This window comes from Sphingomonas sp. GW821-FHT09E03 (assembly GCF_059416225.1).
The window spans coordinates 1-57,671 of sequence record NZ_JBWKOS010000008.1 but is presented as its reverse complement, the minus strand read 5'-3'; the positions used below and the strand labels follow the sequence as shown (position 1 = coordinate 57,671).

Below are 57,671 nucleotides of genomic sequence, written 5' to 3'. Positions count from 1 at the left end.
TCAACGAGGCGTCCGGCGCGGCCGCCGTCGCCACGCTGCTGGCGGACCACGCCGACATGGACGCGATCCTCGCCGCCAACGACATGATGGCGATCGGCGCGATGATGGCGCTGAAGCGCGCCGGGATCGCGGTGCCGGAGCAGGTCGCGGTCGCGGGGTTCGACGACATTCCGCTCGCCCGGCTGATCTCGCCGTCGCTGACCACCGCCAGCATCGACATCGCCCAGTTCGGCGCCGACGCGGTGTCGCGCCTGGCTGCGATGATCGCCGGCGACGACGACCAGCTCGTCGAGCAACGCCTGCCGATCGTGGTCGCGCGCGAGTCGACAGCCAAGCGGGCGGCCAACGCGCCCGACGCTCATTACCCAATCAACAACAAGCACCCGAATGATCGGGAAACCGGGGAACGACCATGACCAAAACGATGCTGCGCGCTGCGCTGGTGACGATGACCGCCTTGTCCGGCGGCACGATGCTGCTGCCGGCGCCGGCGGTGGCGCAGGTGGGCCAGGCGTCGCTGCGCGGCACGATCACCGCCCCCGCCGACAATCCGGTGGTCGAGGTCGTCGCGGTGGAGGTCGCCACCGGCATCCGCCGCAGCGTCGCGGCGGGCGCCGACGGCAGCTACAATTTCGCCTCGCTGCGGGCGGGCACCTATCGGCTTGAGGTCCGCCAGCGTGGCGGCACTCGCAATTCCGACACCTTCACCCTGCGCGTCGGCCAGAACGCCGGGCTCGATCTGGACCTCAGCACCGCTCCGGCCCAGCCGGCGCCGGCCGAGAAACCCGCCCCGGGCGAGGCCACCGGCGCCGAGCCGACCGGCACGCCCTCCACCGGCACCGAGTCCGCGGCGACCAGCGGCGACATCATCGTCACCGGCAACCGCATCCGCTCGCTCGATGGCGGTCAGATCGGGATCAACATCACCTCGCGGCTGATCGAGCAGCTGCCGCAGAACAACCGCAACTTCCTCGCCTTCGCCGATCTCGCGCCGGGCGTGCGCTTCATCGAAAATGCCGATGGCTCGTCGCGCATCCAGGGCGGCGCGCAGGACAGCCGCACCGTCAACGTCTTCATCGATGGCGTCAGTCAGAAGGATTATGTGCTCAAGAACGGGATCACCGGGCAGGATACGTCCGCCGGCAACCCGTTCCCGCAGCTCGCGATCGGCGAATATCAGGTGCTCTCGTCCAACTATAAGGCCGAGTTCGACCAGGTCAGCTCGGTCGCGATCACCGCGATTACCAAATCGGGCACCAATGAATTCCACGGCGAGGGCTTCTTCGACTATACCAACGAGAAGCTGCGCGACCGTCGCCCGTCGGAGATCTTCCCGGTCACAATTCCCAAGGTCACCACCACCAACAAGCAGTTCGGCGGCGCGCTTGGCGGCCCGATCATCAAGGACAAGGCCCATTTCTTCGCGAGTTACGAGGGCAAGCGGATCAGCAGCCCTTACGACGTGCGCCCGGACAACGGCTTTCCGGCGGCGTCCCTGCCGAGCGACCTGCAGCCCTATTTCGGCACCTTCTCGCAGCAGTTCAACGAGGACCTCTATTTCGGCAAGATCGATGTCGAGCCGACCGACAAGGATCTGATCGAGCTCTCCGGCAAGTATCGCCGCGAGTCCGGCGTCCAGATCGCGACCGGCCCCAATGCCTCGAGCACCGCGACGCTCAACAAGGTGACCGACAAGCGCGGGCTGCTGCGCTGGCAGCATAGCGAGGATAATTGGATCAACGACGCCCGTGTCTCCTACGAGAACGCGCAATGGTCGCCGACGCCGCAGACGGGCGGCAATTCCACCCAGCTGCAGCGGATCCTCGACAATGGCACCGACCGGTTCAACCTGCTGCGCTACGGCGCCGGCACCAACCAGCAGAACAAGGGCCAGAAGGGCTGGACCGTGCAGGACGATTTCACCTGGACGGGGTTCGACGGCCACACGATCAAGGTCGGTGCCAAAGCCAAATGGGTGAAGCTGCGCTCGCTCGAGCAGAACAACATCAACCCGGTCTATAGCTACGACGTCAACGGCATCCCCGGCGTCGCGTTCAACGACGCTACGCCCTACCAGCTCCAGTTCGGCGCAGCGACGGGGACCGGTGACCCGGACGTTACCTCCAACAACTTCCAATTCGGCATCTACGCCCAGGACGATTGGGACGTCACCAGCCACCTCACCCTCAACCTCGGGCTGCGCTGGGATTATGAACGCACCCCCGCCTATCTCGATTACGTGACGTCGCAGGAAAACATCACCGCGGTGACGGCGCCCAATTATCCGAACCTCGCCGGCGCCGATTACGACATCAACGACTATATCTCGACCGGCAACAACCGGAAGGCGTTTAAGGGCGCCTGGCAGCCGCGGATCGGCTTCACCTACCGCATCGACGATGCCGGCCGCTTCGCGCTGTTCGGCGGGCTCGGCCGGTCCTACGACCGCAACCAGTTCGATTTCCTGCAGCAGGAGGTCAGCCAGGGCGCGTTCCCGACGCGCACCTTCAACTTCGCCAACGCGACCACGCTGCGCCCGTGCAACCAGGCGACCAACCCGACCACCTGCCTCACCTGGAACCCGATCTACCTGACCGAAGCCGGCCGCCAGCAATTGGTGGCGGGCGCGACGGGCGGCGGCCGCGAGTTCCGCTTCCTCAACAACGATCTCAAGGTGCCCTATTCGGACCAGGCGAGCCTCGGCATCCGCGGCCGCTTCAACCTGCTCAATCTCGAGGTGGGCTACAGCCATATCGAGAGCAAGAACGGCTTCGTCTTCCTGCTCGGCAACCGCCGGCCCGACGGCTCGTTCTTCCTCAACGATCCAGCGGATCCGAACGATACGCCGCAGTCGCCGTTCAACTTCGCCCCGCCGGGCTACGGCTCGATCATCCTCGGCACCAACGGCCTCAAGACCAGCGCGGATTCGGCCTATCTCAAGCTCACCAAGACCTACTCGGCGGCATCGCCCTGGAGCATCGACGCCACCTACAGCTACACCCAGGCCGAGGAAAACCGCCAGTTTGGCGAGACTTACTCGCTCGATTACGCGCAGATCAGCGATTATCCGACGCTGCGCTCGTCCGGCGTCCCGCGGCACCGCTTCGTGATCGCGGGCAGCGTCGACACGCCGATCGGCGTCACCTTGTCGACCAAGTTCCAGATCGAGTCGCCGCTGACGGTCAAGGGCTTCGTCAACACCGCCGATCCGTTCCAGCGCGAGCTGATCGCGCGGGTCAACGACAGCCTCGGCGACCAATGGGGCAAGCGCCAGCTGGACTTCGCCTTCACCAAATATGTGCCGATCGGCTTCATCACCGATCAGGCGCGCGTGCGGCTGCGCGTCGACATCATCAACGTGATGAACGATCGCAACTACGTGGATTTTAACACGGATGCGTCGAGCGCCAACTTCGGGCGGCGCTCGAGCGACAGCATCGGCGGCAATCCGCCGCGCACGGTGAAGCTCTCGGCCGGCTTCTCGTTCTGATCCTGGCGGTGGGTGGGCGCGACATCGGACGGTCGCGCCTTGTCCGGCAGCATCGCCCCCGTCCGGTGTTGAGAGTAGCATGATCGATCGCAGGCAGATGCTCGGCCATGGCTCGCTGGCGCTGGCCGGGCTTGCCGCGGGCTGCGCCCGGCCGCTGGCGCTGATCGGCCCTGGTAGCGCTCCAGCAATCGGTGCCGAGAGCAGCGCGCGCGCCGACGATGCGCTGATCAGCACCCTGCAGCAGCGCACCTTCCGCTTCTTCTGGGATACCACCGATCCCGCCACCGGCTTGACCCCGGATCGCTGGCCGACCCCTTCCTTCGCTTCGATCGCCGCGGTCGGTTTCGCGCTCACCGCCTACCCGATCGGCGTCGCCAACGGCTGGATCAGCCGCGATCAGGCGCGCGCGCGAACGCTGGCGACGCTCGCATTCTTCGCCGCGGCGCCTCAAGGCCCCGCCGCCGGCAACGACACCAGCGGCTACAAGGGCTTTTTCTACCACTTCCTCGGTACCACCAAGGGGCACCGCTTCGCCCGCTGCGAGCTGTCGACGGTCGATACCGCGCTGCTGATCGCGGGCGTGCTGTTCGCGCAGAGCTGGTTCGACACCGACCACCCGGACGAGGCTCAAATCCGCCGCCTGGCCGACCAGCTCTATGCCGCGATCGACTGGACCTGGATCACCCCGCGCGCGCCGTTCGTGGCGATGGGCTGGCATCCCGAGAGCGGCTTCATCCCGCACGATTGGGAGATCTACAACGAGGCGATGCTGCTCTACGTGCTCGCGCTGGGCTCGCCGACCCACCCGCTGCCACCGGAGACCTGGCCCGCCTGGACGGCGCGGTTCGACGCGCAATGGACCGATCGCTGGGGCGAACCCTATATCCATTATGCACCGCTGTTCGTGCATCAGTACAGCCATTGCTGGATCGATTTCCGCGGTATCCGGGACTCCTACATCGCCACCAAGGGCATCGACTATTTCGAGAACAGCCGCCGCGCGGTCCGCGCGCAACGCGCCTATGCGATCGCCAATCCCGGCGGCTGGTCCGGTTACGGCGCCGATGTCTGGGGCCTCACCGCCAGCGACGGCCCTGGCGATTTCACCGTAACGGTGGACGGCCGCGCACGTGAGTTCTTCAGCTATTCGGCGCGCGGCCCCGGCGACCGCGACGACGGCACCATCGCACCCACCGCAGCCGCCGCCTCGATCGCCTTCGAGCCCGCGCTCGCCACCCGCGCGATCAAGACGATGTACGCCCGCTACGGCCGAGCCATTCACGGCCGCTACGGCTTCAGCGACGCCTTCAACCCGACGCTCACGCTCGCCACCGCACCGCTCCGGCACGGCGAAATTCACGCCGGCGCCGGCTGGCTCGACCGCGATTACCTCGGCATCGACCAGGGCCCAATCGTGACGATGATCGAGAACCATCGCACCGGGATGGTGTGGGAGACGATGCGCCGCAACCCGCACATCCGCCGCGGGCTCCAGCGGGCAGGTTTCACCGGCGGCTGGCTGGCGTGATCGTCAGCGGCCGCCCCTGCGGCGGCAGCACGCTCCCCTCCAGCCGCCGTCAATGGCCTCGCCCATCAATTGGCCGGCAGAACGAGCAAACCGCGCTGGTGCTCAGGCAGCTCGCAAACAGCCAATCGCCGTTCGATCCCCGCGGTCAGACCGCCCGCGCCGCCATCCGCGCGGCGAGCTTCTCTTCCTCGGTCCAGACCTTCTTGACGCGCTCCTTTGGCGGCTTGACCTGCTTGAGCGGCCCGCCGCCCAGCACCGGCGCGCGCTTGGTCGAGTGGCGCGCCACCTCGCAATGCCATTGGTGGTCGTCCCGCACCGTCAAGACGCGGCCGATCTCCCGCTCCACGTCATGCAGCCAGGCGCGTTGCTCGGCGTCGCACAGCGTGATCGCATGGCCGCTGCGCCCCGCCCGCCCGGTGCGCCCGATGCGGTGGACATAGCTTTCGGGCAGGCTCGGCAGATCGTGGTTGAAGACATGGGTGACCGTGTCGACATCGATGCCGCGGGCGGCGATATCAGTCGCCACCAGCACCTGCACCTCGCCGGCGCGAAACGCATCCAGCGCCCGCTCGCGCTGCCCTTGCGACTTGTTGCCGTGCAGCGCCTCGGCGGTGATGCCCTCCTCGCTGATGAACGCGCAGACCTCGTTGGCGATGTTCTTCTGCAGCGTGAAGACCACCGCCTGGCCCATATCCGGCGTCCGCAACAGCGCCAGCAGCGCCGCCTTCTTGTCGGCGGCGTCGAGGAACATCACCGATTGCGCGATGCGATCGACCGTGGTCGATGGCGGCGCGATCTGGACATGTGCAGGATCGGTCAGCAGGCTGGCGGCCAGTGCGGCGATCGACGCGGGCATGGTGGCCGAGAACAGCACGGTATGCCGCTCGCTCGGCAGCGTCGCGACCAGGCGCTCGATCGGCTTGGCGAAGCCCATGTCGAGCATCTGGTCGGCCTCGTCGAGCACCAGCGCCTCGAGCGCGGACAGATCGCAGCGGCCTTGATCGACCAGATCGAGCAGCCGCCCCGGCGTTGCGACGACGATGTCCACGCCACCTTCGAGCGCCTTTACCTGGTGGAACTGGCTGACGCCGCCGAAGATCGTGGTGACGCTGAGCGACAGATGACGGCCGAAGCTTTCGAAACCGGCGGTGATCTGCGACGCCAGTTCGCGGGTGGGGGCGAGCACCAGGACGCGGGCGCCGCCCTTCGGCGCCGGGCGGGGATCCGCGGCCAGCCGGTGCAGCAGCGGCAGCGCGAAGGCCGCCGTCTTGCCGGTGCCGGTCTGCGCCATGCCGAGCATGTCGCGGCCCTGCAGCAGCATCGGGATCGATTGGGCCTGGATCGGCGTCGGGCTGACATAGCCCGCCTCGGCGAGCGCCTGCAGCAGAGACGGCGCGAGGGCGAGATCGGCAAAGGTCATGGTCATCGTCACGAGGCGCCTCCAGCGCATGCAAGGCTGCGCCGGTGGGCTTAGCTCTATCGAGAGCGCGGGCTGTTAGGTGCGATGCTGCACTGCGTCAATTCGGAAAGCCCAATGCCTAGGCCATCGGTGTACCGGACCTGCCGTTCAGGCCGGAAGCGTAACGCCATCGCGCCGACGCTGGAGAATGATGACGATTGGAAGGATTGGCACCGGGAGCAACGGCAAGGCTTTGGCCACGTGCGGATGCGCAGCTACCCACTGCATCAGCAGCATGGCCAAGTTCATGCCGCCCCACATCACCGCAGCAGCGGCGGCCACGCTGGCGATCACAAAGCCGGTCCGTACGCCCTTGCCCATCAGCTCGCCCTCCGAAGCATGGGCTGCCTGTACACCTGCCGCACCCCGAGCGAAAGGCGCGGCTTGGCCAGGAATAACAAGCCGACCTGCCCGGCGCGGTTCACCGGGTGGCGCCGAACTCGATATCGGTGGACTGCACGACGCGCGACAGTTGCGGCAGGATGTTGGTCACCGAAAAGCTGTGCATCTCGTCCGAGATCGAGGCGGTCGCATCCTCGGCGATCACCACGTCATATGACAAATCCCAGGCCGACCGCGCGGTCGATTCGACCCCCATGTTGGTCGCGATGCCGGCGATCACCACGGTGCTGCAGCCGCGCCGCCGGAGCTGCAGATCGAGATCGGTGCCGATGAAGGCACCCCAATGATGCTTGAGGACGATGAGATCCCCGGCTTCCTGCAGCCCAGGGACGAATTCGCTGAACTCGGGCGGCGTACCTTCCGGCGGCAGACCGGGCTTGTCCACCTTCTGGCTCGGCAGCGCGCCGGCAGTGAAGCCGACATGGACCAGCACCACCAGCGCCCCGGCATCACGAAAGCGAATCGCCAGCGCCTTGGCTGCGGTGACGACCTCATCACCGGAACGCGGTGCCTTCGCACGCGGCACGATGCCGTGTTGAAGATCGATGAGGACGAGGGCGGTGGACTGGGGATCTAGCATCGGCATGCCGGCTCAACCCCCGTCGTGGACGATGCGTTCCGCCGTGGCGGGCAGGCCACCAATGCCCTTGCAATTGGCCGATCGCTTCGGTTTTGCATGAAACGGCAAACCAGCGTATTGACACAAAAGCTTGGCACATCGCCGCCACGGCCATAAGGCGCGTGACCATCGACCCGCCTCGACACCTGAAAGCCTACCATTATGCAGATTACCGTTCGTGACAACAATGTCGACCAGGCCCTTCGCGCGCTCAAGAAGAAGCTGCAGCGCGAAGGCGTATATCGCGAGATGAAGCTCCGTCGCCATTACGAGAAGCCCTCGGAAAAGCGCGCCCGCGAGCATGCGGCGGCCGTGAGCCGTGCGCGCAAGGCGGATCGCAAGCGCGCCGAGCGGGACAAGTAAGAAGCGAGGGACGACGGCGTGACGACGGTCGGCATGCGTGTCGATGAGCTCGGCACGCTGATTCGCGACGGCGGCGCCTTTTATCTGCGCCGCGACCTTGGCGGACGTTATCAGCTGCAGCTTCACCGCACGCCGGTGGATCTGGTGGAGAAACGCGTCCGGCTGATCGGCACGCTGGTAGGCGAGGAGCTGGTCAGCGCCGATGGCGTCGGACCTGCCTGAGCAATCGCCGGTTGATGGTCGGGATCCGCGTTCCCGACCGCGCTGAGCGCATGCCCTCGCCACGGCGGCGAGCTTGCGGGCGAGCCACGCCTATCGTGCGCCACATATGGCACAGGGTCGCGGCGATGGCGCCGGATCACGGCCGCCGCCGCGATTGCGGAGCGACGCGACCGCTTGCCCGCTTGCCCGCTGTAAACGCTTACTCTCAATCGACGTCACCTACTAACCCACGATCGGCTAACCCACGATCGGCAGTGTTCGGCACCAACGGGCCGGCCGCCGTCGCCCGAAACGCGCCTACCGGGCTGCCGCCACCAAGGGATCCGATCCTCGACTCCGTCTGGACCGTCAACGACGTCCAAAGGGGATCGACCACGTGTATCGCTTGCTTCTGACTTCCACTGCTACCTTGGCCATGGTGGCGGCATCGTCCGCCTCGGCGCAGACCGTGATCGATACCAAGCGTACCACCGCCGTGCGCACCTCCACCATCAAGAACGGTGCTGCCGATGCGGTCAACATCACCGCCGCGGGCAGCGTCGTGCCGACGAACGGCACCGCGGTCACGATCGACAGCAACAACAACCTGGCCAACGCCGGCACCATCCAGGTCAGCGACGCCAATGGCGCAACGGGCATCCTCGCCCAGCCCAACGTCCGCAGCGACATCACCAACAGCGGCAAGATCATCGTCGACGAAAGCTATACGCCGACCGACACCGACAAGGACGGCGATCTCGATGGCGCCTTCGCGCAAGGCTCCGGCCGCACCGGCATCCGCACCGCGGGCCTGTTCACCGGCACGATCACCAACAGCGGCGAGATCACGGTGGAGGGCAACGACTCCGCCGGCATCTATCTGGGCGGTCCGCTCACCGGTGCGCTCGACCACGGCGGCAAGACCAGCGTCGTCGGCGACCGTGCGGTCGGCGTGCGAACCGGGGCGGTGAGCGGCAACATCACGCTCGGCGGCTCGATCACCGCTGTCGGCCGCGATGCGGTCGCCGCCCGGATCGACGGCAATGTCGGCGGCACCTTGCTGGTCGAGGGGCTGATCGGCGCCTCGGGCTACCGCTACAGCACGCCGCCTGCCGATGTGTCGAAGCTCGACGCGGACGATCTGCTCCAGGGCGGATCGGCGTTGATCGTCGCGGGCGACGTCGCCGGCGGCATCACCCTGTCGGGCGCGACCGGCAAAAGCGCCGATGTCATCGCCTATGGCGCCGCTCCCGCCTTCCAGCTCGGCGCGGCGGACCGCTCGGTCACGATCGGCGCCGTCGCCGGCAAGACCCCTGCCGTCGGGCTGGCGATCGACGGCAAGGTCACCGGCAGCGGCGTCTACAGCGGCATCGCCGCCACCGGGCTGGCGATCGGCGGCCTCGGCGGCGCGGTGACGATCGCCGGCGGCGTTTCGGTCGGCGGCACGGTCCAGGCAACCGCCAACGGCGCGTCCGCGACCGCGATCCGCTTTGGCGCCGGCGCCTCGACGCCCGAGCTGCGCGTCACCGGCACGGTGTCCGCGACCGGCGGCGGCACCGCCGCGATGCAGACCACGGCGGTGCTGATCGACACCGGCGCCACTGTCGCCACCATCCGCAACGCCGGATCGATCGCGGCAACCGCGTCGGGCGGCGCGGCGATCGCCATCCTCGACCGCACCGGCGGGCTGACGCTGGTCGAAAACAGCGGCGCGATCAGCGCCAAGGGCGGCGACACCACTCGCGCCGCCGCGATCGACCTGTCCGCCAACACGTCAGGCGCCATCGTCCGCCAGACGGCTGCCACCGGCGGCACGGCACCCGCGATCACCGGCGCGATCCGCTTCGGCGCAGGCAGCGACCGGCTGGATCTGCAGGCGGGCGCGGTGAGCGGCGACGTGGTGTTCGGCGCGGGGAACAACCGGATGGACATGAGCGGCGCCAGCACCTTCGCCGGCACCACGACATTCGGCAGCGGCGCCGACACGATCGCGATCGGCGGCACCGCGGTGTTCGGCGGCACCGCCGATTTCGCCGGCGGCGGCGCAGACCTGCTGGCGATCAGCGGCAAGGGCGTGTTCGCGGGCAAGCTCGCCAATGCCGGCAATCTGGCCGTCACGGTAGCGGCCGGCGGCGGCACCTTCGCCGCCAGCGGCGGCGCAGCGATCGGCTCGCTGACGCTCGGCGACCAGTCGATTCTCTCCGTCGCACTCGACAAGGCCAATCCCACCGCCAATCTGATCCAGGTCGGCGGCGCCACCACGATCGGGGCGAACAGCCAGCTTGCGCTGCGTGTCGCCGGTGGCGCCGATGTCGCCGGGCGCTATGTGGTGCTGCAGTCGGGCACGCTCAGCGGTGCGCAGAACCTGACACTGTCCACCACCGCCGTGCCGTTCCTCTACAAGGGAACCCTGGTCGCCGGCGCTGCCAATGCGATCACCGTCGACGTGATCCGCAAGGCGCGCACCGAGCTCGGCCTCAACCGCGCCGCGACCAGCGCCTTTGACGCCGTCGACACCGCGATCGGCAGCGATGCCAAGCTCGCCGCGGCGATCCGCGGCATTTACGACGGCGACGACTTCCGCGCGGCGATCAACCAGATGCTGCCCAATTATTCGGGCGGCCTGTTCGAGAGCGTCACGCTCGCCTCGCGCACCGCCGCGTCGCCGCTGCGCGAGCCCGCCGGCGAGTTCACCGAAGAGGGCAATTGGGGCTTCTGGCTGACCCCGGTCGGCTGGGACGCGTCCAAGGCCGATCGCAGCACCACGAGCTACGACGTCCACGGCTGGGGCATCAGCAGCGGCCTCGAGCGCAAGACGACCGCCGGCAACATCGGCGTCTCCTTCGCCTATCTCAGCGGCCGCGACAGCGAGGGCCTGGCGGTCAACCGGGTCAAGCACAGCCAGTATGAGCTTGCCGGCTTCTGGCGTGGCCATTGGGGCGGCCTTGCCGCCCAGGCGCGCGGGTCGGCCGCCTTCGTCTCGTTCGACAGCACCCGCCAGTTCGATGGCGTGCTCGGCACGGAGACGGTGCAGCGCCGCGCCGCCGCCGATTGGAACGGCATGCTCTACTCGGGCTCGGGATCGGTGTCCTATGAACAGGCCGTCGGCCAGTTCAGCCTGCGGCCGGTGGTCGCCATCGACTATTACAAGCTCAACGAGGACGCCTATCGCGAGCAGGGCGGCGGTACCGGCTATGACCTCACCGTCCGCAAGCGGAGCAGCGACGAGCTGGCGGTGACCGCCAGCCTGGCCGCGGGCATCAACTTCGGCGGCGGCGATCGCTACGCGCAATGGAGCCGGATCGAGATCGAGGGCGGCCGGCGCGAGCATGTCGCCGGTGCGCTCGGCCGAACCACCGCGAGCTTCGGCAGCGGCACCGCCTTCACCCTCGATCCCGAAGCGCGCGACAGCGGCTGGACCGGCAAGGTTCGCGCGATCACCGGCACCACCGAGGTCCGCCTGAGCGGCGAAGTCGGTGCCGAGCAACGACTTGGCGACGTCGCGCTCTCCGCGCGCGCCGCCCTCCAGTTCGCCTTTTAGGCGAAGCGCGCATGCGATACCCCGGAATGCGCGATGTACGGGAGCTCCACCCTGCCCCTGGGTGGAGCTCCTTCTCTCACCGCGGCGTTTCGGCTAGACGGTTCGCTCCCCTTTCCATTGAACCGGTCAACCGCATGCCGCCCCCCGGATCTCCCACAGGGATCGAGGCCATCTACCTCGCCAATCGCGACAAGCTGGTCCGCTTCCTGCTGGCCCGCGGCGCGGGCGATGCCGCCGAGGATCTGGTGCACGAGGTGTGGCTCAAGGTAGCCAAGCGGCTCGACGGGCCGATCGGCAACCCGCTGGCCTATCTCTACCGCGCCGCCGACACGGCGATGATCGACCGCTACCGCGCCCGCCGCCAAGCCGAGCGGCGCGACCACGACTGGTTGGACGGACAAGGCGAGGCGAATGAGGCCGCCGCTCCGACACCGGATCGCATCGTCGCGGCGCGGCAGGCGGCGGCCCAGGTCGATGCGACCCTCGCCGCGCTGCCCCCCCGGGCCGCATCGATCTTCCGACGGTCGCGCATCGACGGGGTGCCGCAGCGGCAGATCGCCGCGGAGATGGGGATCAGCCTCAGCACGGTCGAAGCCGATCTGCGCGCCGCCTGCCGCGCCGTCCTGGACCTCAAGGAACGCCTGCGATGACCGACCAGCGTATCGACGAGGAAGCGCTCGGATGGGCGCTTCGCATGGCCGAGCCCGATGCCGATTGGGACGCCTTCACCCAATGGCTCGAGGGTGATGCCACGCGTGCCGAGCGTTACGATCGCGCAGCGTTCGCAATGCATGACCTGGACGATCTGCTCGCGGTGGAGGCGCAGACCCTCACCTCGGCGCCAAAGCCGGTCATCGCGGCGCCCGCCCGCGGCTTGGCCCCTCCTCATGCCCCTGCGCAGCGGCACGGCCGGCGCTGGACGCCTTGGCTGGGCGCCGCTGTCGCCGCCACCGTGGCGGCGGCGGTCGGGCTGGGCATCTGGACCGAGATGCCGCGCCCTTATGCAATCGAGACCGCGAACGGCGAGCAGCGGACGGTCGCGCTGGCCGATGGCAGCAGCATCGTGCTGGCCGGCGGCACGCGGGTGCGGCTCGATCATGCCGATGCGCGGACCGCATCGCTGGAGCGCGGCGAGGCACTGTTTCGGGTCCGCCACGACGTGCGGCATCCGTTCACGGTCGCCGCCGGCGATCTCCGTCTCGTCGATCTCGGCACGCTGTTCGACGTCAAGGCGAGCGGCATCCGGACCGTCGTCGGTGTTGCCGAGGGCGCGGTGATGGTCGATCCCGATGGCGCCCGGCTCCGGCTCGATCCCGGTCAGGCGGTGATCGCCACGGGCTCATCGCTGCAACGCACCACCGTCGAACCGGCGGCGGTCGGTGGCTGGCGTGACGGTCGGCTGGCATATGACGACGCACCGCTGGCGGAGGTGGCAGCCGATCTCACCCGGCAACTCGGGCGGCGGGTCGTCGCCAGCCCGGCGATCGCCACGCGGACCTTCCACGGTACGCTCGATGTCGGCACGGTCAGGGACCGGCCGGCGCTGCTCGGGCAGCTGCTCGGCGTCGCCGTCCAGCAGCAGGCCGGTGACTGGATGCTGGACGCTGCACCGTGACACCCGTGCGCGCCGTCGCGGCGGCGGCGGTGATGATCCTCGTGCCTCCAGCGCCGGCGGCCGCCGAGACGGTGGCGATCGATCTGCCGGCCGGCACCGTCGGCCAGCAGGTGACGGCGCTCGGCCGTCTGGCGAAGGCAAGCGTGGTCGTGCCCGATGCTCGACTATGGGCGCAGCGGGTCCCGGCGCTGAAAGGACGCCTACCCCCGGCGGCCGTGCTGGCGCTGATCGCCCGGCGGGCGCACGCGCGGGTCGTCGATCTTGGTCACGCCGCTTGGCGGCTGGAGCCTGAACGAACGACGGCGAGCAAGCCAAGGCCGGTACTTGCGGCGCGCACCGTTCCACCACCCAGCGTCTCCGCTGCCGCGGACATCATCGTCGTCGCCAGCAAACGGGATCTCACCCGCGATCATTTTGCCGGTCAGCTCTCCCAGGTCAGCGGCAGCGACCTCGAATTCGGTGGCGCGGGCGGCACCGACCGGCTTGCCGACAGGCTGACCAGCGTCGCCTCGACGTATCTGGGCGCCGGGCGCAACAAGCTGTTCATCCGCGGCATCGCCGATTCGAGCTTCACCGGGCCCACCCAGGCGACCGTCGGCCAGTATTTCGGCGATCTGCGCCTCAGCTACAACGCACCCGATCCCGACCTGCGGCTGGCCGATCTGGCCGCGGTGGAGGTGCTGGAAGGGCCGCAGGGCACCCTCTACGGCGCCGGCTCGCTCGGCGGCCTGATCCGGCTCGTGCCCAACCCGCCTGATCCGTCGCGGCTCAGCGGCTCGGCCGTGCTCGGGGGATCGGCAACCACCCATGGCGCGCCGGGCGCGGATGCGCAGCTGGTGGCCAACGTGCCGCTCGTCACCGATCGTCTCGCCCTCCGCCTCGTCGCCACGGCGGCGACGGAGGGTGGCTATATCGACAAGCCGCTGCTCGACCGTACGGACGTCAACCGCACCCGGATCGAGGGCGGTCGTGCCGCGGTGCATTGGGACCTCGCGACCGAGTGGAGCGTCGAGCTGATCGGCATCGGCCAGCGCATCCGCGGCGCCGACAGCCAATATGCCGATCGCGCCGGTCGCCCGCTCAGCCGATCGGCGCCGGTCACCGAAGGATTCAGCGCCGATTTCGGCCAGGCCCAGCTCGTGCTCGCCGGCGCGATCGGCGCGGTGCATGTCCGCTCGACGAGCGGGGTGACGGCGCACGATCTGATGGAGCGCTACGACGCCACCGCCCCCGGAGAGCCGGTCCGCTTGTTCGCCCAAGCCAATCGCACCCGCATGCAGGCGAACGAGACTCGGGTTTGGTCCTCGCGGCCCGATGGATCGGGATGGCTTGCGGGCTTCAGCTACATCCACAATCGGTCGCGGCTGACCCGGCTGTTCGGCGCGCCCGGTGCGCTGGAGCCTACCACCGGCGTCGTCAACGGCATCGCCGAAACCACGTTCTACGGCGAGGGCAGCCTGCGGCTGCTGCCCGGGCTGCTAACCACCGGCGGGCTGCGGGTCACCCGCTCCGTGCTCGACGGCGAAGGCGAGGATGTCGACCAGCGTATCGCCCTCGCGCAACTGGCGGTCACTGCCCAGCGCGCGCAGACGATCGTGCTGCCATCGGCGGCCGCGCTCGTCGACCTGACGCGGCAGGTCCAGCTCTTCGCGCGCTACCAGCAAGGCTTTCGCCCCGGCGGCCTGGCCATCGAAAGCGACTTCGTGCGCCGCTTCCGCAACGATCGCGTTGCCACCATCGAGGCCGGGCTTCGCACCCGCGGCACCGGCCGCGTCGACGGCACCCTGACGCTGGCGCATACCGCCTGGCGCGACATCCAGGCGGATTTCATCGACTCGTCCGGCCTGCCCAGCACCGCCAATATCGGCGACGGCCGATTGTGGACGATCGAAGGCACGGCCGGCGCGCGCCTTGGCAAGGGGCTGCGACTGGAGGCCGCCGTGTCGTACAACGACGGGCGAATCGACGACCCCTCGACGGCGCGCCTGTTCAACCTCGTCGGCAGCGCAGCAGCGCTCGATCCCCTCGCCACCCGCGCCCAGATCCTCGCGCGGCTGAGCCAGATCCCCAACATCGCCCGTGTCACGGCGCGCGCCGGCGCCACCTACGGGCGCCAGCTCGGCGGTTCGACGACGCTCAAGATCGACGGCTGGGTCCGCTATGTCGGATCATCGCGGCTCGGCGTTGGCCCGGTGCTGGGCCAGAGCCAGGGCAGCTATCTCGACAGCGCTCTCACTGCTCGCCTCGGTCTGGGCGAGATGGGCCTCACCGCCAGCCTCACCAACCTGGCCGACGTGCGCGGCAATCGCTTCGCGCTGGGTACGCCGTTCACCACCGGGCGCGATCAGGTGACGCCGCTGCGACCCAGAACGTTGAGGATCGGGCTCGACGCGGCATTCTGACGTGCCGTCAGGCACCGTCAGGTGAGGACGACCGCCTCGACGAGCACAGGGTTGCACGGCCGTCCTCAATGACAGGACGGAGCCACGTGCGCTGAACCTTGGCGCGATCCGCGCCGGCTGACGATCCTGCCGATGGCTCGTCTGCACCGGGCGATAGGGCGTGATGCCCCGGACGCCCATGGTCCACACCATCTGCTGTACAACGGCGCCTCAGCAGCCCGGCGTTGTTCCGCCTCCGATCGGCAATCCGTCGTCACTCATGGATGCGATGCTGTTCCTCACCGCTCCCCGGCCCGTCGCATCGGCATGGCATCGATGATCTCTTCCAGCTGCACGCTGCGCAGGGGCGTGGCGCTGCGCAGCTTTTCGCCCCCGTCCTTGCCGATAAGGATCGCCGTGAACCCGGTCGAGGGAAGGCGATACTTGCTCCGGAGCACCTGCACATTGTCGGTGGCGCCGCTGATCTTGTTGCCGATAACCTCGACGATGCTGAGATCTCGATCATCGGCCTTGGTTCGCCAGGCCGCGAGGATTTTGCGCTGCTGGGCAAGTGCTGGATCCTGTGCGGTCGTTGCACTGATCAACAGCACGCGCCGCTGCCATTTCATTGCTGTAAGGTCTGCAGGAACAGTTGCGGTCAGCGACGCCATCGCCAGCAAGATCAGGGAAGTCATGCGATCAAAACGTGCCAGCCCATGGGCCGTTCCACTGCTCTACAGACTCGGCCTGCTTGGCCCGGCAACCTTCACGCGTCGCGAATGTCACACCGCAGGATGCGTCAAGGAGCTGAATTCATGACAGAATCGTCATCATCGCTGGTCAATCGGCGAGCGCTCATGATGGCGGCCGGTGCGGTCGGGGCGATGGCGGCCCCGTCGGTGCTGAAAGCGCAGGTTCCGGCCAATCCGCCGAGCGCCGGGCCGATTTGGGCCGGCCGCGACACCAAGCTCGCCGGCAAGGTCGCGTTCGTGACCGGTGCGGCGCGCGGCATCGGCCGCGCGATCGCGGTCGAGCTCGCCGCCAACGGCGCGGACGTCGCGATCTTCGATATCGCCGGCTATGTCTCGCCCGCCTCCAACGCCAAGCCGGCGACGCCTGCCGATCTTGCCGAGACCAAGCGGCAGATCGAAGGCCTCGGCCGGCGCTGCCTCGCCAGCAAAGGCGATATCCGCAAGATCGCGCAGCTGCGCGCCGCGCACGACCGGGTCGTCGCCGAGGTCGGCCGAATCGACATCGTCGTCGCCGATGCCGCGATCCAGCGCTGGAAGAGCATCCTCGAGATGGAGGATTCCGACTGGTACGATGTCATCGACAACAATGTGAACGGCACCGCCAACACCGTGCGCGCGTTCGCCCCCACCCTGTGCGCGCAGAAGTCCGGCCGGATCATTTTGATCTCGTCGATGCAGGGTAAGCACGGCACCGCCGGCGCCTCCTCCTACTCGGCCTCCAAACACGCGATCATCGGCCTGATGAAGTCGGCTGCGGAAGAGTTCGGCAAGTATCAGGTGACCGTCAATTGCATCCTGCCGGGGCTTATCGACACCGCCCTCACCCGTTACCCCGAGCGCTGGAGCCACGTCATCGGCGAGACCGAGGACAATCCGCCGAAGAACCCGACCGAGGCGGAGACGTGGAACAACCGGGCCCCGCGCGTGCCGCTGCACGTCGCCTGGCTCAAGCCCGAGGACGTCTCGCCAATGGCGGTGTTCCTCGCCTCGGATGCGTCGGCGATGTGCAGCGGCGCCAATTTCGAGGTGACCGGCGGCGACAGCGCGCAGGACGTATAAGCGATCGCACGGGAACTCCGACAGCCCGGTGCGTTGAAAAGGGATGAGCATGGACGGCCAGCACGCTTCCGATTCCGCCGATGCGGGCGGCCACGCGGTGCTCGGTGACCCGCATGTACGGATCGATGGGCCCGCCAAGGTCTGCGGTACCGCGGATTTCCCGGGCGACATCCACCCGCGCGACCTCGTTTATGGCGTGCTCGTCACCAGCCCGATGGCGCGAGGCCGGATCGTGCGGATGGATACGTCAGCCGCCCTGCAAGGTCCGGGCGTGCTCGACATCCTGACCTACCGCAACGTAGGCAATGCCGTCGCGCCGGTCGGTCACATGATGGCCGATGGCTGGGCGAACAGCACGCTGAGGCCCCTCGCCTCGCCCGACATCCATTATGCCGGCCAGATTGTCGCGGTCGTCGTCGCTGAGACGCTGGAGGCGGCGCAGGCGGCAGCGCTGGCGATCCGCACCGGCTATGAAAGATCGCCGCACGTCGGCGCGCTCGGCGCCGCAGGCGCCACGTCGGAACCGCTCACCAGCCTGCGCAAGGGTTTTGAAGACCGCCACGCCGGGGATGTCGCCGGCGCAATCGCCGGCGCTGCGGCGACAGTGGACGCGGCCTACACCACGCCGATCCAGCACCATAACCCGATCGAGCTGCCGACCACGACCTGCGTCTGGCAGGGCGACATGCTGACCGTCTACGAGCCGACCCGCTTCGTCGGCGCCGCACGCAACGGCCTTGCCGCGCAGCTCGGCATCGACCCGGCGAGGATTCGCGTCGTCGCGCATTTCATCGGCGGCCATTTCGGCTCGAAACTCGCGCTGTCGCAGCATACCGCACTGGCCGCGATCGCCGCGCGGCGGCTGCGGCGGCCAGTGCAAATCGCGGTCAGCCGCCGCGACAGCTTCACCATCGCCAACCATCGCACCGAGACCCACCACGCGATCCGGCTCGGGGCAGATGCCGGTGGGCGGTTTGTCGCGCTGTCGCACATCGCGACGATGGCGACATCGCGCTTCGACACCTTCGCGATGGAGGGCACCGACGTCAGCACCGCGCTTTACGCCTGCAGCAGCATCGCCGCACAGGAACGCGTTGCGCGGGTCGACCGCAACACCCCGGGGCCGATGCGTGCGCCGCCCGAGGTGCCCTATCTGTTCGCGCTCGAAAGCGCGGTCGACGAGCTTGCCCATGCGATGCGGATGGACCCGATCGAGCTGCGCCGCCGCAACGACACGCTGGTCGATCCGGTCACCGGCCACCCCTTCACCACCCGACCGCTGATGCGCTGCCTCGACGCCGGCGCAGCGGCCTTCGGCTGGGCCGGCCGTTCCGTCACGCCCGGCACCACCCGCGACGGGGCGTGGCTGGTCGGCCACGGCGTTGCCGCTGCCGCGCGCCCGGCCAAGATCGGCGCAGCGATCATTCGCGTTAGCCAGGACGCGGACGGCGCCGTCCTTGTCCAGACCGCGCATCACGAGATCGGCAACGGCCTCTACACCTTGCTCGCGATCACCGCGTCCGAGCGGCTGGCGGTGCCGCTTGCCACAGTGGCGGTCGAGCTCGGCGACACCGATCTGCCCGCCGCGGGGATCTCCGGCGGCTCGTCGACCAGCACGACCCTGGTCAATGCGCTGGCCGAGGCCTGCCGCCAGCTCCGGACGCAGCCGGTGGGTGCCCCCCGCCGCGTGGAGATCGGCTTTACCCCGCCCGGCGCCGAACCATCGACGATCGACGAATTGAGGAAGGGACATCTCAAGCTGGTGAGCACGCCCAAGGGGAAGCTCGCCTGGAGCTTCGGCGCGCATTTTATCGAGGTTGGCGTCCATGCCGAGACGCGCGAGGTCCGTATCCGACGCCATGTCGGCGCATTCGCGGCAGGACGGATCCTCAACCCGCTGACCGCGCGCAACCAGATGCTGGGCGGCATGCTATGGGGCCAGAGCGCGGCGCTGCTTGAGGCAACGATCGTTGATCCGGCAACCGGCGCCTACCTCAACCGCGACCTGGCCGACTATCTCGTACCGACCGCGGCAGACCTTGGCACGATGAGCGCCATCATGGTCGAGGACGAGGATACCGCGGTCAATCCGGAAGGTATTAAAGGCCTCGGCGAGATCGGCATCATCGGCGTCAATGCCGCGGTCGCCAACGCGGTGTTCAACGCGACCGGCCACCGCGTTCGCGATCTGCCGATCCGACTCGAACAGCTTTTCTGAAATGGTCCGGGGCAGTTGATTTGCCCCCTTGCCGCCCAGCATGTCCTGATCGAAGATTACTGCCGGCACAGCATCCATCAGGAGGATGAGATCGATGCGCAAGCTAACCGGCGCAGCGTTTGTATCGCTGGACGGCGTGATGCAGGCACCTGGAGGGCCTACCGAAGATCCGACCGGCAACTTCGATCAAGGCGGCTGGGTGTTCGGCATCGGCGACGATGTGGTCGACCCGGTGCTGGGCGGGCTGTTCACCCCTCCGTTCGCGCTCCTGCTCGGGCGGCGGACATACGATATCTTTGCAGCCTATTGGCCGTTCGTCGATGGTGATCTGGGCGGAATGGGCGAGGCGTTGACGTCGGCCGACAAGCATGTGGTGTCGCATGGCGACCAGCCACTCGGCTGGGCCAACAGCTACCGCCTCGATGGCCTCGCTGCCATCCGGGCGCTCAAGGAGAGCGATGGCGCCGACCTGCTGATCCAGGGCTCGTCGACGCTCTACCCGCCGCTGCTCGCCGCCGGGTTGATCGACGAGCTGGTGCTGATGACCTATCCAATCGTGCTCGGGGCCGGCAAGCGCCTGTTCGGCAACGGCACACCGCCGGGCGCACTGCGGCTGCTCGATCAGCAGGTCGGGACAAAAGGTGTGATCGTCACGCGCTGGGCGCCCGACGGGCCCATACCCGCCGTCAATCACCCGCCGCCGAGCACCAGCGCGGCCGAAGCCGAGCGCCAGCGCCGGATCAACGAGAAAAGTTGGTGATCGTCGGATCGGCACTGCCGGATGCCCATGGCAGACGGTTTGCACGCCGACACCGATAACGGTCCTGCCGCGCCTCCCACCAGGTAAACAGCCTGATCCAGGCTGACGCCGCGGCGCTTGGCGGCGGCGGCACATCTGCTAGGTTTCGGTAAAACAATGATCAGGGAGAGCAGCGGCCGTGACCGAGCCACAACAGCCAGTGCGGCCAAGCCGCCGCGCCGTCGTCACCGGCCTGACCGCGGGTGCGCTGGTCGGCAGCATGCCGCGAGCGGCGCCCGCGGCAGCCACGCTCCCCGATTTCGGGCCGAACGTGCTGGTGCTCGATCCTGCGATGCCAACAGCGGCGATCCAGGCCCGGCTCGACGCGATCTTCCGGGAGCAGGAACGCGCTCATTTCACCGACCAGCGTTATGCCATCCTGTTCAAGCCCGGCCGCTACCGGGTCGACGTCAACGTCGGCTTCTTCACGCAGGTGCTCGGGCTGGGCACTGCGCCCGGCGACGTGACCATCGATGGCCACGTTCATGCCGAGGCGGACTGGGCCAAGGGCATGGCACTGGTGAACTTCTGGCGCGGCGTCGAGAACCTTGCAGTGCGGCCACGGGACCACTTCGATCGCTGGGCGGTGTCGCAGGCCGCGCCCTATCGCCGCGTCCATCTCGCCGGCGACCTCGCGCTGGACGATGGCGGCTGGTCGAGCGGCGGGTTCATGGCCGATTGCCGGATCGACGGCGTGGTCCGCTCCGGCAGCCAGCAGCAATGGTTCACCCGCAACAGCCAGATCGCGGGCTGGCGCGGTGCGAACTGGAACATGATGTTCATGGGCACCAGCGGCGCGCCCGCGGACAGCTTTCCGATGCCGCCCAACACCACGCTGCCCTCGGCACCCGTCATACGGGAGAAGCCGTTCATAGCGTTGACCGCCGCGGACGCGTGGTGCGTCATGGTTCCCCGGCTGCGCCGTGACGCGCGCGGGGTGAGCTGGCAGGCCGGTGCCCCGCCCGCGCGCGCACTACCCTTGTCGAACTTCCTGATCGCGCAGCCCGGCACGCCCGTGGCGGCGATGAACGCCGCTCTTGCAGCAGGCCGCCATCTGTTGCTGACGCCGGGCATTCACCGACTGGCCGAGCCGTTGCGCGTGACGCGCGCCGGAACGGTCGTGCTTGGGCTGGGCCTTGCAACCCTGCTGGTCGAGGACGGCAGCAAGGCGCTGACGATTTCCGACGTGCCCGGCGTGTCGATCGCCGGCCTGCTGATCGACGCCGGCCCCGCCATGTCGCCGGTGCTGGTCGAGGTCGGTCCGCGCGGTGCGACGCGCGATCATGCGGCCGATCCGACGCTGCTCGCCGACCTGTTCTTCCGCGTCGGCGGCGCCGCCATCGGTCAGGCGGAGACCTGCCTGGAAATCAACAGCCACCATGTCATCGGCGATCATCTGTGGATCTGGCGCGCCGATCACGGCGACCACGATCATGGCCGCGTTCATGTCGGCTGGAACGAGAGCGTCGGCAATCAAGGCTTGGTCGTCAACGGAAACGGCGTGACCATGTACGGGCTCTTCGTGGAGCATTTCCGTCGCTATCAGACGCTGTGGAACGGAGACCGCGGCCGGACCTATTTTTATCAGAACGAGCTGCCCTACGATCCGCCCAGCCAAGCCGCTTATATGGCCGGAGGAACCCGCGGCTGGGCTGCCTACAAGGTTGCCGATCACGTCGAGCGCCACCATGCTGTCGGGCTCGGCATCTATGCCAATTTCACCGCCGATCCGTCGATCGTGCTCGAGAGCGCGGTGGAAGTCCCGCGCAAGCCCGGGGTTACCGTGTCCCATGTCACCACCATCTCGCTCGGCGGCGGCAAGGGCACGATTGCGCATCTGGTCAATGAGGCGGGCGAGGCTGCGCGCGCCGGGGCAATCCGTCAGACGCTCGTAAGCTATCCGGCCAGCGAAGGAGCACCACGATGAGCCTGTTTCTCCTCGCTGCCCAGGTGGCGACGCTCGGCGCAGCCAACCATCAGGTCGATCTGCCGATTGCTGCCCCCCGCGCCGCGCCTACCTTTGCCGACGAGTTCGGCGGCGCCGCGGTAGATCGCCGCAAATGGCGGTTCGACACGTCGCGCAACGCCGGGGGATGGGCCAATCACGAACTGCAATATTACGGGCTACGCTATGCGCGGGTCTCGCGCGGTGCGTTGGTCATCGAGGCGCAACGCCAGGCGCTGACCAAGACGACGCACCCCGACTGGGGCGGGCAGGCCTATACCTCGGCCAAGCTCGTCAGCCGACAGGCGTTGGGCTATGGTTTCTACGAGATCCGGGCGCGACTGCCGTGTAGCCGTGGCACCTGGCCGGCGATCTGGCTGCTGCCATCGAGCAGCAGCTGGCCCGACGAGGGCGAGATCGACATCATGGAAATGGTCGGCTGGGACCCGCGCGTCGTCCATGCGACGCTCCACACCGGCGCCTTCAATCACACCAAGGGTACGCAACGCGGCGCACAGCGCGTGGTGGCCAGCGCTTGCACGCACTTCCATCGCTACCAGCTGGATTGGCGCCGCGATGCGATCCTGATCGGGGTCGACGATCGCGCCTATCTGCGCGTTGCCGACGACCAGCCGGGCGGGGCGGCAGCGTGGCCGTTCACCCGTCCCTACCAGCTGATCCTCAACCTTGCGATCGGCGGGGACTGGGGTGGCAAGCAGGGCGTCGATGATGCCGCGCTGCCACAGCGCATGACGGTAGACTACGTGCGTTACTGGCGCCGCTAGCGCCGACCACCCACCAGCAGAATACATACGCCGCCGCAGAGGCTGAATCCGGCGAGCAGCAGCATCACCACAGTAAAGTCGTGCGGCGTCGCCAGCAACCAGGTCAGCGGCGGCCCGAGCAGCGATGGCAAGGTGTTGGTGAGGTTGAGCAGCCCGAGGTCGCGCCCCCGACGGTTGGGCTGTGGCAGCAGCTGCATCGCAAAGGCGGCATGAAGCGCGGCGAACACTGCCGACCCGACGGCATAGACGCAGAAGGCCGCCGCCCCGCTCGACCAACCGGTTGCGAACGCCATACCCGCCAGCCCGGCGGCGGACACCAACGCCGCGGCGATGAGGAACGGCTTGCGCCGTGCCACACCGTCCGACATCCGGCCGAGTATCACCGCGACCGGCAGCGACAGCACGAAACCTACCGCCATCAGCGTGCCGACGCTTGCTGGCAGGTGGCGTCCGTCGGCAACGATGCTTTCGAAATAATAGAGCAGATACGCGAGCGTCACGGCGCTGGTGATCTGCATGAACAGTCGTGCCATGCCGGCGATGAACAGGTCACGCCGGGAAAGCCCGGTGGTGACGATACCTGTGACGGTCGCCGGAGACGAGGCAGGCGCCTGCCGCGCCGCGGGCGTCAGCAACAACGGCAGCGTGCAGAGCGCCATCACCGCGACGATGATCGCCAGCCGCGCGCCGTCGCCCAAGGCCGGCATGCCGATCAGCACCGCGGACAACCCGGACGCCGCAGGATTGGCAAGCGCCAGCAGGCCGCTCGCCGTGCCTTTCTGCGCGTCGGGTATTTCCTCGGCCATGATCGCGAACAGCGGCGCAAGCAGCGCGTTAATCGCCACCTGGAAGGCGACAATGGCGGCAACGATCGCGATCGGCGCCTGCGCCGCGGCCACCATGACGTAAGCGACCATTGTCGCGCCGAGCCCCGCCACCATCCACGATCGTCGTCCGCCACCCCGGGCGACCGATCGATCGCTGAGCCAGCCGAACAGGATGTTTGCCAAGCTGGCGGCGATCGCCCCCGCCACCACCGTCGCGGTGAAGATGCCGATCCGCGCCGATCCGGTCAGCGCCTCGATCTTGAGCGGCAGCAGCAAGGTCAGCAGCGGCAGATAACCGATCACGCCGCCGACGTTGGCCAGCGCGAAGGCGAGCAGGAACAGCGTCGATCGACGCGGCAGGTGAGCGGCGCTGCCCGTGGGGCTTACATCTAGCAAGCAGCCGTGGACCCGCGCAGCACCAGCGTTGCCGGTACGATGATCGGCTGCGGCGGCGCCTCCTTGCCTGCGAGGTCGGCGATGATCAGCGTTACCGCGCGCGCGGCGATGTCGGCGATCGGCTGATCGATCGCGGTTAGCGGCGGATGGGTGAAGCGCACGATCGGGGTGTTGTCAAAGCTGACGAGCGATAGATCGTGTGGGACGGTGATGCCCCGCGCGCGACACGTCTCCAGCGTGGCGAGCGCCATCTGATCGTTGCTCGCGATAATGGCGGTCGGCGGCTCGGACGCGTCGAGCAGCGCGGCGGCGGCAACGCATCCCGATGCATAGCTGAAGTCACCGTGCGCGAGCAGATCATGGACGTCCCGCGCCACTGCCGCCATCGCGGCCCGCCAGCCATCGATCCGCCGCCCGCTCAAGGCATAGTCTGGTGGTCCGGCGATGAAGCCCACGCGCCTGTGACCGATGCCGAGCAGATGCTCGGTCGCGATTCGTGCGGCGTGTTCATCGTCCATCGTCAGCGCAAAGCCGGCGCCACCCTGCAACGAGCCGATCCGTGCGAAGCTGATCCCCTGCGCGTCGAGCAGTTTGACGATGAGCGGATTTTCCGAATGTGGCGGCGTCAGGATCACGCCATCGGGTTGAAGCGCGGCGATCGCGGCCATCAGCTCGCGCTCGATATGGTCGCTGTGCGTGTCGACCAGTTCGACGATCAGCCGGTAGCCATGCTCGGCACAGGTCAGCATGCCGCCGAGCAGCATCTGGTCGATCCAGTCGGTGCCCTGTCGGGCCTGCCAGTCGGCGATGGTGCGCTCACGATCATTGAGCGCGACGATCAGGTAGGAGCGCGAGCCGCCCATCCGCTGCGCGGCGATCGAGGGCACATAGCCGAGCCGGTCGATCGCCTCCTGCACCCGCGCGGTTGTGTCGGGCCGGACGCTCAGTTCCTTGTTGATGACGCGGCTCACCGTCTGCAGCGACACGCCCGCCGCTGCCGCGACATGCTTGATCGTGACGGCCTGCCGCCGCCTGCCCCCCCGCTCAGCCACCGCAGTAGCGCGCGACGTAATCTGCGTGCGACGGCAGCCCTGCGACGGTACGTGCGACATTCTGGCGCAGCGTCGAGAGGAAGCGCGCCAGCTCGTCGTCGGGCAGCTTGGCCGCAATCGGGTGATGCTCGCGCGGTACGATGCCCTGCCCCATCATCACCTGTACCCAGCTGTTTTCGGCAAACAGCTCCTCGTTGCGACGGAACACGCGCCCGGTTTCGCGGAACAAGTCGATCTTGTGAGCGAGGCTCTCCGGGATCGGCATGCTCGCGCACTGCCGCCAGAAGGGCGAATCGCGGCGATCGGTGACCTTATAGTGGAGGATCAGGAAGTCGCGGATCTGCTCCATGTCCGTAAATTGCTGGTCGTTGAACTCGGCGATGTCGCGCGGCGATATCGCGCCCTGCGGCATCATCCGGATCAGCCGCAGGATCGCGCGCTGAATCAGATGGATGCTGGTCGACTCCAGCGGCTCCATGAAGCCGCCCGACAGCCCGATCGCGACGACATTCCGATGCCACTGCCGCCGCCGTGCTCCCGTCACGAAGCGGATGTGATTGGGTTCGGTCAACACCTGCCCCTCGACATTTCCGAGCAGCCGTTCGAGCGCAGCGTCGCGCTCCAGATAGCGGCTGCACCAGACAAAGCCGTTGCCCGTGCGGTGCTGGAGCGGGATGCGCCACTGCCAGCCTGCATCGTGCGCCATCGCGCGCGTGTACGGAACAGGCGGGCGGACACTCGCGGTCTGGACCGCAATCGCGGAGTCGCACGGCAGCCAGTGCGTCCAGTCGTCGAACCCGACATGAAGCGCCTGTTCGATCAGTAGCGCGCGAAACCCGGTGCAGTCGAGGAACAGGTCGCCGGGGATGATCGCGCCACCATCAAGGTGCAGCGCGGCCACGTCGCCGCTTTCGCTGTCGAGCTCGACGCGCGCGATACGCCCCTCGATGCGGGTCGTTCCGTCGCCCTCCGCCATCTCCCGCAAGAACTTCGCGTACAGCGTGGAGTCGAGCTGATAGGCGTAGTTCAGACCATTGTCGGGAAGATGCGCGAACTTGCCCTCCAGTGCGGCAGCCAATTCCAGGCAGTAGGCGTCATACGGCTCGCCATGACCGCGCTCGCGGCCGTTCAACCAGAAGTGCTGGAAGCCGGCGGACCAATGGTCCTTTCCTGTCAGCCCGAACGAATGGAAATAGCGGTCGCGCCCGTCCTTCCATCCATCGAACAGAATACCGAGCTTGAACGTCGCCTGCGTCGCCCGCATGAAATCGGCCTCGCCGATGCCGAGCAGCCGGTTGTAGGCGACGAGCGGGGGAATGGTGGATTCCCCCACCCCCACGGTGCCGATCGCGTCCGACTCGACGAGCGTCACCTGGGCGGTGCGCCCCATCGTACGCGCGATCGCCGCGGCCGCCATCCAGCCCGCGGTGCCACCGCCGGCGATCACGATGCGTCTGGGCCGACCTGCCGTCATGAGCTGAGCTGGCGAAGCAGGAAGGTGCGCAGCCGCGATGCGGTCTCAGGCGTCAAGGGCGCCAGCACGCCGCGCGCGCCCTCCGGGATATGCGCAACGCTATCGTCACCATTGTTGAACACATAATGGTCGAACATCTCGCGCCAGTGGCGCTTTTCGTCGTCCGGCAGATCACGGATCGCGAGCATCGCGTGGTTAAGCGCGTCCTGCGGCTTGCCGAGCCAGCGAGGCGTGTCGCGCCACCAGAAGTTCACCAGCACGTTGAAGGGCGCCAGTCCTTCGACATGGTGCCACCACATCGAGGGAATGTAGAGCGCATCGCCCGCCTCCAGCTCCGCCACCTGCGCCTGGGCCATCGCTTCGGCGAAATGCGGGAATTTGGTCAAATCCGGTGCGTGGAAGTCGACCATGCTGATCGCCCGCCCGCCCGGCGTGTTCTCGACGGGACCCAAGTACAAGTTGCGGAACTGATCGCGCGGAAACAGCGTGAAGCGCCGACGTCCGACAGCGACGCAGGCGAGATTGTCGGGAAGGTCGTTGTGCGCGGCAACGCGCGTGCGCGTACCGATCCAGATGCTCGACATCAGCGACCGGTCGCCAAGGTCGACATGGTTCGGCTCGAACAATCCATCGAAGAACTGGTGCATGTCGATCGAGCTGAGATAGATCGGCTGGACGTCGCCGCTTGCCTCCAGCGCGTCAATTCGCGCGAATATCTCGGGCAGCTTGGCTTGCAGCGTGCGAAAGTTGACCTGCAAGGCCTGGTCGTAGAACATCCGGCCATCATCGCCAGGCGCCCCCACCGCGACGGTGAACGGCACGTCCTTGCGACGGGCAAGCAGGTAATCGCGCGCATCGCGGGCCGATCGGCGGCCCGCCTGAACCAGCGGCCAGTCGGCCGCGAGCCCGCGCACGACAAACGGTTGATCCGCTTCGCGAAGGCGGCGGTCGAGATCCGCCGCGTCGGTCACCGCCACCTCGGCGACGGCCGTAGCTTGGGCAAGCGGGCCGGGGTCGGCCTCAGCCATGGCGGAGCCGCCGGTTCTTGCGGTCGATCAGAGCCTGAAATCGACCCAGCGACGCGATCGCCATGAATGCGGGCATGAGGTGGCCGTGCTCGTGCAGGTCGCCAAGCGCGGTGGCGCTCAGCGCCCGCAGCCGATCCTCGTCGATCGCATGAAAGCCAACGAAGCGCTTGTTCGACCCGTCCACCAGCGTGAACTCGAACACAATCGGCTCGAGCAGATCATAGCGCTGTAGCGCGGCGAAGAAGGGGCCGACCTCGCGATAACCGGTATCGAGCGCCCCAAGCCGCTCCGCGATCATGTCGACAAAGGGGGTCGCGCGGCCCAGCTCGTCAAACAGGGGCGTGCCCTCATGCCCTGTCCGATCGACACGAGGGCTCGCCGTGTCGATATGCACCTGCGCGGGCTCGTCGCCGGTCTCGCCAGCGTTGCGCCCAATCAGGAACGGCTGGATCGTCATCGCCAGCGGACGATGGCTCGCGTCCCACCGAGTGTCGTCCAGAAACAGATTCTCGCCGGTTTCGAAGCCGAAGATGGCGAAGGCCTGGAAGGAGTCGCGCTCGGGCGAGAGCCGGAACAGGATGGGATATTCGTCCTGAACCGCGCGAAATTCGGTGGGCACGACCACGCAGCTCATTACCCCGTCGCCAAGCGACGTACCGCAGTCTGTACGGACGCGAAGGCCTTGGTGCGCTTCCGCGGTCAAAATCTCATGCGAAGACATGGTCGTGAGCACGATCCTTGGAGCGATACGTTGGCGTTGGCAAGCGACACATGGCCAGCCGCTTTGCGCGTGCCTGCCATACGCGCCACTGCAGACCTACGACCGCCATTCGTCAATAGGGCAGCCGCGGCAATCCCGCGGCTGCCCTGGCGCCTGATCAGAAGGTGAAGCGCACACCCGCCGAGTAACGCGGATCCTGCTTGGTCACGAAGGTGATGTTGCGATCCGAACGGAGGTGGCCGCCACGATCCTCACCCAGCACGTTGATGCCTTCGACGAACACCGACACCTGAGGCGTGATGCTGTAGCTCGCGCTGACGTCGAGCTGGCCATAAGTGTTGATATAGGTCGGGTTGGTACCCGCGCCCGCCAGATAGCCCTTGCGCCAATTGTACGCCGCCCGCGCGTTGAGCCCGTATTTGTCGAAGAACAGTACCGCGTTGGCGCTGTCCGACAGCCCGGTGATCGCGAATTGCGTGACGCTCGATGGCAGCGTGTTGTCATAATCGTGGTTGCCGTTCACGATCGTATAGTTGAGGATCGTGCCGAAGCCCGTGTTCCAGAAGCTGTGCTGGATCGCGAACTCCCAGCCATTCACTGCCGCCTTCTGATCGCTGTTGTACGGCGTCGAGATCACGAAGTTGACGGCCGGATCGTCCGCCTGCGCAGTGATGGTGGTCGGATTGCCGTTGGCATCGCGCCCGACGGTAGTCGGGTAGTTGGTGGCGACATATTGCAGGATGTCACCGTAGGTGGCGTTCGCCCCCAGCGCCGCAATCGCCGCCTGATAGCGCGGGCCACCCAGCGGGGTGGTCACGCCCGGGAACGTCGTGTTGATCTGCGTCGTGCCGATGTAGTTCGACACGTCCTTGTGGAAGAAGCCGACCGAGATGTAGCTTTCACGCCCGTAATACCATTCCGCCGACAGATCGACGTTCTTGGACTTGAACGGAATCAGACCCGGATTGCCGACCGATCCCGTGCCGTTGCCGTAGAAGCCGGCGGCACTGCCCGGCCGGAACAGCGTGTCGAGCCGCTCGCCGCCCTGCAGGCTGCCATAATCTGCCCGGGTGATGGTGTGGCTGTACGACGCGCGCAACTTGACGTTGTGCAGCGGCGAGATGTCAAGATCCACCGCCGGCAGCCAATTGTGATAGCTGCCCTTGAAGGTGGTAAAGCCCTGGCCGGTGTAAAGGACGTTGAATTCGTTCTGCGAATTCTGCCGGGCACCGGTCGGCGTCGGCACCAGCGCTGACGCGGACACATCGGTATTCTCGTAACGAAGGCCCGCGATCAGGTGACCTTCACCCGCCAGCAACTGGAACTTGCCGTTGAACTGGAAATAGGGGGCCAGCGTCTTCTCGCGAACACGACTGTCCGTAGTGTAGGGCGTCAGGCAGTTATCGTCGCCGCCGCAGATCCCATAGGCGCTGTCGAGCAGCCCGACGACCTTCTCGAAGTTGAAGCTGTAGAATTGCTGGATGATCGAGGGGTCGTTTGCGCCGTTGATGCCGCTAAATGCGTTGGGAATGCTGACCAGCTTGAACAGATCGTCGGGCAGGAGCGCCGCCGCCGCAGCGCGCTGCGCCGCGCTTGCGCCGCCGGTACCGCCCCAGGTGTCATTCTGCAGCACGCTGTAAGCGGAGCGCACCTTGTTGTCGGTATATTCGAAACCCCAGTCGAGCGAATCCATCAGGCCGTGGCCGTGATCGTAATGACCGCTCAGGTGAACCTGGTTGATCCGATCCTTGAAGTAGGAGTTGCGGAAGGCGTTGCCCGACGGGACGATGTTTGCAGCGTTGAGCGGATCGATCCCCGGATACATCGTGTAGGAGATGCCGGGCAGGTCGTGATCGAAGTTGAGCGTCTGGCTCTGGATGCCGAACACCGCCGTGCCGAGCGAGTTGCTGTTGCCGTACTTGTTGTTCGGCTTCGACACCGCAGTGGAATGCTGCGCATCGAGCGTCATGGTCACGCCGCCCGGCGCCTCCCAGACGAGGTTGCCGCCAAATTCGTTGTTCTCGCTGCGCGCCGAAGTCAGCGACGCCGAATAGGCAAGGTCCTTGCCCTCGGCGGCGGTGAAGCGCTCGGTATAGAAGATCGGGCCGGCGACCGGCCCGTCCGTCCAGGCGCTCACCGTATCGTTGTGATTGTAATAGATGCCGACGCTGTTGTCGCGGATCTCGACGGTGTTGCGCGAATAGGTGTCGTCGAAGGTCAGCGTGACGTTGTCGACGGGACGGAATTGCAGCACCGCCTGGCCATTGATGCGTTCGCGCCGGCCACTGGCGACGTCATAGCCGCCATTTTGCGGCACCTGGTAGACGTCGGTCGGCCCAGGATGGTTGGTGATGTTGGCGTAACGCGGATCGCCCGGCTGCGCGAGCGAGCCCCAGTTGTTCTCGTTGCCGAGGTAACCGTCACGGAAACCAACATTGGCCTGGTTCACGCCGAAGTCGCGCTTCTGGTAGCTGCCGAGCACCAGCACGCCGATCCGATCGTCGGCGAAGGTGTCGGAGATGATGCCCGACACTTCGGGCGTGATGTGGTTCTTGCCGTTCTCCGACATGTCGTCGACGCCGCGCGCCTGGATCGAACCGCGCAGCCCCGTCTTGTCGAACGGACGCGGGGTCTTGATGTTGATCGCGGAGCCGATGCCACCCGATGGCACGGTAGCGCGCCCCGATTTGTAGACCTCGAGCGCCGCGACGCCCTCGGACGCCAGATTGGAGAAGTCGAACGACCGCGACGCCGGCGCGCTGTTGCCGTCACCGATGGTCGAGGTCGCCAGCTGGCGGCCGTTCAGCAGCACGAGATTATATTCGGGGCCGAAGCCGCGGACGGTGACGAACTGGCCTTCGCCGTTCGACCGATCGATCGACACGCCGGTGATGCGCTGCAGCGATTCGGCAAGGTTGGTGTCGGGGAACTTGCCGATGTCCTCGGCCGAGATCGCGTCGACGATGCCCTGGCTGTTGCGCTTGATGTCGATCGATTCACGCAAGCTGGCGCGAATGCCGGTCACCACGATGTCGGCGCCAGCATCGGCACCGGCCTGCTCTGCGGCGGTGGTCGGGTTGGTTTCCGATGTCGCCTGTGGCGCCCCGGCCTGCGTATCGATCTGCGACGCGCCCGTCTGGCCCATCGTCGACGCTGTTGATGGCGTGTGCTGGTCCTGGGTCGCGGCGTCCTGAGCCCAGCTCATCGTCGGCATGCCGACGATCGCCAGCGTGGACGCGCTCAATACCAAGCGCGAAATCGAGCGAGCCGCAAAGCTCCGCATCGTCAATCCTCCCCTTTGCAGCTCCCACATTGACTGGGCCGCTTCTTGTGAACGTTAACTTCACAATCGCTCGAAGCTTGTCAAGCAACGCCACTCCGCAAAGGTATGTATGTCTGCACTATTTTGAACATTTCCCCAATGTGTCGAAAAATTGCCACACTATGGGTAGGCCACGCCTCAATGGCCGATGCGACGCGCGGCCGGTGCATCGCCAGCGTCCGCCGCGGCGTGGCGTTGGCGTGCGCTCGACCGCCGCGGTCATGGTGACGACGGTGAAGCCGCGCTAGGCGACCGACAGAAACGCCGTGACGGTGAGGCGCCCTCGTGCCGGGTCGTCCGAGAGCACCGCGTCAGGTGCGATCGCGCCGCTGTGAAGCAGGTAGCTCGGGTAGAGAACCGCGCGATTGTAGCGCGCATCCACTGCCATGGTGCGCTCGAACAGGGGCGTGTCCCCCGCGATATATGCGGCCGGTGGCACGCCGCCGTACCGCAACTCGGCATCGAGCTGGCCAAAGAAGATCGGCGCGCGCACCTCGTCGAGCGTCTCGAAGCCGGTCGAGCGATGGCGAAAGAAAGCGGTGCCATCGCCGCCCTGCGGCGTCAGATAGTGAACCAGCGCGATCCGGTCGGCGCCAAAGGCGTCACAGTGAGGCAGCCGCTGCCGGATGCTGAGGTCGGCAGGTGGCGTCGTCACCATCGAGAAGCTCGCATCGATGACATCAGCCGTCCCGCCCCGGTCGAACACTGAGCGAAAAATCTCGGTGAGGGAGGCAAGTTGCGTGGGCAGATAGGTGGCGGGCAACGGCGCGCGGACGCCAGGATAATGATGCGCCGCAGGATCGAACGCCTGCGCCACCGCGGCAGCGCGCAGCGCATCGGGATCGGCGGCGAAATCGTCGATCACCACCAGCGGCCGCTTCTCCTCGCCGACGTGGTGGATGGTGACGGCAGGCGCGCTCACCGGCCGAACCCGCAGCGGGTTCGATCCGAGCCGAGCGGCTGCGGCAGCACGCCGCCATCGCCCCTCTGCGGACCTCCCCGCTCGCCGCCGACAGCCGCCGTGGAGTTCGGGTCATATGGCACGGTGAAGAGCCAGGCCGCGCCCCTTTCAAATTGGAAAGGGCGATCAGCGATACACGCGCTCAACATCGACGGTTGCAAGTCTGCCAATTCTTCCACCTTTGAACGACGAGGCAACCCGGAACGGGATAAGCCGCAGGCGGGACCGAGGTCAATCAAACCGGATCAAAGCAGCCCACCGGGGGCGGTGTAACAGCGCCTCTGTCGGTTGCCCGAGCCCACCCCTGAGGCGATATACTCCGGCAGCATCCGGACATCTGTCCGAAGACTGGACGTTCGGCGTGGATCCCTGGCCTTCTTGATGGGAATGATGGTGCGCAAGCCGGCTTCGTCACTTTAAAGCGATTTTGGCACGCGGGCGACCGGGTCGAGTTGATCATCGCGCAGCGGCCGACGACCGTGACGGGGTACAACGGGAGCTTCAGCGTCGCCGATGGCGCGTTGCTCTATGTGTTGCCAATCGGCGAACGCTGGACAAAGCTTCAGCAGCGCGGACTATCGGCGGACTGGCGCACGGAACCGACGACCTCCTGGAACTACGGCCTGCCAGAGGCCGCGGTGTTTCAGCGTGAAGAGGCCCCCATACCCCCGGTCCCTTTTGGCCGAAGCGCACCAGCAACATGGCTCACCACCGCCGCTCAACACGTTCCGGGGTGGCAGGCCGAAGGCGCCTTTGCAGCACCGCCTCCGCCCTTCCCTGCTGCAACTGCTGGCTCCGCCGAAGAAATTACGCTTGTGCCTTACGGAGCCGCTAAGCTCCGCGTAACGTCTTTTCCCGCCATCGCTTAGTTTGCAGCAACCCGTGGCGTTGACCCAATTCCGGCCGTTCACGCGCCTGCACCCGTTTGCCGAAACCGGTCATCTGTTCATCAGAGTGTATCGGCCGCTTTCGGGGCGTCGGCCCGCCGCTCAGAACGACTTGGATTGGGACGATGAGGCCGTTTCAAGTCCAGCGGGAAGGTCAGCGTTCGGCCGGGACGGGCATTTGTGAAGCCTCTCGTATCCCGAATAGAAACGAGCAAGCCCGATCGGGAGACGCCTGACAATTGTCAATTGTATGACTGAATAAAGCTGCCGTAACGATCCTTAGCCCACAGGATTAGCACGGGCATACACGCTTGGAGGCACGCCCACGTGGCGGGTGAAAGCGACGCTGAAGGTGCTGGCAGAGCCATATCCCACCCGCCGGGCGATCTGCGCGACCGTGCCATCGCGCAGACGCAGCAGATCCTTCGCAAGGATCATCCGCCAGTGCAGGAGGTATTCCATCGGCGACATGCCGACGGTTTGCCGGAAGCGATCGAAAAAGGCCGAGCGCGACATGGCGGAGGCCTTGGCCAAATTCGCGACCGTCCAGGACTCGGTCGGGTTTTCGTGGATGCGCCGTATCGCCATCGCCATGCGATCGTCCGCCAACCCCTTGAGGACGCCGCTCGGGCCCTGCGGCCCGCCGGACCGGAGCGCTTCGATGAAGAGCAACTCCATCAGCCGCGCCAGCACCGCGTCGCGCGCCGGGCGGATACCGTGATATTCTTGCACTGCGAACTGAATGAGCGCCGTCAGCCTACCCTCGTCGCGGGCATGGACGAGCGTCGGTAGCAGGCTCACTAGAAGCGCCGCGTCGGTCGAGCCGAAGGCGCAGTAGCCGATCAGCATGCGAACGTCCGGCTCGGCAGACAGATCGCCGATGCGGAAGACATTGGGCCGGATTTCGGTGGGCATGCAGGTAAGATCCGGCGTCGCCGCGGCGACAATGCTGGAGGAGGCAAAGTCGTAGGCCGCTGGAATGAGAACGAAGTCGCCTTGCTCCACTAGGATCGGCTCGGCGCCCTGCACCTCAAGCCGGATCGAACCCTGCAGCATCGCACAGAAGAATGGCCGGCCCTGCTCGGCGCGTCGGACGCGCCAGGCGCCAGCCCCCTCGACGAACTTCGAATACGAAAGGTCGGGCTGCAGCAGGCTTACCACCTGTGCGAGGGGATCGGTCATGTCTGGACGCTCGCTAACGATTTATAGACTTTCTATTGTAGAATGTCGCACGAGAAAATCTAATTCATAGTCTCCCACGACAGGAGACGTTATGCCCACCGTATTGATCACTGGATGCTCGTCAGGCTTCGGCCTCGAAACCGCCCATCTCTTCGCAGGACGCGGCTGGGACGTCGTCGCGACCATGCGGTCCCCGCGCGAGGATATCCTGCCCGCGTACGATCGTATCAGGGTCGTCGCGCTCGACGTGACCGACGCGTCGAGCATCGCGCGTGCCATCGAGGCGGCGGGGCCGATCGACGCGCTCGTCAACAATGCCGGCATTGGCTTTCTTAATGCCGTCGAAGGCACGCCGATGCAGGACGCTCGTGACATATTCGAGACAAACACGCTCGGTACCATCGCCATGACCCAAGCGGTGCTGCCGCAGTTCCGGGAGCGCCGGTCCGGAGTGATCGTCAACGTGACCTCCTCCGTCACGCTGAAGTCGCTGCCCTTGCTGTCGGTGTATACGGCCAGCAAGGCAGCGGTGAACGCCTTCACCGACGTCCTCGCACTCGAGCTGGAGCAATTTAACATCCGTACCCGCGTCGTGCTTCCCGGACGCGGGCCCGACACGCGGTTTGGCGACAATGCGCGGGCGCGGATGTCGGGCGGTTTTCCGCAGCCTTATACAGGAATGGTGCAGGAGGTTTTCGCTGGCTGGGAACAGGACACTGGGCCGGTTACCGCCTCGATCGATGTGGCCGAAGCCGTCTGGCAAGCGGTCACCGACGAGGCATCGGCAGCGCACATCCCGGCTGGGCGCGATGCGATAGCGCTGGCCAACGCGGGCTAACGCGAACTCCGGTGCGCTAACGCGCACCGGGCCCGGCATTCATCTTGAGCATAACGAAAGGCTGGTTTGGACGCCTCCCGGATAGGCCTTAACGGGGGTGACTGGCGCTTGCCGATCTTTGCTTCTATCGGACTGGACGACCGCCTCGTCAGCACTGGACAATTACCAGCGCGGATGTGGACGACTTGGCTTTGGTTGAGAGCCACCCCAGCAGCTCGGCGAGGTGACCCCAACGGGGACATTCAGAGCCAAACAGCCGCTCCCTCAACCAGCCATTCAGTCATGTTTGCACAGCTTGCTCACGTCGGTGGCGCAGGCAGCGGCTTTCCCAAAGGAGAGGGATCAGCCGAGATAGGTGGAAGCTCCGATGATGAAGGAGCGGCAACGCTCCCTTAGACCATCATGTGACGGTCCCGCATGACCGTCGCCGTATGCCCGACTGCGGCCGACGCTGTCCGCTTTTTGACAGTGTCTACCATGATCCAGTCGTTGGTGACCCGATCTGACGCGATCGTCAGCGCCATGTAGCCGCGCCGCGACGTGTCGCACCATTTCAGCTCCGGATTGCCACGGACGAGCACAGCCGCGACGGTACGCGGATCGGTGCCGAGGCCGCCCTCGTAACCAGGTGAGGTCACGCTGTGACCGGAAAACTCGACCGCAGCGGGGCGTCCATCCTGTGCCAGATCGTAGCCCCAGGCATTGTGGCTATCGCCGGATATAACAACGGTGTTGCCGCCAAGCGCCTGGACGGAGCGGAGGAAACGGGTACGCGCTGCCGGGTAGCCACCCCAATTGTCGAAGTTAAACGGCAGACCTGCCCTACCCGCGGCGATGCCGTTCTCGACATACCCGCGAGCCCGAGCATTGGAGCCGCCCAGCCACCCTGCCGCCTCGGCGGGCATGACGGTCTGCCCCATGACCGTGCCGAAGCCGACGATTTGCCATGGCCGGCCACTCCTTACCGAGACGCGCATCGCGTGTGAGAGCCACACCTCCTGCTGGCTGCCCATCATCGTCGCGCCCGAGTCCATCCAGGGTCCGTCGCGGAAAGCTTTCAGCGCGGCGGCAGGATCAGCCTGCTTGAACAGCGGTGCGATGTCAGGCTGCTGCGTGCGCGCGAGCAGCCGCGTCTCGGTTCGGAACAGGGTCCCCAAGCTTCCGATATCATATGCCTTCCACGGCTCGTCGGAGACCGGCATCCATTCGCGGTATGCTTGGATGGCGGCCGCACGGCGCGGGTTCCAGTCCCCCTCAGTTGCGGGGTCGTGATTTTCGGCACCGCTTTCCCAGCTGTCATTGGCGCTCTCGTGATCGTCCCACTGCGCGATCATCGGAAAGCGCGCGTGGAGCGCTTGGAGATCAGGATCGGCGCGGTAGCTGGCGTAGCGCAGCCGATAGTCGGCGAGGTGGATGGTCTCGTTGGCGGGCAAGGGCACGCGGCCGGGGACGGCGACCGCCGCAGGCGGGTAGTTGCCGGTCGCATACTCGTAGAAATAGTCGCCGAGATGGACCACGCAGTCGAGATCATCGCGCATCGCGGCGTGGCCGTAAGCGTTGAACCAGCCGAAGCCCATGTTGGAGCAGGAGAAGATCGCCGCGCGCCAGGGGCGCATGCCGTCGGCCGGCAGCGTTCTTGTGCGGCCCACGGGCGAGAAGCTGCCGTCCGGCGCGATGAAGCGGTAATAGTAGCTGCGACCCGGTGCCAAGCCTTCGACGGTAATCTTAGCCGTGTGGTCGCGCCAGGGTCCGGTGATTTGCGTGCCGCCTGCGACGACGCGCGCGAACGCCGACGTCTCTGCGATCTCCACTCGCAGTTCCGCATGCCCGCCGCCTGCAGGTACGTATCTGGTCCACAGCAGCACCGAGTCCGCGGCAGGTTCGCCGCTGGCCACCAAATGGGTGAAGCCGGTGGCTCCGCCGATCACCGCGCCCCCGGCAAATCCTGGAATGGCGGCACTGCCCAGCCCCAGCATGGCGGTCGTGACGAGTGAACGGCGGTTGATGATCATGGCAGTCTCCCGATCCTGCAACCGGCTTGCACCGTTTATGTTGAAGCGCTGTGACAATGAGCCTCGGTTCCAGCATCGGAAGCGATCGCCGAGTGCGCGGAACAGAGTTGTAAGATGCTCCGTGTCCATCTTGAGAGGAAAAGCGCACCGTCCATTATTTAGCTGATTTCGAGTAGACCAGAAATGACAGGTCGCCTGCGTGCAATTGTCGCGTGTGCCCTCGGGGTAGCTTGACATCCCGCTCAAGCTCAAGTGTGACAAGTTCCTGCGCAGCTGGAGTGAGACGGCGCCAAACGTCCACTGCCTCGTTCAGCCTCAGAGTGACAACGGGTTTTCCCTGAGACAGGAACAAGACGGACGTTGCCAACGTCGTCGTCGGCGAAATCATTATTCATCCTAGCTGCTTAGGTCGGCACCTGCCTCCCTCGTGTAGCAAGCTGCGTTGCGATATCACAGTGATGACGTTTACCGTGGTGGCACAGCCTCACTGTCGGCCATGCCGCGACGGCGACAACGGAAGCCGTAGCTATCGGCTAGGTACATGCCTCGAGCTGATAAATCCATGTTCGGCCGCGAGAGCAGCATGCCGGTGGTGACGGCCGGACCCAATCACCATCGACAAGTTTGAAGAGCGACACGGGCGTAGAAAAAAAACAACTCCTGCGAACGATCCTGCAGACAGGAATGCTGGCCGCAATGACCTGACTAGTCGTTCTGAATGTCTCGCGTTGCGTCATCGTGGATGAAGCCGCGGTCATTTGCTTGGAAAACCCCGCGGTTGAAGTTGGATTGATCTATCGATTCAACCCGCCAGATCGGGTGACCAGGCCCGCTTGCGATCAGCAGCGGCACGGCGTTCACGCGGTCCCAGCAGATCGACGTGGTCCGTTCAGCTTCCTTAAGATCGTACCACCGGCAAGCTGCCGGTGTTTTCGGCATGAGCGTGAGCGGGGAGCGTGTGACCAACCGATAGCTACCCTTAGGGTGGCGAAGGCCGTGCGCCAGATCGAACCAGTCGGTAAAATTTCCGATCCGGTACAGGCTGGCGCGATCGACATGCGTGCTGGTGTGCTTGCGCGGGTCGATCACCTGCATGGCAAAATCGGCGGTGCGTGGGTTGTGGCTGACCAAGGTGGTCACGCGCCCGTCGGTTACCCGCTTGAGCCGGGCCGTGCCGTCGCGCCAGATCTCCAGGCGATGGATGCCATCGCCGGTGCGGTACATCACCTTATAGTGAAGCTGGCGCGGCTCTTTGGCGGTCGCGAACACGGTGTCGAAGTCGAGCGAGGGCGGCGCCGCGCCCAGCGCCGGCGCCGCCACCGTGGCGGTGGCGAGCGCCACCTCCACCGCGATGATCCGCTTACTGGCGCTGCGCACGGGCGAAGTCGAAGTAGCGGTAGGTCTTGCCGTCGACGGTCAGGTCCTTGACCTGGAGCAGCACAGTGTAGGTCCCGCGCGGGAACACCGGATCCGGCGTGCCGCCGGTCGGATCGGTCGGCACTTCGAAGCGCAGCCCGGTCGCGCTGCTGGTGGGGGCGACCGACGAGGCCGCTACCGTTGGCGTGGCCTTGCTGGCCGGCGTGGCCAGCGCCTCGTTGATCACGCGGCCATCGGCCTGCGGCATCGAGAGGCCGAGCAGATAGGCGACGGTCGGCGCAACGTCGACATTGCCGGTCGGCGTGGTCAGCACCGCCGCCTTACGGAAGGATGGTCCCGCCGCGATCAGCGTGTTGTGGACGTCGGTGGTGCCGAAGCTGCCGTGCATGCCGCGCTGGCCGCCGACGCTCTCGAATTCGATGCCGGTCTTGCCCTGCACTGTCACCATCTCGTCGGAGGAGAAGCTCACCACCACGTCGGGCTGGCCGTTGCCCTTGCGCGCGGCATTCTCAAGGTTGACCTGGCTCATCTGCAGCGTGCCCGGGATCTGGCCGTAGCGGCTGTCGACGAAGATCGCGCCATATTCCTCGCGCTGCTGGAGGAAGCGGACCAGGTTGGCGATCGTGGTCGCATCATGGCTCGGCACGTAGAAGTAATCCGAGCCGCCGTTAGCGGCGACGACGATGCCGTTGGCCGGCAGGCTGCCCGGTGCGGGCACGCGGAAGCTGGCGACCGGGCTGGCCAGCGTCGACGAGATCGCCTGATAGTTGGTGTTGGCGGCGCCGCACAGCGTGCCGGTGGTGTCGCGGCGCAGCGGTATCGTCGGCGTACCATTGGCCTTGAGGCCGTACATCGCGCTGGTCGAGCAGCCGGCGCCATCATAGGCCTTAAAGCCACGATAGGTGAGCAGATCGGCGGAGCGGACGTCGCCCGAGAAGCTGAAGCCGTTGGCGCTCACCGCCCCGAGCGTGGCGGCACTGGTACCGCTGGTCGAGCCGTTGACGGGCGCACCGTTGGGTGCGGTCGCGGACGGCGTGATCGCGCGCAGCGGGTAGAGCGACAGCGGTCCCGACACGGTCGAATGGGCATGATCGGAGACGACGACGATGTTGGTCGAACCATCGATGCCTTGCGCGCGGAGCGCGGCCATCAGTTCGCCGAGGCGGGCATCCTGCGACCGCAGGCCGGCGCGGACGTTGAAAGTGCCCGGCCCATAGCCGTGCTCGACGTTGTCGGGGGTGCGGAACCAGATGAGCGAGAGCATCGGGTTCTTCTTGGGCAGGATGTAGTTGGTGAAGGTGGCCATCATAAATTTGTTGGCGGCGTCCTCGGGAGCTCCTTGCGTGGTGTCCGAGGAATCGCGGGCCGCGACGGTGAGCGCACCGGCCGGATCATAAGCGGTGGTGTTGAAGGTGACATAGCCGGCGCGCGCCGTCGGGTTGCCGTTGCCGGCCGCGAGCGTGACCGCGTCGGTGCCGGTATAGCCGTTCACCGTGTTCGCGGGCAGCGGGATGCCGGCGGTTTGCAGCTCGGTCGCCAGGGTGCGCGGCTGCACCGTATTCTCGTCGAGGAACAGGCCGCCCTTGCCGAGATCCTGAATATAAGCCGCACCGCTCTTGCCGATGGTCGCTGTGGTCATGCCGGCAGCCTGCGCCGTGGCGAACAGGCTCTTCACCAGCAGCAACTGGCCGCCATAATAGCTGTTGAGGGTGTTGAGCACCTGATAGTCTTCGGTGAACACCGGATCGACATAGTCTTGCGCCGTGCCGGCGGCGCTGTTGCCAGCGGGGATGGTGTTCCCGTTGCCCTGCGGCGGCGTCCAGAAGGTGTTGCCGTAGAAGCCGGATGTCTTGGGGAAGGAGCCGGTGGCGAACGACGAGCCGTTCATCATCGTGAAGGTCGGATAGGTCGAATGATTGTCGGGGAAGCTGACGCCCGCCTGCTGGAGCGCGTACAGGTTCGGCGTGTCCGCCTGCGTAACGTCGTCAGGACGCAAGCCGTCCCAAACGAAGATGATAGTCCGGGTCGCTGCCTGGGCCGTGGGGGTCGGCGTCGCCGTTGGGCTGGGTGCGGGCGTGGGTGAGGCGCCATTGTCGTCATTACAGCCCGCCAGCAGCGCCGCGGACGCGCACAGGGCAAACAACGTATCGCGTATCTTCATCGGCCGGAGCTCCACCCTGTCGTCGGCGCCACGCCAGCAACATTACGTAACAGCGCGTAAGGGTGGTGCGTGACGCATCTGTGACGATGCCATGAAGGAGATGTTGCGCCGAACGATTTGGTAAATACACGTGCAATTGCCGTCATCTCCGTCACCGGATTGTCACCGATCCGGCCTAGCCAGCCGCCTGGAACTGCAGCGGATCGATCCAAGCCGCGCGGATGAGGGGCAAGTCATGATTAACACTGCGCGCACTCGGACCGCCTTGTTGACGGCTTCGGCAATGGGGCTGGCATCGGCAAGCCTGCTCTCCGCCTCGCCGGCGTTCGCGCGATGCGTCACCACGGCGGCCAACACCGTGGTCTGCGATGCAGCCACGCCCAACCCCGACACCGCACAGCAAAATGCGGGGACTATTACCGTCGGTCCCGGCGCCGCGATCACCAGTGCGAGCAACCCTGCCGTGACCGAGACGGGGACGGTGATCGCCATCACCAACTCGGGCACGATCAGCTCCACCGCCGCCGGTGGCCGTGCGATCAACGTGTCCGGCTCGAACAACGCGCGCACCATCACCTTGGTGAACAATGCCGGGGCGACGATCACCAGCCAGGACGATGCGTTTCGCGTCAACATCAACCCGACAGGCGGCAGCATCCGCGTCGACAATTACGGCACGATCCAGACCACCGCCGGGGGGCAGGCGCTCGACTTCGACGCGGCCGGCTCGGGCGCCGCGTCGATCGTGATCAACAATTATGCCGGCGCGTCGCTGCGGTCGTTCGGGCAGGACGGCATTCGTCCAGGGCAAGGCGCCGTCGTCACCAATGCCGGCACCATCTATGCCGATGGGGCGGCCAATAACAGCTATGACGGGATCGATTTTCAGGCGAACAGTGGCACCGTCAACAACCAGGCGGGCGGGCTGATCTCCGGTCTGCGCCACGGCATCACCAGCGATGCCGGGGTGACGGTGACGAACGGCGGCACGATCCAGGGCCGCAACGGCTCCGGCGTCGGCTCGGACGGCACCGGCACGGTGACCAACACCGGCACGATCACCGGCGCATGGGATGGCGTGGCCACCAACGGCGACGGCGATGGCGTCGACATCGATCTGGTGGCGACCATCGTCAATTCAGGTACGATCCAGGGGCTCAGCGCTACGGGGGTGGACTCGGGTGGGCGACCGAACTCGGCCGAGGGGATCGCGATCGGCGGCGGGTCGGTCACCAACAGCGGTACCGTGTTCGGCGCCGGCAACGGTATTCTCGTCAACCTCGACACCAATCCGGGTGGCGCGGCGGTTGCCGCGACGACGATCACCAACAGCGGCGTGATCCGCGGCGGCACAGGCTATGCCGTTCAGCTGGTCGGCGCGTTCAACGACGCGATCACCAACAGCGGCACGATCACTGGCGGGACGCTCGGCGCGGTCGACATGGGCGCGGGCAACGACACGCTGATCAACACCGGATCAATCACCGGCGCGGTGAACCTCGGCGACGGCAACGACGCGCTCACCAACGCGGGCACGATCACCGGTAACGTCAGCCTCGGCGCCGGCGACGATACGCTTACCTTGCTACCGGGGTCGGTCATCGCGGGCACGCTCGATGGCGGCGCCGGGAACGACATCGTGACGCTTGGCGGCACCGGTACCGGCAGCTTCGCCGGCGGGTTCAATTTTGAGCGGCTCGATGTCGCCAGTGGCACGTGGACGCTGGGCGGCAATGCCACGGTCCCTGCCCTGACTACAGTTGCCCCGGCGGCGACGCTGGTCGGCACCACGACCAATCTCACCGGTGCCCTGGTCGATCGCGGCACGGTGCGGATCGACCAGACTTTCGATGGCACGTTCACCGCCAATCTCACCAGCACCGGTGCCCTGATCAAGGCCGGCACGGGCAGCGTGACGATCGGCTCGCTGCCGGGCTTCTCGGGCGCGACCAATCTGCTGGCCGGCCGCCTCATCGTGCTGGGCAGCGTCGGCTCACCGGTAACGGTGAGCGGCGGCACGTTGGCCGGCACCGGATCCGTCGGCAGCGTATCGGTGTTGTCGGGCGCCACCATCTCGCCCGGAGTCAATGGCGTCGGCACGCTGACTGTAGCCGGCAACCTCATCCAGGCGGCGGGCTCCAGCTACGCAGCCAATATCAGCGGTGCGACCAGTGACCTGCTGCGGGTCGCCGGCTCCGCAACGATCGGGGCCGGTGCCCAGCTCGTCGTCACCGGCAGCACCGGCACGGCCGCGATCGGGACGCGCTACACGCTGATCAGCGCCGCCGGCGGCATCACGGGCAGCTACACTTTGGTCCAGCCGACCGCGGGCGCGACCGAGCTGCGCGCCGGGCAGAACGCCGGCGCTTACTACGTCGACCTGGTGCGCAGCGCCGCCGGCCTGTCCTCCTTGGCCGTCACCGGCAACCAGGTGGCCGTCGCGGGTGCCTTCAGCCGCCTCGGCGCAGCCAATGGCGCCTATGCGGCCCTGACCGCTGCGCCCGCTGACGCAGCCGTGGCGCCGGGGCTCGATCTGCTATCGGGCGAGATCCACGCATCGCTTCGCACCGCCGCGGTGCGCGATGTCGAGCTGGTCCAGCAGGCGGTGCTGAGCCGCGCGCGCGAGCACAATGCGGGCATCGGCATCTGGGGGCAGTTCGTCGCCAATGCGGGCCAGGACGACGGCGCCCGGTCGCTCGGCATCGCCAAGCAGCAGCGCGACACGCTTGGCGGTGCCGGCGGCATCGACGCCGCGATCGGCGGCGCGGCAACGATCGGCCATATCGGCATCGCCGGCGGTTATACCCGCGACAACGTCAATCTTGACGCGCGGGCAAGCAGCGCGCGGCTGGAGGGCAAGCACGTGCTCGCTTATGCCGGCGGCGCGTTTGAGGGCGTGTCGGTCAACGCCGCGGTTGGCTATAGCTGGCTCGACAGCAACACCCGCCGCGCGGTGACCTTCGACGGGTTCGGCGACAATCTGCGCGCCGACTATCAATTGCACATCGTTCATGCGGTAGCCGAGCTGGGCTATGCCCTCCCGCTCGGGGGCGGGACCATCGAGCCCTTCGTGAGCGGCGCCGCTTATCGCGTGTCGAGCGACGCCTTCGACGAGCGCGGCGGGGCGGCAGCTCTGCACGGCGCAGCCACGCATCAGAGCTTCGCGGTCAGCTATGTCGGCGCGCGGGTCACCACGCCGATCGTCGAGGGGCTGATGGTCAAGGGTAGCGCCGCCTGGCGGCACGGGTTCGACGACCACCGCTATGGCACCGCTACCTTGTCCTTCGCAAACGCGGCCGTGCCGTTCACGGTTGTCGGCGCCCCCCTATCGCGCAATGCGGCTACCGCTAGCCTCGATCTGGTCTGGGCGCCATCGGACCGCATCCGGATCGCGGGTGGCTATGAAGGCGTGATCGGCAACCAGACCGTGGATAATGGCGCCAAGGTAAGCGTTTCCCTCGGCTTCTGACCAGGTAAAGACACACGATCCACATTCGGCCATTCAGCGCTACGAGATAAGCAGAGCCTCGCGGCTTTGTTCATTTAGATGCCGGTAAATTGCACCAGATTGAGCAAGCTTCTCAGATCCTGTTTTCGTCACATCCCTTGCACATCAATCGGCTAGCTGCGTTGAGCACGCCACGCGCGGCGGCCAGGAGACAATGGTGCCGATCGACCGTAGAACCTTTCTTCGCAGCGCTTCCGGGGCGGCGGCTGCCGGCGGCGCACCTGCCCGTGCCCTACAGCGACTGGCTGCGCAGGGCGGGATTGGCGACATCGAGCATGTCGTCATCCTGATGCAGGAGAACCGCTCGTTCGATCACTATTTCGGCACCTTGCGCGGGGTGCGCGGCTTTGCCGATCCACGCCCCGTCACCTTGCCGGGTGGCAAGCCGGTGTGGGCGCAGCGCCGCGCCGACCGCGATGGTGGGCAGATCGCCTGGCCGTTTCGGCTCGATTACACCAGCAGCAACGCGCGCTGCTTCACCGGGCTTGATCACAGCTGGAAGGACAGCCAGGCGCGCTGGCGCAACTGGGACGTGTGGGCTGACCAGAAGGGCGCGCTGACCATGGCGCACCTCACCCGCGCCGATATCCCTTTCTACTACGCGCTGGCCGACCAGTTCACCCTCTGCGACAGCTACCACTGCTCGTTGCAGGGCCCCACCGGGCCGAACCGACTTTATCATTTCACCGGCACCAACGGTCTCAGCGTCGGCCAGGAGGGCGTCTATTGCGTCACCAATGGCGGCACCGATGCCAATCCCGGTGCCGACATGGCCAAGGACGATGCCAGCGACGGGCTACCGTGGCGCACCTATGCCGGGCGATTGGAAGAGGCCGGGATCAGCTGGAAGCTGTACCAGGAGCTCGACAATTATTCCGACAATCCGCTCGGTTACTTCAAGGAATTCCGCAAGCTCGATCCCGCCTCGTCGCGCTATCGCCGCGGCCGGGCCTATGTCGATTGGATCGACGGGGTGGCGCCCGCGGATCCGGCGAAGACGCAGGCGCGCCACCTGATCGCGGCGTTCGCCGCCGACGTCGCCGCGGACCGGCTGCCGGCGGTGTCGTGGATCGTGCCGCCGATGGCGATGAGCGAGCATCCCGACGCGCCCGTTCCCTTCGGCGAGGTGCTGATCAGCAGCCTCGTCGCCGCGCTCGCGGCGCATCCTAAAATGTGGGCGAAGACCGCGTTCATTCTCAACTATGACGAGAATGACGGCTTCTTCGATCATATGCCCGCGCCCGTGCCGGGGACCGCGCCACGCTACGGCGCCAGCAACGTCGACGTGCGCAGCGAAACCTACGAGAACGAGCCGGTCGGCCTCGGCCCGCGCGTGCCGATGATGGTGATCTCGCCGTGGACGCGGGGCGGCTGGGTCAATTCCCAGCTGTTCGACCACACGTCGGTGATCCGCTTTCTCGAAAAGCGGTTCGGCGTGATGGAGCCGAACATCTCGCCGTGGCGGCGTTCGGTGTGCGGCGACCTCACCTCGATGTTCGACTTCGACGTGCCGGCGAAGGCGCGGCTCGACACCAGCTGGGCGCAGGCCCTGCCCTCGGTCGCCAACTATTTCGCCGAGACCGAGCAGTTGTGCGCCACCGCGCCGCCACCGCCGATCGCCAAGAGCATCGGCGTTCCCGCCCAGGAGCCCGGCACCCGCCCGGCGCGGCCGCTGCCTTATCGCTTCGCGGTCGAGCCGCGCTGGTCGGGCGCTGGCCTGAGCTTGCGCTTCGTCAACGATAGCCCGGTCGGGATCGTGCTCGGCGTGCAGGATGAAGTGGCATTTCCCGGCTGGCGCTATTTCACCATCGCCGCCCAATCGCGGCTGGAGGAAGCCTGGCTGTTGCCGCGCGACCGACCCCACGCGATCGTGGTGCGCGGCCCCAACGGCTTCTACCGCGACTTCCGCGGCGACGGCGGCGTGCCCGGCATCGAGGCGGCGGTGGTATGGCGCGAGGATGGCACGGCGGGCACGCTGCAGCTCGCCAATCGCGGCGATCGAGCGGTAGCGCTGGAGATGCATTGTGCCCATCGCGGCACCCGCGAGCAGATGACGCTCGCCGCGGGCGCCGAGACGCAGCGCCCGGTGATGGCGCCCCGCCACGGCTGGTATGATTGGCTGCTGAGCGCGCCGGGTGCGGTGCAGATCCGCCTTGCCGGTCATGTCGAGACCGGCCGGCCGGGCGTCAGCGAACCCGCACCGGCGTTCCCCCACCCCGCCTGAGTTCGCCTGTCCCACTGTCATCAACCTGTTGCGGAGCATGGCTAGAGGCGCCCCTCAGCGGGGACGGGCGACATGGTATCGAGCGACGGCGCGGCAGCAGACGTCAACATCGTGGATCGGCGCTTTCTCGCATTTGCAGGGATGGAGTTCTGGGAGCGTTTCGCCATGTATGGCGTCAAATCGCTGCTGGTGCTCAGCCTAATCGATCGCGTGCTGGCGGGCGATCTGTCGCACGTCATCGGCGCGACGACCTTTCGCGATGCGAGCGCCGCGATGTTCGGCTCGGCGTCGCGCGCGGCGCTGGCCTCGCAGCTCTACGGCTATGCCAATGCGCTGATCTACCTCGCGATTCCCGTCGGCGGCTGGATCGGCGACCGGGTCGGCGACCGGCGCGCGATGGTCACGGGCGGCGCGATCGGCATGCTGCTCGGCCTGGCGATGATGCTGAGCGACCGCAGCTTTCTGATCGGGTTGATCCCGTTCGCGATCGGCACCGGCGTGCTCAAGGGCAATCTGTCTGCCCAGCTCGGATTGCTGTTTCAAGACGAGGCGCAGCGCCGCCGGGGCTATACGATCTACCTCGGCTTCCTCAACGCCGGCGTGATCGGCGGCCCGCTGGCATGCGGGGCATTGGCGACCTTCGTCGGCCCGGTCAGCGCGGTCGCCGCCGCTGCCGCGGCCGTTGCCGCGGGGCTGATGATCTACCGTCTCGGCGCGATCCAGGATGCCACGACCGAACCGGTCGCCGGCACCCCGCCCGATATCGGGCCAGACGCTCCAGCCTCCACCACCATCCTCGTCGTAGCGCTGGCCGCCGTCTATCTGTGCTTCGCCGCCTATGAGCAGCTCGGCAACGTCTTCCTGGTGTGGGCACGCACCCGGGTCGACCTGCAGCTGGCGGGCTGGACGATGCCGGTCGGCTGGTTCCTGTCACTGGACGGCGTCGTCACGCTGGCGCTGATCGCGGTGTTCCAATGGGCGATGCAGGCGCTCGATCGCCAGGGCATGAGGCTCGGCGCGATGACGCAGATCGCGCTTGGCGGGCTGCTGTGCGCGGCTGGTATCTGGTGCTGGCGATCGGCAGCGCCACCGCCGGAGCCTTGCCGCTGCCGCTGCCTTGGGCGCTCTGCTATCTGCTGCTGGTCGACGCTGCGATCGTGCTGATCTGGCCTGCCGGCCTCAGCCTGATCGCGGGCTGCGCGCCGCGCCGGCAGATCGGGCTGTGGATGGGCCTATTCTACCTTCACGGCTTCGTCGGCAATCTGTGGGCGGGCGTCAGCGGCGTCTATGTCGATCGCATGGCGGCGGTGGATTTCTGGCTGCTCCATGCCAGTGTCGCCGGTGCCGGCGCATTGATGGCGCTGGTCGCGGGCATGCCGCTGATGCGCACCCGAGAGCGTCAGGCGATCACGACCTTGGCGTGAGCGAACGCCCGCGCGTAATTGTCCTCCAGCGGCTGATCTGTGACGAGGATGTCGACTTCGTCCAGCGTTGCGGTCTGGACGAGCGCGTAGCGGCCGAACTTGGAGGCATCGGCACAGAGCAGCACCTGCTTGGAGGTGGCATAAGCGATGCGGCTCATCGCGGCCTCGCCAGGATGGAAGTCCATCAACCCGCGCTCGACGCTGATCCCACCGACCGAGAGGATCGCGAGATGCGGCGTGAAGCCGCGGACATAATCCTGCGCGACATGATCGGAGAAGGCGCGGTAATCGTAATCCATCTGCCCTCCGGCGAGGAACAGGCGGTTGTTGTTGATGCCGCCGAGATCGCCGGCGACGCGCAGCGAATTGGTGATCACGGTCAGCGAGCGCCGCTCGAGCAGCTCCCGGGCGATGAAGCAGCTCGTGGTGCCGGAATCGATGAAGAGGATCGCGCCGTCGGGCACCAGCTCGGCCGCGGCGCGAGCGATGCTGAGCTTGGCGTCGGCATTCTCCTCCATCCGCTGGTGAAGCGGCCCTTCGTGGACCGGTGCCACCATGCGCGCGCCGCCATGCTCGCGGATGATCACGCCCTGCTCCTCCAGCGCACGGAGTTCGCGGCGGATGGTCTCGTCGGAGACGTCGAGATCGGTGGCCAGCGCCGTTACCGACAGCGATCGGCCGCTGCGCAGCCGGGTCATGATCTCGCGCTGGCGGTGTGATCGCTTCTCGATGGTGCCCTCCTTGGTTGTGCGTTTCGGCCGTGTCGCGCCGGCGCACGGGTTTATTGCAGGCAGGATGCGCCGGGGCCAGCCCGCAAGGCCGGCCCCGACAACACAGGGTCAGAAGCCCATCCGGGCGGTCAGCCGCATCGAGCGCGGCTGCTGGTAATTGACCGGCGAGCGGTAATCGGAATTAGCCGAACCATCGCTCAATTCACCGAAGTTGTTGTACGATGTCACCGCGTCGCTGTTGAACAGGTTGAACACGTCGAGCCGGATCGACGCGTCGAGCACACCCGGCAGCGGCAGGTGGACGGTGGCGCTGACATCGATCTGGGTCAGCCAGTCGCCGGTGAACGCGGTGCCCCGCGGGATCAGCTGGCCCTGACAATAATAGCCATAGCCATGATAGGTGTTGGCATAGGCATCGACGCTGACCGGCACCGCGCCGATACAGCTGTAGTGTTCGGGCGATTGCAGCACCGCATTGGCGCCGAGGTCGAGCGCCTCGAACACGCGATAGCTGCCATAGGCCTTGAAGCTGTGGCGCCGATCGTTGGGCAGATAGCCATAGGCGCCGTTCTCGAAGCCCGGTGAGTCGAAATCGGCGGTCCGGTTGATCGCCAGCTGGCCGTTCTCCGAGCGGACCCCGCCCTCGTAATTGCCCTTGTCGAACGCCAGCGTGTACGAGCCCGACAGGCTCCACCTTTTGTCGAAGGTGCGATCGAAGGTCAGCGTCAGCGCGTTATAGTTGCGGCTCGGCTTGGGATAGCCGAGGTCGGATGCCTTGAGTGTCACCGTCGGGGTGGTGCCGTCGGGCAGCTTGTTGATCTGCACCGTCACGTCCTTACCCGGATTGGCGATGACGAACTGGCTCCCGCCCGGATAGGCCGCCTGACACGCAGCCGCGGTGAAGCCCACAGTGACGCAATAGGCCCGAGCCCCCGCATCGATCGACATGTCCTCAATGATGTTCTTCAGCTCGCGGTGGGTAAAAGACACACCGATCCGCACATGGTCGCCGAACTGGTGCTCGCCGCCGATGATGAACTCATTGTCCGACTGCGGCTTGATGTTGGTCGCGATCGCGCCGGCCGGGTTGAACGCCGATCCGTCCGCCGAGACCTCGCAATTCCGTATCCCGGTATCGGGGCAGGCGCTGGTGTTGACCACCGACAGGATCGGCGTGCCCGCGACCGGGATGTTGCCCGCGCCGTTCACCCCGGTGAACAGATTGTAGCGGGTGTACGTCACCAGGCTGCCGGCGACGTTGAGGTTGATGTCGCCCGCCATCGGCAGATAATATTGCGAATAGGAGCCGAAGATCTTGGTGCGGCCGTCGCCGAGCGGATCGAACGACGCGCCGACGCGCGGCGCCCATTGGTTGCCCGACTCGAAGAAAGACTTGCCGTTCACGCCCTGGTTGCTGAAGCGATCGTTGCGCACGCCGATGTCCAGCCGCAGGCGGTCGCCGAGCAGCGACCATTGATCCTGCACGTAAAACGCCTCGTTGCGGACATGGGCGATGCCGTTCTGCGCGTAGACCCGGGTGGTATAATATTGCGTGCCGACCGGCAGGCCGAGCCGCGCCGCGGAATCGGCAGTGACGGCATAGATCTTGTACGCGCCGTCGCCGATCGTCTGATAGGTCTGCGACTGGGTGTCCTTCTCGTGATCATAGCCGATGCGAACGTGATGCGAGCCGAGCAGGTGGAACTGGAGATCGGCATCGCCGCGGTAGAATTTTCGCTCGTCGTCGGTCTGGCTGAAGGCGTCGGTCACCTTGTTGAGGCCGATCTGGATGCCGGCCGGGTCTGTGCGGTAATCGATTACCTGGGGATTGGTGGTGTCGAGCGGCACGTTGCCCGAGCGCAGCTTGTTGACGCCATAGGCACCCGACAGGGTGAGCCAGGGCGTGAAGGTGCCGGTGTAGCGGCCGACGTAATTGACGCCGCCCGCGCGCGCATTGGTGCCGCCGGTCTTCGCGCCGAGCGTGTCGGTGGTGCGATCCCAATCGTAGCTGCGGTTGCGGGTGTCGTTGGTCGTATCGAAATAGGTGAACTCGAAGTGATGATCGCCGGTGATGTAGCCGTCAATCTTGCCGCCCCAGAACGGGCTGGCGTTGGTCGACCCGGTGGCATTGTCCTGGTTAGCCGCGGGCGTCATCGTCTCGATGTCGCGCAGGTTGTAGAGGCCATAGACGAACAGATGGTCCCTGATGATCGGGCCGCTGGCCTGGAAGATCGCTTCCTGACGGCTCGCCGTGGCATGGCGATAATCGGTGGTGCGGGTCGAAGGCGAACTGTCGCGCAGCGCGTCCGGCTCCCAGATGCCAGTGACGCTGGCATGATATTCGTTGGACCCCGATTTGGTGGTGGCGACGACATAGCCACCGGTGGCGCGACCGAATTCCGCGGGGGCGCCGCCAGTCTTGACCTCCACCGTCTCGTAGAAGTCGAACGGCACCTCGGTCGGCTGGCCGCCCGAGACGAAGTCGGTGACGTTGAGGCCGTTGATGTAGAAGGCGTTCTCGGTGAAGGCGGCGCCGGCGATCGACACCTGACTGGCAAAGCCGCCGTTTGATGGCGACGATCCCTGCACCGTTCCGGGCGTGAGCAGCATCACGTCGCGCAGCGACCGCCCGATCGGCACACGCTGGGTCAGCGACGCCAAATTGATCGTGCTGCCGACGGTGGTGTCCTGGAAGTCGGCAACGCGCTGGCGTGAGCCCTTTACGACGATGTCGGCCGCCTGTGATGCTGGCGCCAGGCGGAAGCTGTTGGCGCCGCCGGTCTCGCGGGTGAGGGCTATTCTGGCTTCGGTGTAGGGGGCAAAACCCGCCGCAGTAATGGCAACATCGTAATTGCCCGGCGCGAGCTGCGGAATGGTATAGGCGCCGGTTGCGTTGGTCATCACCGTGCGGCTCACGCCCTTGTCGGACGAGGTGATCTTCACCTCGGCATCGGGGATTGGCTGGCCGTCCTGCGTTGTCACCCGCCCGGATGCGGCGATGTTGGTATAGTCTTGCGCACTGACCGGCACGGCCGACACGACGACCCCCGCGGCGGTTGAGCTAAGCATCAGCAGCAGGCGCGCGACAGCGCGCGCCGAAAGTCGCGTGGAACGAAGCATGGAAGCCCCCCAGAAGGATGTCATTGGCATCGGGATGTCCCGCGCCACGACCGAGCTGCTAATCCTCGACTGTGGAGCTTCTGTGACAAATGCGCAGATTATTCACATACGGAGGTGATTGTAGGATGCGAGGCGGGGGAGGAAGTCGAGACTATCGTTCCACTCTCTCGGTCGATCAGCATGCTCCTGCCCCGCTCTGCGGTGCGGTGCGGTGCGGTGCGGTGCGGTGCGGTGCGGTGCGGCAGCGCGAAAACGATACTCCAGACGTCGTCTTCAATTTTCTTTGAGGTTCGTCGAGGCTCAAGACGCCAGGCAAGCACTGGGTTTGGCACTTCATCTTTATCATCTCAATCGCGAACACGCGCGCTGCTCTACCAGGGCCAGATGCCTGGCGACCTGTCATCCCCGCTTCACGATAACCGCCTAGGGCCGCGTCTGGTCGCAAGCGGCGGGGGGCGTGGTGAGCAGCGAAGCGAGATATTTCGACACGGTGAGCAACTATGGGGCGGCCGATCATACCTTGGCGCTCCAGCTCCCGGATGCCACTCTGCGTAGGGCGCTGCACGCGTTCGTCCATGGCCGCCTCGGCCACCACGCCGACGGCGACGATGTCGTGCAGGAGACCTATGTCAGACTGTTGAGCTACCAAGCCGCGAGCCAGGTCAGCAACGTCAGGGCGCTGTGCTTCGCGATCGCGCGCAACCTGCTGCTCGATCATCACCGATCGCTGCGCCGCACCGCGCCGGTAGCGCTCGACGACGACATGATCTGCCCGCTGCCGACGGCGGATCGCGTCGTCGCTTTCCGCCGGGCGGTGGAGATCCTCGGCCTCGCGCTGGAACGGATGCCGCCGCTCCGCCGCGAGATCTTCCTGCGCAAACGCCTCGATGGCCTCCGCACGCTCGCCATCGCCACCAGCCTCGACATGAGCACGGCAGCTGTCGAAAAGCATGTCGTGCGCGCCTTCCGCGATCTGCGCTCCGCGCTAGCTCGTCACGGCTTCACCATGGAGGGCGGAGCTTGATGGCGGCGCAGGAAGCAGATGCCCGCAAGCCGCTGGCGGTCGATGAGGCAGCGCTTACCGTCGCCCTGCATGAAGCGGCCATGCGCTGCGGCAGATTGAGCGACGATCAGGTCCGCGCATTGCGGGCTCGACGGCGCGCAGTGGCCGCCGGCGGGGGCGTCGTCACCGCCGCTGCCGCCGCCTTGCTGGTCGTAGGCCTGACCTGGCACCCACCGGCCCCGAGCAAGGCGACGGTCTGGTCTCGCGTCCTCGCCACCCGGGCAGGCCAGCGAGGCAATCTGCGCCTGGTTGACGGTTCCACCGTCAGGCTTAACGGCGGTACGCGCGTGGTGCTCGTCTATACTGCCGATCGCCGTACCGCGCGCATGATCACCGGGCAGGCCTTCTTCGACGTTCGCCATGATCCCGCCCGGCCGTTCGTCGTCTCCGCCGGCGGCGCCGAGGCGCGCGTGCTCGGTACCGCCTTCGATCTCGATCTCACCCGGCGGCAGGTCGCCCTCGCCGTCTATCGCGGCGCCGTCGGCTTCGAGCCCGCCGGCCGGTCGCGCGGCGTGGTGGTGCGGGCCGGCTATCGCAGCGCCATTCGCGGCGAGACGGCAACCAGCCCCACCCCTTTCGACGCGTCGCTGCCCGATTGGCGCCAGGGATGGATCGACACTGCCGGCATGCGCCTTGATGACCTCGTCGAGGTGCTCGATCGCCAGGGTTCCGTCAGGATCGCGGCGCCGTCCGGGTCGCTGGCGGCGGTGAAGATCGTCGGACGCTTCCGTACCGATCATCCGCGTGCGCTGCTCGCCGCGATCGGCCAGGGCTTCGGCTTCACCGTGGTCGACGGCGCCGAGGGCGTGACGCTGCAGCGCGTTCGCTGAGATCGCTCCGCCGCCGCGGAAAAAAACCATGTCCGGATGTCATCGCGCCGATCGTCTTCCGCTCGGTGGCGCATGGGAGCGCCGATTGGGGGACAATCAGCATGAAGCGGTTTCGTGGGGCGTCTGCATTTACCTTGGCGGCGCTGGCCGTCGCCGCACCCGGTGCGGTGCGGGCGCAGGCGGCGGGCCAGACGGCCAGACCGCTGGCGTTCGCCATTCCGGCGGGTAGCCTCGGCGCGGCGCTATCAGCCTATTCCAACGCAACCGGCCTGCAGGTGATCGCCTCCCCCGAGCTCGTCGACGGGCGGCGGACCAGAGGCGTCAGCGGCCGTCATAGCGCGCAGGCGGGTCTCGCCGCCCTGCTCCGCGGCACCGGGCTACGCTCGGTGACGAGCAACGGTGTGCTGGTGCTCCGCCCCGAGCGGGCGCGCCCCGCCCGGGGGGCCGAACGGGTCATAGCCTCCGCCGCCCCGATGGCCGTCGCCAGCGACCTTGCGCCCGACAGCGTCCAGGGCCCCAACGACATCGTCGTCACCGGTTTTCGCGGCAGCCTGCTTGCCGCGCAGGAGCTCAAGCGGCGCGCGGTCGGCACCGAGGACAACATCCTTGCTTCTGACATCGCCGCCTTCCCCGACCTCAATCTTGCCGAGGCGCTGCAACGCGTCCCCGGCGTAACGATCAGTCGCGACACCGGTGAAGGGCGGCAGATCACCCTGCGCGGCCTTGGGCCGGACTTCACCCGCACCCAGCTCAACGGCATGGAGGTGCTCGGCAACACCGCCTCGGGCATGGACAATCGCGGCAACGTCAGCCGCACTCGCGGCTTCGACTTTAGTCTGTTCGCCTCCGAGCTGTTCAACCGGGTGAGCGTCCAGAAGAGCTTCGCTGCCAACCAGGACGAGGGCGGCATCGCCGGCACCGTCCAGCTCAACACCGCCCGTCCGTTCGACTATGACGGTCCGCGCATCGTCCTGTCCGCCAAGGGGCAGGTCAACACCAATGCCGATGGCGTGACGCCCCGCATCGTCGGGCTGTTCTCGCAGCGCCAGGGAGACTTCGGCGCGCTCGTCTCGGTCGCTTATTCCAAGATCCGCAACAACGAATATGGCTACCGCAACTGGAACTGGGGCAAGGTTACCTACGGCGCCGCCAATATCGGCCCTGAGATCGACGCCGCCACCCGTTCGCTGCTTCGCGGCGGCACGATCTTCGCCCCCCAGGCACAGTCGCCGTCCAGCTGGTACACCGATCGCGAGCGGATCGGGGTCACCACCGCGCTGCAATATCACCCCGGCAACCGCTTCAAGCTCGATGTCGACCTCCTCTATGGGCGGCTGTCCGACGATCGCGACGATTGGGCGATTGCCGCGGGCGGCTACAATGCGCTGACCGGCAACGTCAGCGGCACCCAGGTAATCCACGCGGCCACCATCGAGGGCAACTCGCTGGTGGCCGCGAGCTATACCGGGATCGACCAGCGTACCGAGCACCATCACGTCCAGAACCACACCAATTTCTATCAGGCAGTAGCCAACGCCAGCTGGGACGTCGCCGACCGTCTCAAGGTCAACGCCCTGGGCGGCTATCAGAAGTCGAGCTTCGCACAGCCGGTGTTCGACAAGGTGTTCATGCAGGCGCGCAACACCGCCTTCAGCTTCGACATGCGCCCGACGATCCCGGTCAACAGCTACGGCTTCGACCTCACCAACCCGGCCAACTGGAACGTGCAGCGGCTGGTGGCGCAGGAAAATACGATCACGAGCGATTACACCAACGGACAGATCGAGGCGGTCTACGAGCTAACCCCCATCCTCAAGCTCGAGGCGGGCGGCGAGTACAAGCGCTTCACCAACGCCGGCTATCAATATCTCACCAATACCTTCTACGGCACCCAGGCGACGAACGACCGCGCGGTGCCCGATGCGCTCAAATACGTCATCAACCGAGACAGCCTGATCCCTTATGTCGGCGGCGACATCGACGCGATCTACGCGCTGCTTGGCAACAACCCCGACCTGACCCGCGCCAACCTCACCGCCGGCAGCGACTTCAGCATCAGCGAGAAGACCTGGGCGGGCTTCGGCCAGCTCGATCTCGACACCACCGTCGGCGCGATGCGGCTGCGCGGTAACGCCGGCGTGCGCTACTATCGCACCGATCTCGTCTCCACCGGGTCGCTCGCGGCGGCAGCCAACGGCGTCACCACACTGCAGCCGGTGACGGTGCGGACGTCGAACGACGCCTGGCTGCCGGCGATCAACGTCGCGCTCGATCTCACCCCCAAGCTCATCGCCCGCGCCTCGGCTAGCCGCAATCTCAACCGGCCCGGTCTGCCCCAGCTCGCGGCAGCGGGAACGCTGACCACGGCGCCGTTCGGCGGCACCGTGTCGCTCGGCAATCCCTATCTCCAGCCTTATCGCTCCACCTCGGCGGAAGGCGGTCTCGAATATTACATGGACCGCAACGGCTTCGCCTCGGTCGGCTTCTTCTGGAAAGACCTAGACAGCTTCATTACCTCCGAAACCTCGCAGGTGCCCTATAGCGCCACCGGCTTCCCGCTGTCGCTGCTGCTCCCCGGCCAGGACGGCACCACGCCATACAACTACACCCGCCCGATCAACAGCAAGGGCGCGAGCATCAGGGGCGTCGAGGCAGCCTTACAGCACGACTTCACCTTCCTGCCGGCGCCGTTCGACCACCTTGGGCTGGTCGCCAACGGCACCTGGATCGACGGCGATCAGACAGCTGTGTTCAACGGCATCGAGCAGAGCATCCCGCTCTACAATCTCTCCAAATGGGCCGCCAACGCCACCCTGTACTTCGAGACCGAGAAATATGGCGCCCGCATCTCAACCGCCTATCGCAGCCGTTACCTGACTGGTGCGGGTAGCAACGCCAACGTCGGCGAAGGCATCCGCCCAACCAACAACGTTGACTTCCAGCTCCACTTCAACCCGACGCGCAACATCCGCCTCGTGGTGGAGGGCATCAACATCACCAATCAGGCGATCGAGCAGTTCACCGACATGAAGGCGGACCGCACCCTGGTCTACACCACCAGCGGCCGCACCTTCACCTTCGGCGTGACCACCAGCTTCTGATCGCCCCCGTCTCCACCCGTCGCGCTGTGCGGCGGGCAAGAGCTTGTGCCGCGTACCCACCCATCTTCCCCGGGAGATCTTATGAACAGCCATCTTTCAAGCGAATGCCTTGCGCGTGAAGACGAGCACCAGCTGTCCAGCAGCACCGGCACCCACCGCCGCACCTGGCGGACCGCCGCCGCCGCGGCCTGCCTGTTCCTAGGGTCAGGACCCATTGATGTGAGCGTCGCGATCTGATTCAGGCTCCGCGAGGAGACCGGGATGAGCGACCTGTT

At 66.5% G+C, this 57,671-nt stretch carries 41 protein-coding genes (1 of these 41 running past the window's edge); 23 read left to right on the top strand and 18 right to left on the bottom strand.

Annotated features, from left to right (window positions below):
- From AC07M8_RS15325 to AC07M8_RS15315, 3 genes are all read left to right on the top strand, one after another.
- Window positions 1-416: the 3' portion of a LacI family DNA-binding transcriptional regulator gene (locus AC07M8_RS15325; RefSeq protein ID WP_495175187.1), read on the top strand. It extends 649 nt beyond the left edge of the window; the window shows 416 of its 1,065 coding nt (coding positions 650-1,065); the start codon falls outside the window, past its left edge; its stop codon occupies window positions 414-416.
- Window positions 413-3,490 (top strand): TonB-dependent receptor, encoded by a 3,078-nt coding sequence (locus tag AC07M8_RS15320; protein WP_495175186.1) that lies wholly within the window; start codon window positions 413-415, stop codon window positions 3,488-3,490. Before AC07M8_RS15325 ends, AC07M8_RS15320 begins: the two co-directional genes overlap by 4 nt.
- 79 nt (window positions 3,491-3,569) lie before the next feature.
- The gene (locus tag AC07M8_RS15315) at window positions 3,570-5,018 is read left to right on the top strand and encodes a glucoamylase family protein (protein ID WP_495175185.1); all 1,449 of its coding nucleotides are present in this window, start codon (window positions 3,570-3,572) and stop codon (window positions 5,016-5,018) included.
- Between the two features lie 145 nt (window positions 5,019-5,163).
- Here the strand turns inward: AC07M8_RS15315 and AC07M8_RS15310 are convergent, their stop codons facing one another.
- From AC07M8_RS15310 to AC07M8_RS15300, 3 genes are all read right to left on the bottom strand, one after another.
- On the bottom strand, window positions 5,164-6,444 hold the full coding sequence (locus tag AC07M8_RS15310) for a DEAD/DEAH box helicase (RefSeq protein WP_495175260.1): 1,281 nt from the start codon (window positions 6,442-6,444) through the stop codon (window positions 5,164-5,166).
- A 141-nt stretch (window positions 6,445-6,585) separates the two neighbouring features.
- Entirely contained in the window at window positions 6,586-6,798 is a 213-nt protein-coding gene (locus AC07M8_RS15305; protein WP_495175184.1) for a hypothetical protein, read from the bottom strand.
- A gap of 100 nt (window positions 6,799-6,898) precedes the next feature.
- Window positions 6,899-7,465, bottom strand: a complete 567-nt coding sequence (locus AC07M8_RS15300; RefSeq protein WP_495175183.1) for an isochorismatase family protein — start codon at window positions 7,463-7,465, stop codon at window positions 6,899-6,901.
- Window positions 7,466-7,660: 195 nt separating this feature from the next.
- Between AC07M8_RS15300 and rpsU the strand changes: the two genes are divergently transcribed.
- The 6 genes from rpsU to AC07M8_RS15270 all read left to right on the top strand — a co-directional run bounded on the left by rpsU (window position 7,661) and on the right by AC07M8_RS15270 (window position 15,620).
- Entirely contained in the window at window positions 7,661-7,861 is a 201-nt protein-coding gene (gene rpsU, locus AC07M8_RS15295) for a 30S ribosomal protein S21 (protein WP_267394345.1), read from the top strand.
- A gap of 18 nt (window positions 7,862-7,879) precedes the next feature.
- The gene (locus AC07M8_RS15290) at window positions 7,880-8,083 is read left to right on the top strand and encodes a DUF5818 domain-containing protein (protein ID WP_267394347.1); all 204 of its coding nucleotides are present in this window, start codon (window positions 7,880-7,882) and stop codon (window positions 8,081-8,083) included.
- Window positions 8,084-8,459: 376 nt separating this feature from the next.
- Window positions 8,460-11,603, top strand: a complete 3,144-nt coding sequence (locus tag AC07M8_RS15285) for an autotransporter outer membrane beta-barrel domain-containing protein (RefSeq protein WP_495175182.1) — start codon at window positions 8,460-8,462, stop codon at window positions 11,601-11,603.
- Between the two features lie 134 nt (window positions 11,604-11,737).
- Entirely contained in the window at window positions 11,738-12,253 is a 516-nt protein-coding gene (locus AC07M8_RS15280) for an RNA polymerase sigma factor (protein ID WP_495175181.1), read from the top strand.
- Complete coding sequence (locus AC07M8_RS15275; protein WP_495175180.1) at window positions 12,250-13,218, top strand: FecR family protein; 969 nt, start codon at window positions 12,250-12,252, stop codon at window positions 13,216-13,218. The genes AC07M8_RS15280 and AC07M8_RS15275 overlap by 4 nt, the downstream gene beginning before the upstream one ends.
- Window positions 13,219-13,223: 5 nt before the next feature.
- A complete protein-coding gene (locus AC07M8_RS15270; protein ID WP_495175179.1) occupies window positions 13,224-15,620 on the top strand; it encodes a TonB-dependent receptor in 2,397 nt (798 codons plus the stop codon).
- Between the two features lie 278 nt (window positions 15,621-15,898).
- On the opposite strand, the gene AC07M8_RS15265 is transcribed toward AC07M8_RS15270, so the two are convergent.
- Window positions 15,899-16,294, bottom strand: a complete 396-nt coding sequence (locus tag AC07M8_RS15265) for a DUF4174 domain-containing protein (protein WP_495175178.1) — start codon at window positions 16,292-16,294, stop codon at window positions 15,899-15,901.
- Between the two features lie 120 nt (window positions 16,295-16,414).
- Between AC07M8_RS15265 and AC07M8_RS15260 the strand changes: the two genes are divergently transcribed.
- The 5 genes from AC07M8_RS15260 (at window position 16,415) to AC07M8_RS15240 (ending at window position 23,157) form a co-directional block, all read left to right on the top strand.
- Complete coding sequence (locus AC07M8_RS15260) at window positions 16,415-17,410, top strand: SDR family NAD(P)-dependent oxidoreductase (RefSeq protein ID WP_495175177.1); 996 nt, start codon at window positions 16,415-16,417, stop codon at window positions 17,408-17,410.
- A gap of 49 nt (window positions 17,411-17,459) precedes the next feature.
- On the top strand, window positions 17,460-19,628 hold the full coding sequence (locus AC07M8_RS15255) for a xanthine dehydrogenase family protein molybdopterin-binding subunit (protein ID WP_495175176.1): 2,169 nt from the start codon (window positions 17,460-17,462) through the stop codon (window positions 19,626-19,628).
- Window positions 19,629-19,722: 94 nt separating this feature from the next.
- Window positions 19,723-20,388 (top strand): dihydrofolate reductase family protein, encoded by a 666-nt coding sequence (locus AC07M8_RS15250; protein WP_495175175.1) that lies wholly within the window; start codon window positions 19,723-19,725, stop codon window positions 20,386-20,388.
- A 178-nt stretch (window positions 20,389-20,566) separates the two neighbouring features.
- Window positions 20,567-22,354, top strand: coding sequence for a pectate lyase-like domain-containing protein (locus AC07M8_RS15245; RefSeq protein ID WP_495175174.1), 1,788 nt, complete (start codon window positions 20,567-20,569; stop codon window positions 22,352-22,354).
- Window positions 22,351-23,157 carry a glycoside hydrolase family 16 protein gene (locus AC07M8_RS15240; RefSeq protein ID WP_495175173.1) on the top strand — a complete coding sequence of 269 codons (807 nt, stop codon included), beginning with the start codon at window positions 22,351-22,353 and terminating at the stop codon, window positions 23,155-23,157. The genes AC07M8_RS15245 and AC07M8_RS15240 overlap by 4 nt, the downstream gene beginning before the upstream one ends.
- On the opposite strand, the gene AC07M8_RS15235 is transcribed toward AC07M8_RS15240, so the two are convergent.
- From AC07M8_RS15235 to AC07M8_RS15200, 8 genes are all read right to left on the bottom strand, one after another.
- The gene (locus AC07M8_RS15235) at window positions 23,154-24,380 is read right to left on the bottom strand and encodes an MFS transporter (protein ID WP_495175172.1); all 1,227 of its coding nucleotides are present in this window, start codon (window positions 24,378-24,380) and stop codon (window positions 23,154-23,156) included. The two genes, AC07M8_RS15240 and AC07M8_RS15235, sit on opposite strands and share 4 nt — an antisense overlap.
- Window positions 24,374-25,432, bottom strand: coding sequence for a LacI family DNA-binding transcriptional regulator (locus AC07M8_RS15230; RefSeq protein WP_495175171.1), 1,059 nt, complete (start codon window positions 25,430-25,432; stop codon window positions 24,374-24,376). The genes AC07M8_RS15235 and AC07M8_RS15230 overlap by 7 nt, the downstream gene beginning before the upstream one ends.
- Window positions 25,425-26,906, bottom strand: a complete 1,482-nt coding sequence (locus tag AC07M8_RS15225; RefSeq protein WP_495175170.1) for a tryptophan halogenase family protein — start codon at window positions 26,904-26,906, stop codon at window positions 25,425-25,427. Before AC07M8_RS15225 ends, AC07M8_RS15230 begins: the two co-directional genes overlap by 8 nt.
- Window positions 26,903-27,934: a cupin-like domain-containing protein gene (locus AC07M8_RS15220; RefSeq protein ID WP_495175169.1), complete on the bottom strand. Its 1,032-nt coding sequence runs from the start codon at window positions 27,932-27,934 to the stop codon at window positions 26,903-26,905. The genes AC07M8_RS15225 and AC07M8_RS15220 overlap by 4 nt, the downstream gene beginning before the upstream one ends.
- Window positions 27,927-28,667, bottom strand: coding sequence for a SapC family protein (locus AC07M8_RS15215; RefSeq protein WP_495175168.1), 741 nt, complete (start codon window positions 28,665-28,667; stop codon window positions 27,927-27,929). Before AC07M8_RS15215 ends, AC07M8_RS15220 begins: the two co-directional genes overlap by 8 nt.
- Window positions 28,668-28,812: 145 nt before the next feature.
- A complete protein-coding gene (locus AC07M8_RS15210) occupies window positions 28,813-31,938 on the bottom strand; it encodes a TonB-dependent receptor (protein WP_495175167.1) in 3,126 nt (1,041 codons plus the stop codon).
- Between the two features lie 283 nt (window positions 31,939-32,221).
- Window positions 32,222-32,899: a DUF6445 family protein gene (locus AC07M8_RS15205; protein ID WP_495175166.1), complete on the bottom strand. Its 678-nt coding sequence runs from the start codon at window positions 32,897-32,899 to the stop codon at window positions 32,222-32,224.
- Between the two features lie 1,205 nt (window positions 32,900-34,104).
- Window positions 34,105-35,007 (bottom strand): cupin domain-containing protein, encoded by a 903-nt coding sequence (locus tag AC07M8_RS15200; RefSeq protein WP_495175165.1) that lies wholly within the window; start codon window positions 35,005-35,007, stop codon window positions 34,105-34,107.
- A 91-nt stretch (window positions 35,008-35,098) separates the two neighbouring features.
- On the opposite strand from AC07M8_RS15200, the gene AC07M8_RS15195 reads away from it, so the two are divergent.
- Window positions 35,099-35,845 (top strand): SDR family oxidoreductase, encoded by a 747-nt coding sequence (locus AC07M8_RS15195; protein ID WP_495175164.1) that lies wholly within the window; start codon window positions 35,099-35,101, stop codon window positions 35,843-35,845.
- A gap of 392 nt (window positions 35,846-36,237) precedes the next feature.
- Here AC07M8_RS15195 and AC07M8_RS15190 read toward each other — a convergent pair whose 3' ends face one another.
- From AC07M8_RS15190 to AC07M8_RS15180, 3 genes are all read right to left on the bottom strand, one after another.
- On the bottom strand, window positions 36,238-37,857 hold the full coding sequence (locus tag AC07M8_RS15190) for an alkaline phosphatase D family protein (RefSeq protein ID WP_495175163.1): 1,620 nt from the start codon (window positions 37,855-37,857) through the stop codon (window positions 36,238-36,240).
- Between the two features lie 705 nt (window positions 37,858-38,562).
- Window positions 38,563-39,198, bottom strand: coding sequence for a hypothetical protein (locus tag AC07M8_RS15185; protein ID WP_495175162.1), 636 nt, complete (start codon window positions 39,196-39,198; stop codon window positions 38,563-38,565).
- Between the two features lie 19 nt (window positions 39,199-39,217).
- Entirely contained in the window at window positions 39,218-41,395 is a 2,178-nt protein-coding gene (locus AC07M8_RS15180; RefSeq protein WP_495175161.1) for an alkaline phosphatase family protein, read from the bottom strand.
- A gap of 235 nt (window positions 41,396-41,630) precedes the next feature.
- Here AC07M8_RS15180 and AC07M8_RS15175 point away from each other — a divergent pair, with 235 nt between their 5' ends.
- The 4 genes from AC07M8_RS15175 (at window position 41,631) to AC07M8_RS15160 (ending at window position 48,551) form a co-directional block, all read left to right on the top strand.
- Entirely contained in the window at window positions 41,631-44,864 is a 3,234-nt protein-coding gene (locus AC07M8_RS15175) for an autotransporter outer membrane beta-barrel domain-containing protein (protein ID WP_495175160.1), read from the top strand.
- Window positions 44,865-45,057: 193 nt separating this feature from the next.
- A complete protein-coding gene (locus tag AC07M8_RS15170; protein ID WP_495175159.1) occupies window positions 45,058-47,127 on the top strand; it encodes a phosphocholine-specific phospholipase C in 2,070 nt (689 codons plus the stop codon).
- 72 nt (window positions 47,128-47,199) lie between these two features.
- The gene (locus tag AC07M8_RS15165) at window positions 47,200-48,291 is read left to right on the top strand and encodes a POT-type proton-dependent oligopeptide transporter (RefSeq protein WP_495175158.1); all 1,092 of its coding nucleotides are present in this window, start codon (window positions 47,200-47,202) and stop codon (window positions 48,289-48,291) included.
- The gene (locus tag AC07M8_RS15160) at window positions 48,285-48,551 is read left to right on the top strand and encodes a hypothetical protein (RefSeq protein WP_495175157.1); all 267 of its coding nucleotides are present in this window, start codon (window positions 48,285-48,287) and stop codon (window positions 48,549-48,551) included. The genes AC07M8_RS15165 and AC07M8_RS15160 overlap by 7 nt, the downstream gene beginning before the upstream one ends.
- Here AC07M8_RS15160 and AC07M8_RS15155 read toward each other — a convergent pair.
- Together AC07M8_RS15155 and AC07M8_RS15150 are read right to left on the bottom strand one after the other, a co-directional pair.
- A complete protein-coding gene (locus AC07M8_RS15155) occupies window positions 48,527-49,282 on the bottom strand; it encodes a DeoR/GlpR family DNA-binding transcription regulator (protein ID WP_495175259.1) in 756 nt (251 codons plus the stop codon). The two genes, AC07M8_RS15160 and AC07M8_RS15155, sit on opposite strands and share 25 nt — an antisense overlap.
- A gap of 108 nt (window positions 49,283-49,390) precedes the next feature.
- Complete coding sequence (locus AC07M8_RS15150; protein WP_495175156.1) at window positions 49,391-52,351, bottom strand: TonB-dependent receptor; 2,961 nt, start codon at window positions 52,349-52,351, stop codon at window positions 49,391-49,393.
- 511 nt (window positions 52,352-52,862) lie between these two features.
- Between AC07M8_RS15150 and AC07M8_RS15145 the strand changes: the two genes are divergently transcribed.
- On the top strand, window positions 52,863-53,426 hold the full coding sequence (locus AC07M8_RS15145) for an RNA polymerase sigma factor (protein WP_495175155.1): 564 nt from the start codon (window positions 52,863-52,865) through the stop codon (window positions 53,424-53,426).
- Here the strand turns inward: AC07M8_RS15145 and AC07M8_RS15140 are convergent.
- Entirely contained in the window at window positions 53,396-53,827 is a 432-nt protein-coding gene (locus AC07M8_RS15140) for a hypothetical protein (protein ID WP_495175261.1), read from the bottom strand. The genes AC07M8_RS15145 and AC07M8_RS15140 overlap by 31 nt on opposite strands.
- On the opposite strand from AC07M8_RS15140, the gene AC07M8_RS15135 reads away from it, so the two are divergent.
- The 3 genes from AC07M8_RS15135 (at window position 53,711) to AC07M8_RS15125 (ending at window position 57,633) form a co-directional block, all read left to right on the top strand.
- Entirely contained in the window at window positions 53,711-54,295 is a 585-nt protein-coding gene (locus tag AC07M8_RS15135) for a FecR family protein (protein ID WP_495175258.1), read from the top strand. The genes AC07M8_RS15140 and AC07M8_RS15135 overlap by 117 nt on opposite strands.
- Before the next feature lie 101 nt (window positions 54,296-54,396).
- Window positions 54,397-57,396 carry a TonB-dependent receptor gene (locus tag AC07M8_RS15130; protein ID WP_495175154.1) on the top strand — a complete coding sequence of 1,000 codons (3,000 nt, stop codon included), beginning with the start codon at window positions 54,397-54,399 and terminating at the stop codon, window positions 57,394-57,396.
- An 81-nt stretch (window positions 57,397-57,477) separates the two neighbouring features.
- Window positions 57,478-57,633 carry a hypothetical protein gene (locus tag AC07M8_RS15125; RefSeq protein ID WP_495175153.1) on the top strand — a complete coding sequence of 52 codons (156 nt, stop codon included), beginning with the start codon at window positions 57,478-57,480 and terminating at the stop codon, window positions 57,631-57,633.
- The last annotated feature ends 38 nt before the right edge of the window (window positions 57,634-57,671 follow it).

Bases quoted from the DNA above. Each gene is read 5' to 3' on its own strand.
- AC07M8_RS15320 (WP_495175186.1), top strand. From the start codon at position 413: ATGACCAAAACGATGCTGCGCGCTGCGCTGGTGACGATGACCGCCTTG.
- AC07M8_RS15315 (WP_495175185.1), top strand. From the start codon at position 3,570: ATGATCGATCGCAGGCAGATGCTCGGCCATGGCTCGCTGGCGCTGGCC.
- AC07M8_RS15310 (WP_495175260.1), bottom strand. From the start codon at position 6,444: ATGACCATGACCTTTGCCGATCTCGCCCTCGCGCCGTCTCTGCTGCAG.
- AC07M8_RS15305 (WP_495175184.1), bottom strand. From the start codon at position 6,798: ATGGGCAAGGGCGTACGGACCGGCTTTGTGATCGCCAGCGTGGCCGCC.
- AC07M8_RS15300 (WP_495175183.1), bottom strand. From the start codon at position 7,465: ATGCCGATGCTAGATCCCCAGTCCACCGCCCTCGTCCTCATCGATCTT.
- rpsU (WP_267394345.1), top strand. From the start codon at position 7,661: ATGCAGATTACCGTTCGTGACAACAATGTCGACCAGGCCCTTCGCGCG.
- AC07M8_RS15280 (WP_495175181.1), top strand. From the start codon at position 11,738: ATGCCGCCCCCCGGATCTCCCACAGGGATCGAGGCCATCTACCTCGCC.
- AC07M8_RS15275 (WP_495175180.1), top strand. From the start codon at position 12,250: ATGACCGACCAGCGTATCGACGAGGAAGCGCTCGGATGGGCGCTTCGC.
- AC07M8_RS15265 (WP_495175178.1), bottom strand. From the start codon at position 16,294: ATGACTTCCCTGATCTTGCTGGCGATGGCGTCGCTGACCGCAACTGTT.
- AC07M8_RS15260 (WP_495175177.1), top strand. From the start codon at position 16,415: ATGACAGAATCGTCATCATCGCTGGTCAATCGGCGAGCGCTCATGATG.
- AC07M8_RS15255 (WP_495175176.1), top strand. From the start codon at position 17,460: ATGGACGGCCAGCACGCTTCCGATTCCGCCGATGCGGGCGGCCACGCG.
- AC07M8_RS15250 (WP_495175175.1), top strand. From the start codon at position 19,723: ATGCGCAAGCTAACCGGCGCAGCGTTTGTATCGCTGGACGGCGTGATG.
- AC07M8_RS15240 (WP_495175173.1), top strand. From the start codon at position 22,351: ATGAGCCTGTTTCTCCTCGCTGCCCAGGTGGCGACGCTCGGCGCAGCC.
- AC07M8_RS15225 (WP_495175170.1), bottom strand. From the start codon at position 26,906: ATGACGGCAGGTCGGCCCAGACGCATCGTGATCGCCGGCGGTGGCACC.
- AC07M8_RS15220 (WP_495175169.1), bottom strand. From the start codon at position 27,934: ATGGCTGAGGCCGACCCCGGCCCGCTTGCCCAAGCTACGGCCGTCGCC.
- AC07M8_RS15210 (WP_495175167.1), bottom strand. From the start codon at position 31,938: ATGCGGAGCTTTGCGGCTCGCTCGATTTCGCGCTTGGTATTGAGCGCG.
- AC07M8_RS15200 (WP_495175165.1), bottom strand. From the start codon at position 35,007: ATGACCGATCCCCTCGCACAGGTGGTAAGCCTGCTGCAGCCCGACCTT.
- AC07M8_RS15195 (WP_495175164.1), top strand. From the start codon at position 35,099: ATGCCCACCGTATTGATCACTGGATGCTCGTCAGGCTTCGGCCTCGAA.
- AC07M8_RS15190 (WP_495175163.1), bottom strand. From the start codon at position 37,857: ATGATCATCAACCGCCGTTCACTCGTCACGACCGCCATGCTGGGGCTG.
- AC07M8_RS15180 (WP_495175161.1), bottom strand. From the start codon at position 41,395: ATGAAGATACGCGATACGTTGTTTGCCCTGTGCGCGTCCGCGGCGCTG.
- AC07M8_RS15175 (WP_495175160.1), top strand. From the start codon at position 41,631: ATGATTAACACTGCGCGCACTCGGACCGCCTTGTTGACGGCTTCGGCA.
- AC07M8_RS15170 (WP_495175159.1), top strand. From the start codon at position 45,058: ATGGTGCCGATCGACCGTAGAACCTTTCTTCGCAGCGCTTCCGGGGCG.
- AC07M8_RS15165 (WP_495175158.1), top strand. From the start codon at position 47,200: ATGGTATCGAGCGACGGCGCGGCAGCAGACGTCAACATCGTGGATCGG.
- AC07M8_RS15150 (WP_495175156.1), bottom strand. From the start codon at position 52,351: ATGCTTAGCTCAACCGCCGCGGGGGTCGTCGTGTCGGCCGTGCCGGTC.
- AC07M8_RS15140 (WP_495175261.1), bottom strand. From the start codon at position 53,827: ATGGCGAACGTCGAAGAAGGCCTGCCCGGTGATCATGCGCGCGGTACG.
- AC07M8_RS15130 (WP_495175154.1), top strand. From the start codon at position 54,397: ATGAAGCGGTTTCGTGGGGCGTCTGCATTTACCTTGGCGGCGCTGGCC.
- AC07M8_RS15125 (WP_495175153.1), top strand. From the start codon at position 57,478: ATGAACAGCCATCTTTCAAGCGAATGCCTTGCGCGTGAAGACGAGCAC.